General features: G+C 62.0%; 29 protein-coding genes, 2 rRNA genes and 1 pseudogene (2 of these 32 running past the window's edge). 16 read left to right on the top strand and 16 right to left on the bottom strand.

Translation table 11 applies throughout. The features are described 5' to 3' along the window. The 3 genes from E5E96_RS03035 to E5E96_RS03025 all read left to right on the top strand — a co-directional run. A 23S ribosomal RNA gene (locus tag E5E96_RS03035) occupies positions 1-1,694 on the top strand (it extends 1,195 nt beyond the left edge of the window). Between the two features lie 83 nt (positions 1,695-1,777). Beyond that, positions 1,778-1,892: ribosomal RNA gene (rrf, locus tag E5E96_RS03030) — 5S ribosomal RNA — on the top strand. 330 nt (positions 1,893-2,222) lie between these two features. Beyond that, positions 2,223-2,855: a LysE family translocator gene (locus E5E96_RS03025; RefSeq protein WP_171281527.1), complete on the top strand. Its 633-nt coding sequence runs from the start codon at positions 2,223-2,225 to the stop codon at positions 2,853-2,855. Between the two features lie 82 nt (positions 2,856-2,937). On the opposite strand, the gene fis is transcribed toward E5E96_RS03025, so the two are convergent. Together fis and dusB are read right to left on the bottom strand one after the other, a co-directional pair. Then, on the bottom strand, positions 2,938-3,234 hold the full coding sequence (gene fis / locus E5E96_RS03020) for a DNA-binding transcriptional regulator Fis (protein ID WP_005309538.1): 297 nt from the start codon (positions 3,232-3,234) through the stop codon (positions 2,938-2,940). Between the two features lie 25 nt (positions 3,235-3,259). After that, a complete protein-coding gene (dusB, locus tag E5E96_RS03015) occupies positions 3,260-4,225 on the bottom strand; it encodes a tRNA dihydrouridine synthase DusB (RefSeq protein ID WP_011707259.1) in 966 nt (321 codons plus the stop codon). Between the two features lie 290 nt (positions 4,226-4,515). Between dusB and E5E96_RS03010 the strand changes: the two genes are divergently transcribed. The 4 genes and pseudogenes from E5E96_RS03010 (at position 4,516) to E5E96_RS02995 (ending at position 9,435) form a co-directional block, all read left to right on the top strand. Then, positions 4,516-5,922, top strand: a complete 1,407-nt coding sequence (locus E5E96_RS03010; protein ID WP_171281526.1) for a TolC family protein — start codon at positions 4,516-4,518, stop codon at positions 5,920-5,922. A 73-nt stretch (positions 5,923-5,995) separates the two neighbouring features. Next, positions 5,996-7,000 carry an HlyD family secretion protein gene (locus tag E5E96_RS03005; RefSeq protein ID WP_017410991.1) on the top strand — a complete coding sequence of 335 codons (1,005 nt, stop codon included), beginning with the start codon at positions 5,996-5,998 and terminating at the stop codon, positions 6,998-7,000. After that, on the top strand, positions 7,000-8,136 hold the full coding sequence (locus E5E96_RS03000) for an ABC transporter permease (protein WP_171281525.1): 1,137 nt from the start codon (positions 7,000-7,002) through the stop codon (positions 8,134-8,136). The genes E5E96_RS03005 and E5E96_RS03000 overlap by 1 nt, the downstream gene beginning before the upstream one ends. A 103-nt stretch (positions 8,137-8,239) precedes the next feature. Continuing rightward, positions 8,240-9,435 (top strand): annotated as a pseudogene (locus E5E96_RS02995) (ABC transporter permease). Between the two features lie 109 nt (positions 9,436-9,544). Here the strand turns inward: E5E96_RS02995 and E5E96_RS02990 are convergent. From E5E96_RS02990 to E5E96_RS02975, 4 genes are all read right to left on the bottom strand, one after another. Next, the gene (locus E5E96_RS02990) at positions 9,545-10,180 is read right to left on the bottom strand and encodes an SDR family oxidoreductase (RefSeq protein WP_101151051.1); all 636 of its coding nucleotides are present in this window, start codon (positions 10,178-10,180) and stop codon (positions 9,545-9,547) included. A 128-nt stretch (positions 10,181-10,308) separates the two neighbouring features. Beyond that, entirely contained in the window at positions 10,309-11,163 is an 855-nt protein-coding gene (locus E5E96_RS02985; protein WP_171281524.1) for a DnaA/Hda family protein, read from the bottom strand. A 69-nt stretch (positions 11,164-11,232) separates the two neighbouring features. Then, positions 11,233-11,910 carry a DnaT-like ssDNA-binding domain-containing protein gene (locus tag E5E96_RS02980; RefSeq protein WP_171281523.1) on the bottom strand — a complete coding sequence of 226 codons (678 nt, stop codon included), beginning with the start codon at positions 11,908-11,910 and terminating at the stop codon, positions 11,233-11,235. Between the two features lie 49 nt (positions 11,911-11,959). Further along, a complete protein-coding gene (locus tag E5E96_RS02975; RefSeq protein ID WP_171281522.1) occupies positions 11,960-12,148 on the bottom strand; it encodes a hypothetical protein in 189 nt (62 codons plus the stop codon). A gap of 102 nt (positions 12,149-12,250) precedes the next feature. Between E5E96_RS02975 and E5E96_RS02970 the strand changes: the two genes are divergently transcribed. Then, positions 12,251-13,222: a response regulator gene (locus E5E96_RS02970; protein WP_017410997.1), complete on the top strand. Its 972-nt coding sequence runs from the start codon at positions 12,251-12,253 to the stop codon at positions 13,220-13,222. A 72-nt stretch (positions 13,223-13,294) separates the two neighbouring features. Here E5E96_RS02970 and E5E96_RS02965 read toward each other — a convergent pair whose 3' ends face one another. The 3 genes from E5E96_RS02965 to E5E96_RS02955 form a co-directional block, all read right to left on the bottom strand. Next, positions 13,295-14,692 carry a peptide MFS transporter gene (locus tag E5E96_RS02965; RefSeq protein WP_011707249.1) on the bottom strand — a complete coding sequence of 466 codons (1,398 nt, stop codon included), beginning with the start codon at positions 14,690-14,692 and terminating at the stop codon, positions 13,295-13,297. A 213-nt stretch (positions 14,693-14,905) separates the two neighbouring features. Further along, the gene (gene galU, locus E5E96_RS02960; RefSeq protein ID WP_017410998.1) at positions 14,906-15,817 is read right to left on the bottom strand and encodes a UTP--glucose-1-phosphate uridylyltransferase GalU; all 912 of its coding nucleotides are present in this window, start codon (positions 15,815-15,817) and stop codon (positions 14,906-14,908) included. Between the two features lie 94 nt (positions 15,818-15,911). Next, positions 15,912-16,232 (bottom strand): ComEA family DNA-binding protein, encoded by a 321-nt coding sequence (locus tag E5E96_RS02955; protein WP_171281521.1) that lies wholly within the window; start codon positions 16,230-16,232, stop codon positions 15,912-15,914. Positions 16,233-16,400: 168 nt separating this feature from the next. On the opposite strand from E5E96_RS02955, the gene cysQ reads away from it, so the two are divergent. Further along, on the top strand, positions 16,401-17,171 hold the full coding sequence (gene cysQ / locus E5E96_RS02950; protein WP_171281520.1) for a 3'(2'),5'-bisphosphate nucleotidase CysQ: 771 nt from the start codon (positions 16,401-16,403) through the stop codon (positions 17,169-17,171). Between the two features lie 80 nt (positions 17,172-17,251). On the opposite strand, the gene E5E96_RS02945 is transcribed toward cysQ, so the two are convergent. The 3 genes from E5E96_RS02945 to E5E96_RS02935 all read right to left on the bottom strand — a co-directional run bounded on the left by E5E96_RS02945 (position 17,252) and on the right by E5E96_RS02935 (position 19,735). After that, positions 17,252-17,548, bottom strand: coding sequence for a YciI family protein (locus E5E96_RS02945; protein ID WP_005309589.1), 297 nt, complete (start codon positions 17,546-17,548; stop codon positions 17,252-17,254). A 25-nt stretch (positions 17,549-17,573) separates the two neighbouring features. Then, complete coding sequence (locus tag E5E96_RS02940; RefSeq protein WP_042067696.1) at positions 17,574-18,125, bottom strand: septation protein A; 552 nt, start codon at positions 18,123-18,125, stop codon at positions 17,574-17,576. Between the two features lie 104 nt (positions 18,126-18,229). After that, the gene (locus E5E96_RS02935) at positions 18,230-19,735 is read right to left on the bottom strand and encodes an aminotransferase class V-fold PLP-dependent enzyme (protein ID WP_171281519.1); all 1,506 of its coding nucleotides are present in this window, start codon (positions 19,733-19,735) and stop codon (positions 18,230-18,232) included. Positions 19,736-19,959: 224 nt separating this feature from the next. Between E5E96_RS02935 and E5E96_RS02930 the strand changes: the two genes are divergently transcribed. From E5E96_RS02930 to E5E96_RS02915, 4 genes are all read left to right on the top strand, one after another. Further along, a complete protein-coding gene (locus E5E96_RS02930) occupies positions 19,960-20,595 on the top strand; it encodes a hemolysin III family protein (protein ID WP_016351856.1) in 636 nt (211 codons plus the stop codon). A gap of 118 nt (positions 20,596-20,713) precedes the next feature. Next, positions 20,714-22,375, top strand: a complete 1,662-nt coding sequence (locus tag E5E96_RS02925; RefSeq protein ID WP_017411002.1) for a putative transporter — start codon at positions 20,714-20,716, stop codon at positions 22,373-22,375. 228 nt (positions 22,376-22,603) lie between these two features. Then, positions 22,604-39,034, top strand: a complete 16,431-nt coding sequence (locus E5E96_RS02920; RefSeq protein ID WP_171281518.1) for a VCBS domain-containing protein — start codon at positions 22,604-22,606, stop codon at positions 39,032-39,034. A gap of 295 nt (positions 39,035-39,329) precedes the next feature. Beyond that, a complete protein-coding gene (locus E5E96_RS02915; protein WP_017410908.1) occupies positions 39,330-40,274 on the top strand; it encodes a chemotaxis protein CheV in 945 nt (314 codons plus the stop codon). Positions 40,275-40,357: 83 nt separating this feature from the next. Here E5E96_RS02915 and E5E96_RS02910 read toward each other — a convergent pair whose 3' ends face one another. Next, the gene (locus tag E5E96_RS02910) at positions 40,358-40,957 is read right to left on the bottom strand and encodes an arylesterase (protein ID WP_011707238.1); all 600 of its coding nucleotides are present in this window, start codon (positions 40,955-40,957) and stop codon (positions 40,358-40,360) included. On the opposite strand from E5E96_RS02910, the gene E5E96_RS02905 reads away from it, so the two are divergent. Together E5E96_RS02905 and E5E96_RS02900 are read left to right on the top strand one after the other, a co-directional pair. Beyond that, entirely contained in the window at positions 40,956-41,681 is a 726-nt protein-coding gene (locus E5E96_RS02905; RefSeq protein WP_041218586.1) for an ABC transporter ATP-binding protein, read from the top strand. The two genes, E5E96_RS02910 and E5E96_RS02905, sit on opposite strands and share 2 nt — an antisense overlap. Then, complete coding sequence (locus E5E96_RS02900; RefSeq protein WP_171281517.1) at positions 41,678-44,125, top strand: ABC transporter permease; 2,448 nt, start codon at positions 41,678-41,680, stop codon at positions 44,123-44,125. Before E5E96_RS02905 ends, E5E96_RS02900 begins: the two co-directional genes overlap by 4 nt. Before the next feature lie 86 nt (positions 44,126-44,211). On the opposite strand, the gene E5E96_RS02895 is transcribed toward E5E96_RS02900, so the two are convergent. Further along, entirely contained in the window at positions 44,212-45,117 is a 906-nt protein-coding gene (locus E5E96_RS02895) for a TIGR01777 family oxidoreductase (RefSeq protein ID WP_171281516.1), read from the bottom strand. A gap of 302 nt (positions 45,118-45,419) precedes the next feature. Between E5E96_RS02895 and E5E96_RS02890 the strand changes: the two genes are divergently transcribed. After that, positions 45,420-46,952, top strand: a complete 1,533-nt coding sequence (locus E5E96_RS02890) for a cyclic diguanylate phosphodiesterase (protein ID WP_171281515.1) — start codon at positions 45,420-45,422, stop codon at positions 46,950-46,952. Between the two features lie 64 nt (positions 46,953-47,016). On the opposite strand, the gene E5E96_RS02885 is transcribed toward E5E96_RS02890, so the two are convergent. Both E5E96_RS02885 and E5E96_RS02880 read right to left on the bottom strand, forming a co-directional pair. Beyond that, complete coding sequence (locus tag E5E96_RS02885) at positions 47,017-48,198, bottom strand: PLP-dependent aminotransferase family protein (protein ID WP_102988052.1); 1,182 nt, start codon at positions 48,196-48,198, stop codon at positions 47,017-47,019. Positions 48,199-48,379: 181 nt separating this feature from the next. Further along, positions 48,380-48,614 carry the final stretch of a M28 family metallopeptidase gene (locus E5E96_RS02880; RefSeq protein ID WP_171281514.1) on the bottom strand. The gene runs 833 nt beyond the window's last position, so the window shows 235 of its 1,068 coding nt (coding positions 834-1,068); its start codon lies beyond the right edge, outside the window — the gene reads right to left on this strand; the stop codon is at positions 48,380-48,382.

Here is a 48,614-nt window from a genome sequence, read left to right as displayed (position 1 = left end):
GCGAAGGTGTGTCGAGAGGCATGCTGGAGATATCAGAAGTGCGAATGCTGACGTAAGTAACGATAAAGGGGGTGAAAAGCCTCCTCGCCGGAAGACCAAGGGTTCCTGTCCAACGTTAATCGGGGCAGGGTGAGTCGACCCCTAAGGCGAGGCCGAAAGGCGTAGTCGATGGGAAGCAGGTTAATATTCCTGCACGACTTGTAATTGCGATGGGGGGACGGAGAAGGCTAGGTGGGCCAGGCGACGGTTGTCCTGGTGAAAGTGCGTAGGTGGTGTTTCTAGGCAAATCCGGAGACACAACACTGAGACACGAGACGAACGCACTACGGTGCGGAAGCCATTGATGCCCTGCTTCCAGGAAAAGCCTCTAAGCTTCAGATTACAAGTCATCGTACCCCAAACCGACACAGGTGGTCGGGTAGAGAATACCAAGGCGCTTGAGAGAACTCGGGTGAAGGAACTAGGCAAAATAGAACCGTAACTTCGGGAGAAGGTTCGCTCTTGACAGTGAAGTCCCTTGCGGATGGAGCAGTTGGGAGTCGCAGTGACCAGATGGCTGGGACTGTTTATCAAAAACACAGCACTCTGCAAACACGAAAGTGGACGTATAGGGTGTGACACCTGCCCGGTGCCGGAAGGTTAATTGATGGGGTTAGCGCAAGCGAAGCTCTTGATCGAAGCCCCGGTAAACGGCGGCCGTAACTATAACGGTCCTAAGGTAGCGAAATTCCTTGTCGGGTAAGTTCCGACCTGCACGAATGGTGTAACCATGGCCATGCTGTCTCCACCCGAGACTCAGTGAAATCGAATTCGCCGTGAAGATGCGGTGTACCCGCGGCTAGACGGAAAGACCCCGTGAACCTTTACTACAGCTTGGCACTGAACATTGAACCTACATGTGTAGGATAGGTGGGAGGCTTTGAAGGCGTGACGCCAGTTGCGCTGGAGCCGTCCTTGAAATACCACCCTTGTATGTTTGATGTTCTAACGCAGGCCCATGAATCTGGGTCGCGGACAGTGCCTGGTGGGTAGTTTGACTGGGGCGGTCTCCTCCCAAAGAGTAACGGAGGAGCACGAAGGTTGGCTAATCCTGGTCGGACATCAGGAGGTTAGTGCAATGGCATAAGCCAGCTTAACTGCGAGACGGACAGGTCGAGCAGGTACGAAAGTAGGTCATAGTGATCCGGTGGTTCTGAATGGAAGGGCCATCGCTCAACGGATAAAAGGTACTCCGGGGATAACAGGCTGATACCGCCCAAGAGTTCATATCGACGGCGGTGTTTGGCACCTCGATGTCGGCTCATCACATCCTGGGGCTGAAGTCGGTCCCAAGGGTATGGCTGTTCGCCATTTAAAGTGGTACGCGAGCTGGGTTCAGAACGTCGTGAGACAGTTCGGTCCCTATCTGCCGTGGGCGTTGGATGATTGAAGGGAGTTGCTCCTAGTACGAGAGGACCGGAGTGAACGAACCTCTGGTGTTCGGGTTGTCACGCCAGTGGCACTGCCCGGTAGCTAAGTTCGGAATCGATAACCGCTGAAAGCATCTAAGCGGGAAGCGAGCCCTGAGATGAGTCATCCCTGACCCCTTGAGGGTCCTAAAGGGCCGTTGGAGACCACAACGTTGATAGGTGGGGTGTGTAAGCGCGGCGACGTGTTGAGCTAACCCATACTAATTACCCGTGAGGCTTAACCATACAACACCCAAGAAGTGTTCTAAGGCTTGTAGCAGATACCGAGAACGAACAACAAAATCAGCTTTCTTAGATTGAAGAATTTGCCTGGCGGCCATAGCGCCGTGGAACCACCTGATCCCTTGCCGAACTCAGAAGTGAAACGCGGTAGCGCCGATGGTAGTGTGGCATTCGCCATGCGAGAGTAGGACACTGCCAGGCACCCAACACGAGAAACCCCGCTCATCTGAGCGGGGTTTTTTATTGCCTGAAATTCAGCGTGTTGTGGTCTTGGTGCCAGTTCTAATCATTGCTCCCCCTTTGTCGTGACTGCTTCAGTGCCGCTAGATTGGTGTTGTTGAGCATTCGATATCTCGATGTTCATCACCTCATTTTCAAGTCTCACCATTCCCTCCGGCCACCTGATCTGATCGCTTTTAGCGCTTGGGCTGCCCAGCTATTCCATTCGTCGATGATCACTATTGCTGCTGCGGGGGATGACAAGGAAGGCTGGATCCATAGACTGTCTCTTTCAAGCATAAGGAGCTGTGTATGTTGGGGATCCATGATCTGGCGTTGTTTGTCGTATCCGGTCTGCTGTTGAACATGATGCCGGGACCGGACTCCCTGCTCATCATGCTGCGCAGCGGTTCACAAGGTTGGCGGGCCGGTTCGGTGGCAGCGTTGGGAATAGGGACGGGCACCATGGTGCATGTGCTGGCGGCGGCGCTGGGACTGTCGGCTTTGCTGAGTGCCTCGGCCGAGCTGTTCACCGTCATCAAGTTGATGGGGGCGCTCTACCTGGTCTATCTGGGAGGCTCGCTCCTGTGGCAAGGGACTGGCTCACCGACTGTGCGCGAGCCTGCCGTGCGGCTGCCTGTGCTCTCCTACGGCCGGATCTTCCGGCAAGGGTTTCTGACCAATGTGCTCAACCCCAAGGTAGCCCTGTTCTTTCTCGCCTTTGTTCCCCAGTTCATCGCTCCCGATGCACCGCAGAAGGCGCTGGCCTTCATCGTGCTGGGCTGCATCTTCAATTTCAACGGCATGATCTGGTGCCATCTGCTGGCCTTCTCGACCGCCTATGCGAGCCGCAAGGTGGCCTTGCCTGGCTGGTTGGGCCGCTGCCTCAACCGTTTGATGGGAGGCTTGTTCGTGGGGCTTGGCATCAAGCTGGCGGTGGAGTGAGAGGGTAAACGCCGGGCATAGAAAAAGGCGTATCCCATTGCTGGGATACGCCTTCGTCTGCACTGCAGCAGGCTGACTGAAATCAGTTCATGCCGTAGCGCTTGAGTTTCTTGCGCAGAGTACCGCGGTTGATGCCCATCATCACGGCGGCGCGAGTCTGGTTACCACGGGTGTACTGCATGATCACGTCCAGCATGGGAGCTTCGACTTCGGAGAGAACCATATCGTACAGATCAATCACTTCCTGACCGTTCAACTGGGCCAGGTAGTTACGCAGGGCCTGTTGCACAGAGTCACGCAGGGGGCGCTGGGTCGGCTCGGCAGCGTGATTGTGAGTAGTTGTTACCAATGCATCAGAAGTCAGGGTTTGTTCGAACATATTCGGTCGGCTCTTTAGTTATGCGTTAACCTAATCCATCGAAATACGCTTCGAGTGCCTCGAGTTGTGCATCTGCACAATCCAGGGCATTGAAGTGCTTACGGAATTCTCGGCCCGTCTCTTCTTCATCCAGATACCAGCCCACGTGTTTACGGGCAATGCGCGCTCCCAGATATGCACCATAAAACTGGTGCAGGTTGGTTACATGCTCGTTCATCAGGGTGCGAACCTCTTCCCTTTCGGGAGGCGGCAGCTTGGTGCCCGTCTCAAGAAAATGACGGATTTCCCGGAAAATCCAGGGTCGTCCTTGCGCAGCACGGCCGATCATCACGGCATCAACGCCGGTATAGTCGAGGACATACCGGGCCTTCTCCGGGCTGTCTATGTCGCCATTGGCGACAACAGGAATCGATACGGCCTGCTTAATCGCCCTGATAGTGTCGTACTCCGCCTCGCCCCGATAGAGGTCGGTACGGGTACGACCATGCACGGCAAGGGCCGCGATACCGCAATCTTCGGCGATTCGGGCGATCTCCTCGCCATTGCGGTTATCCGGATCCCATCCTGTGCGGATCTTCAAGGTGACAGGTACCTCCACCGCGTCCACTACGGCCCGGCAGATGGTTCTGACCAGGTCGGGTTGGCGCAGCAGGGCGGAGCCTGCCAGCTTCTTATTCACTTTTTTTGCCGGACATCCCATGTTGATGTCGACGATCTGAGCGCCCTGCTCCACGTTGTAGCGGGCAGCAAACGCCATCATCTCGGGGTCGGCTCCGGCAATCTGGACCGATCGCAAGCCACCTTCTGCAGAGTGATCCATTCTCATCCTGGTTTTCTGGGTATCCCAGACATCCGGGTTGGCCAGCAGCATCTCGGAAACGGCCATGCCGGCGCCCAATCGCAAACAAAGTTCACGAAATGGTCGGTCTGTTACACCGGCCATGGGAGCCACAATCAGGGGAGTTTCAAGCGTGTGGGGACCTATCTGCATTCCACGGTTACCATCGGCTTAGGGCGGCGTATATTACGCATTTTTTAGTCAGGAGAAAAGGTTAGTATTTGAGCGTCAGCCATTTTTTTCTGAAAAAAACGTCGCGCCAAGGCTTGCAAATTCAGGAGTGCTTGAAAATCAGGCATATTGTCGAGCCGGGCTGGCGGGGCCAAATGGGTGAGGGGAGAGGCGATTTGCCTGTCCCCATCCCGGACCGGTTTGCGTTATGATAGCGAGCTTGTATCGAGCAAAGGCTCCAAACAATTTCATTACAAACAGATTGGGGATGTATGACGGCAAGGTTCATCAAATCTCTCTACCCGTGTCTGCTTGGTGCCGTGCTGGGCTCGGCCCAGGCCCAGACGGTCAGTTTCAGCGAAGCCTGGAGTCGGGTCATCCGCCAGGATGACGGGCTGGCGGCCGAGCAGGCAGGGGTGGAGCGGGCGCAGCAACTGCGCGAGGCGGCCAAGGCCATGTATCTGCCCAAGGTGGACGTGGGGGCCAGCTATACCCACCTCGATCAGCCGATGGAGCTCGACATGATGGATCTCAACCCCATCGCCAACCATCCGGAATTCGGCAAGGTGCTGGCGCCCATCATGCAGGCGCTCAAGCTGACGCCCAACGACTTCGTCACCCCCCTCACCAAACAGAACGTGGTGACCAGCTCGGTCAAGATGCTGTGGCCGCTGTTTACCGGTGGCCGCATCGATGCGGCGCAGGACATTCGCCAGGCCCAGGTGAGCGAGGCGCAGCAGTTGCTGGTTCTGAAGCAGCAGTCCACCTTCGAGAGCCTCTCCCAGACCTACTTCGGGGTGGTGCTGGCGGCCCAGGTAGTGCAGACCAAGCAGGAGATCGAGCAGGGGCTGTCCCACCATCTGGAGCATGCCAAGAAGCTGGAGGCTCAGGGCCAGATTGCCCGGGTCGAGCGCCTCTCCGCCCAGTCGGCCTATGACCGCGCACGCATCGATACCCAGAAGGCAAGGCGCAGCCTGGAGATCGCCCAGCTGGCCCTTGGCCACATGCTCAAGCTCAAGCAGGCCGAGCCCAACACCCAGCTCTTCATCAACCAGCAGATGCCCGAGCTCAACGCCCTGGTGCAGGAGACGCTGGCGGTGCATCCCGGTCTCAAACTGCTGACGGCCAAGAAGGAGCAGGCGCAGGGGATGATCAAGCTGGAGAAGGGCAAGTACGCCCCCGAGCTGTTCCTGTTCGGCAACTACAACCTCTATGAGGATGATTCGCTGGCCTCCAAGACCACGCCGGACTGGTTGGTCGGGGTGGGCGTCAGCATGCCGCTGGTGAGCCGTGACGGCCGCTCCGAGACGGTACAGGCGGCCAAGAGTGCCGAGCTGCAGGTCAATCTGCTGCAGGCCAAGACCCGCCAGGATCTGGAACTGCTGGTCGAGAAGACCTGGCGCGAGGCGGCGCAGGGGCTGGAGGAGTTCCAGTCGCTCTCTTCCACCCAGGCGCTGGCCGAGGAGAACGTGTTGCTGCGGGACAAAGCGTTCGGGCAGGGGCTCTCAACCTCCCTCGATGTGGTGGATGCCCGCAACCAGTTGGCCGGGGTCAAGACCCAGCGCGCCGCTGCCGCCTATCAATACGTGATCTCGCTGGCCCGCCTGTTGGCACTCTCCGGTCAGATGAACAGTTTCAATCAATATCAGCATGGGCAAGTGATCGAGGTGAACTCATGATCGCGCGCCACTCTGCTCCTTTTTTCATGTCTGTTTCGACCGCCAAGGGTCGCCCGTTTGCCGAGGTGAATGCATGAGTCATCCCCCCATCAAGAAGAAGATGAGCCAGGCCAAGCCGCTGCTGCTGCCACTGGCGCTGGTGCTGTTGGTCATCTGGCTGGGCTGGCGTTTCTGGCTGGCCTATCAGCCGGAGCCGGTGCGCCTGCAGGGGCAGATCGAGGCGCAGCAGTACTCCGTCTCCTCCAAGGTGGCGGGCCGCATCGACGAGGTGCTGGTCAAGAAGGGTGATCAGCTGGCCAAAGATCAGCTGGTGTTTACCCTGGCCAGCCCGGAAATCGAAGCCAAGCTGAGCCAGGCCAAGGCGGGTCAGGCGGCAGCTGGCGCCATGGCCGAGGAGGCCGAGAAAGGGGCGCGCGCGCAGCAGATTGCTGCCGCCAAGGATCAGTGGCAAAAAGCCAAGGCGGCCGCGTTGCTGCGCGGCAAGACCTACGAGCGCATCGCCAGCCTGCATCGGGATGGCGTGATGCCGCTGCAAAAGCGCGATGAGGCCTGGACTGCCTGGCAGGCGGCCAAGTACAGCGAAGGCATGGCCTGGCAGCAATACCAGATGACTCTGGAAGGGGCGCGGGAAGAGACCAAGATTGCGGCGCGTGAGCAGGCCAAGATGGCCGCCGGCGGCGTGGCCGAAGTGGAGGCCTACCTGGCCGATACCCGCATCGCCAGCCCGCACACCGGGGAAGTCTCCCAGGTGCTGCTGCGCAGCGGCGAGCTGGCCCCGCAGGGCTTCCCTGTGGTGACCCTGCTCGACATGAGCGATGCCTGGGCCCAGTTCCACGTGCGCGAAGATCTGTTGCCCCGCTTTGCGCTGGGGACCGAGTTCGATGCCCGTATTCCCGGCCTTGGCGAGCAGACGGTGCGCTTCAAGGTGACCCATGTGGCCGTGATGGGGGATTTCGCTACCTGGCGTGCCACCGATACCCGTCAGGGCTTTGACATGAAGAGCTTCCAGGTAGAGGCGCGCCCGCTGCAACCGGTTGAGGGGCTGCGGGTCGGCATGAGCGTGCTGGTCGAACTCTGATGGGACGTGAATGGCGGTTGCTGTGGCAGGATCCGTTCGGTCGAGCGCTGGCAAGCTGGCTACCCCTGTTGCTGATAGGGATCCTCTGCTGGGTCTTCTCGGCCGGGCTGGCGCGGGATCTCAAGATAGGTCTGGTGGATCTGGATCAGAGCCTGCTGTCACGTGAGCTGGCCTTCTCGCTGGATGCCTCCGCCGGACTCAAGGTCGCCCAGCAGTTTGATTCCATCGAGGCAGGGGCCAGCGCGCTGCGCGGGGGGGATATCTACGCCCTGGTCGTGCTGCCGAGCCACCTGGAGCGGGATGCCCGGCAAGGCACTCAGCCGCAGGTCACCGTGTTCAACAACGGCCAGTTCATCCTGATCGCCAAGCTGATCAACTCGGCGCTGGCCCAGGTGGTCGGGACGCTCAACGGTCAGGTGGGCGTGCTCTCGGCCATGGCGGGCGGCAAGGCGCTACCCGGTGCGCTGGGGCAGGCGGTGCCCATCGCCAGCCAGGTGACGGCGCTCTACAACATCAACTCCAGCTATGCCCAGTTTCTGCTGAGTGCCCTGTTGCCGGCGGTGTGGCAGATCCTGGTGGTACTCTACGGCATCAATGCGCTGGCCCGTACCGATCGGCTGGGGCTGGACTGGACCACTAAAGGGGTCTGGTTCGGTCTCTGGCGCACCCTGCTGCCCCACGTGTTGATTGGCTGGGGTTGGGGGCTGGGCTGGAGCCTGCTGCTGTTCAAGGGGTTTGGTTACCCGATGCAGGGCAGCTGGCTGGTGTTGACGGCAGGACTGGGGCTGGCGGCGGCCGCCTGCGTCAGCATGGGGGCCTTCTTCTACGGCATCATCCGGGATCCGGCTCGCGCCCTGTCGCTGGCCGGTGCCTACACGGCGCCGGGGTTTGCCTTCATGGGGGTTACCTTTCCGGTCAGCGCCATGGGGGATTTCGCCCAGTTCTGGCGCAGCCTGCTGCCCATCTCCCACTATGTCGAGTTGCAGGTAGGCCAGACCAACTACGGTCAACCGTTGGTGGCGGCCCTGCCGCAATTTGGCGCCCTGCTGCTGTTTCTGCTGCCCCTGCTGTTGGTGGTTCGCCGCTATCAGGCCCAGGCGAGCTCGGCCCCCGTTAATGAGGAGCCCAGGTCATGATGGGATGTTGGGATTTGCCACGCCTTGAGTGGCGGCCGATTGATTGGTGCCTCTCGCTGGCGCCACAAATTGCTGCCTCCTGGCGGTGGAAGGAGCCAATGACATGCTAGGTTTCTGGGATCTGCTGCGCCTCGAGCTGCGTACCCTGCTGGCGGACAGGGCCATCATGCTCACCCTGTTCGGCGGCGTCTTCTTCTACTCCTTCCTCTACCCACAGCCCTATCTGCACCAGCTGCCGCGGGAAGAGGCGGTGGTGGTGGTCAACGAGGACGGCAGTCAGCTCTCCCGCCAGCTGGAGTTCATGGCCGATGCCACGCCGCAGGTAAAACTGGTGGCGCGGGCGGGCAGCCTGGATGAGGCTCGTGCGTTGCTGCTGGCGGGGCAGGGCAGCGGCATTTTGCACATCCCCCGCCACTTCTATCGGGATCTGATGCAGGGCAAGAGCGTCACCTTGGGCTATGCCGGTGATGCCTCCTACTTCCTGGTTTACGGCACCATTGCCGAGGGGCTGGCCCAGGCGGGCGGCACCCTGGCCGCTCAGGTGAAGGTCGCCAGATTGCTGAGCCACGGTGAAGCCCTGCCGCAGGCCGCCATGGGCTGGAATGCGGTGGCGCTCAACGTGTTGCCGGTGTTCAACCCCACCATGGGTTATGTGAACTACGTGGTACCGGCGGTGTTCGTGCTGATCCTGCACCAGGTGCTGCTGATGGGCACCGGCATCCTGGGGGCGACCCAGAACCAGCGCAGCCAGCGCGGCGAGGCGGGCTACTGGCAGAATGCCCCCATCCTGCCACTGCTGCTGGCCCGCACCCTGGTGGTGGGGGGCTGTTCGTGCTGCCGGTGAGCTACTTCTTCGGCTTCTGTTTCGATCACTACAACATAGTGCGCACCGCCGAGCCGGCCGTACTCTGGTTGTTCACCCTGCCGTTCTTGCTGGCCACCACCTGGCTGGGAGTGGTGTTGGGGGCACTGTTTACCCGCCGGGATCTGCCGACCCAGGTGGTGCTTGTCTCCTCGCTGCCGCTGGTCTTTCTGGCCGGCTTCATCTGGCCGCTGGAGCTGATCCCGGCCCCGCTCAACTGGCTGGCCCAGTGGGTGCCGAGCACCCCGGCCATCGAAGGCTTTTTGCGGCTCAACCAGATGGGGGCCGAGTTTGCTCAGGTCTCCCACTACTGGTGGCAGCTGTGGGGGCTGGCACTGCTCTACGGTGCGCTGGCCTGCTTGCTGCTGCGTTGGCGGCAGCAGTCGTTGCCGGTTGCCAGCCAGCCTGCCTTGCAGAGTGAAACCACCGCCGGTTGAGCGGGATGGTACCAGCACGCGTGAGACGGCGTGCGTGGTAAAGCAAAAAACGGTCAGCCCTTGGGCTGACCGTTTTTGTATGCGCTGGATCAGTGAAGCTGGCGCTGGTTTAGCCGCGCTGGAGCTCGGGATCGCCGATGGCGTAGATCTGGCTGTGTGCTGCCTTGTCGCCGAGCAGACGCAGCCCGCAGGCGGCGACGTCGGCACGACGTACCAGGCCGTGCACCTCCTCGCCCTGGCTCAGCACGGCCTGACCGGTGGCCTCGCCATCCTGCAAACCTGCCGGACGCAGTATGGTCCACTCGAGCGCACTGGTCTGCAGCCAGCTCTCCGCCAGACTCTTCAATCTGACCTCGTGACCGAAGGCAGCCCGGGCTCGCTGCGGCAGATATTGCCAGCTGTCGCCGCAACCGAGTGAGGTCACCAGCAGCAGGCGCTTGAGCCCGGCCAGCTCCATCTGATCGATCACCTGACGATTGCCCAGATAGTCGACAGGCTCTGCCTGGCGAAAACTACCGAGGGTAGAGATGACCTGCGCCCCGTCACCGGCCAGCTGGCAGGCCGCTGCTACCGCCTGCGGGTCGAGGGCATCACCGCTGACGACCTCGACTCCCTGAGCGCGCAGCTCGGCGGTTACCTCGGGACTGCGGATCAGGGCGATGACCCGGTGGTCCTGCTGCAAGGCTTGTTCGGTGAAGGCGCGGCCCAGCCCGCGGCTGGCTCCGAAGATGAGTGTGGTTGGCATGCTGCTGCTCCCTTTGACGAAAGGGCTAGCCTAGAGGGTTGTGGGGAGACTGTAAATGAGAGTTGTTTTTATTTGTCTGGAAAAGAGGGAAGCGGCGAGCCAGGGGCGGGACCTGGCTCGCACGGGGATCAGCCGTTGTAGTGGCCGATATGGGGGCGACGGCTGGGGCCGCTCAGGTGGATATCCACCGGATTGAACGCCTTGATCGCTTCGAACGCGAAATCACCTATCGCCTGATGCAGGCTCTGGGGATTGTGGTTGGTGATGAGGATGACGCTTTTCGACAGGTTGCGACGGCGGCGCAGCAGGTGGCCGAGGAAGCTGGACTGGCTCTCCGCCATCTTGGCGCGGTTGGCCGAGACCTCGTCGATGATCAGCAGATCCACCTCTTCCAGGGCACACCGGTACTGGTTGCGCTCTTCCTGATCCTGGATGACGTTGAAGAACAACCTGTCCACGATGGAGGCCCACTGCTGGAAGATCACCGACTTCTGGTGGCGTGCTATCAACTCGTGCGCCACGGCGCCCGCCAAGGTCGATTTGCCGGTGCCGTAGTCACCGTAGATCAGCATGCAGCCACCACCGCTTTTCTCCCAGTGCTCGAAACCGCTGATGAAGTAGCGGGCGGTCTCGATGGGATATTGCAGCGCCGGATCGCCGGCATCCATCCGTTCAAACACCCAGTCGGGGTTGAGGTCGGCCTGGGCGATCAGCTTCTGGATCCGCTCCTGGCGCGCCGCCTTCTGCAGCTCGCGCACCTCGGCGTTGGCCTTGGCGTCGTATTCTTTGCGCAGGGTCTCGTAGTCGTACTGGCTGCCGCCGGTCTCTTGCTGAAGGCGACGAATGCGCTCCAGCAGGCCTCCAACGTGGCGGCTCAATTCCGGGTCGTGAACGCGATGATCCTGCTTGGCCTTGGCGATCTTCTGGCGCTTGGCTTCGATCTCTTCCAGCTCCTGGCGCAGGGGATCGTGCGGGTCAGTCATGGAATGCTCCTTCTGCTCGGTCTGGGGTGGGGACAGGTCTCTGATTTTGCCTGCTGGCGGTGCCTGCTATCAATCATTATCCGGCTCCTGCGGTTGGCCGGCCAGCCGCTTGGCCTCTTCGATCATCTCCTGGGCCCGCTTGCTTGGGCCCGCCTCGACCTGTGCCTGGGTCACCTGCTGATAGCCCTGCACCTCCATCGGCTTGCGGCGGGTATAGCGGCGGGTCTTGAGGGCGCGGATGAACTTGAGCATCCACTGGTGCTGGGAGTCGAACACCTCGGGTCGCCCCAGCCAGTAGGCGATGAACTCGCCGAGATCCTCTTCGCTGTAGCTGGCATCGATGACCCCGCACAGGCGGGCGAGGGCCGGCAGCTCTGTATCCGGGCGCCATTGCAGGTGCATCTGGAATGGGCGCTCCGGCAGCGGGCTGCGCACCCGCTGGGTCAGCAGCGGCAGCTGGAACGGACACTGATGGTAGTGCTCACTGTCGTTTTGCGCCTCGACTTGCAGCAAACCCGCCTCCATCAGCTCATCGAACAACTCGGTCAGCTGGCGGGCATTGACCTGAAAGGAAAAACCGCTGGGATCGCCCGGGTCGACCACCGCCAGCGCCCGGCCGAGTTCGGGGTAGTTGAGCCTGGCCAGCTGATTTTCCAGCACCAGTCGGCGCAGCTGCAGGGTATAGAGGCTGCGGGCGGGGTGGGACAATCTGGGATGGGCGAGGGCGCTGTATTCGGCAGGGGTCATGGCATGCTTCATTGACGGACGTGGCGGTATTATCCCCCATGGCGCAGCCTCATACAATTGATGGCATGCCCAGCACCGCCGGCGGGTGGCCGGTTTGCCCGCAATCGAGGGTGGGTGTTTTCGTATGACGCTGTTTCTTTGGCTGCCAAGCTGCAAAGAGGAGAAAAAGCTGAGTTTCGATGAGCATCATTAGCTGCTTTATTTCAAGCAGTTGGCCGCCAGAATAGCTGGCGGGCATGGATTTTTCGGCGATTATTCAATCATCTGATTGGTCAATGCAGTCGGTTATGGTCTAGGCTTGAGGCTAAATAACTGGTTGACTAATAAGAGCTTTATCAAGATGTCAAAAGCCGGACTACGGATCCTGGTGGTGGAGGATGAAGCGGTTTTTCGCCACTCGCTGGTCAATTATCTCGCTCACGATGGTGCCTGCGTGTTCCAGGCCGAAGACGGCATTGAAGGTCTCTCTGCCGCCGCGCTCTATCACCCCGATGTGGTGTTATGTGATTTGAACATGCCCAACATGGATGGGCATGAGGTGATCGCCTGCCTCACGGCCCGCTACCCTCATATTCCTGTCATTGTCATCTCGGCCCAGAGCAAGATGGAGGCGGTCGAGCGAGCGCTGCGCGCCGGTGCCCGCGATTTTCTGCTCAAGCCCATCTCGGACTTCGGTCAGGTGCGTCGCAGCATAGAGCAGTGCCTGAGCGCCAACCACGGTTATGGACAACAGCTGGAGTTGATGGAGCACATCGACTTCTTTCGTGAACACGACCAGGCGGCAACCCGGCTGCTGGCCTGGTTGAAGCCGCCGGGCTTGCAGGAGTGGGGGCCCTGGCAGGTCACCTTTGAAGGGATGGGCAATTTGTTCATTCCCGATACCTTCAAGGTGGATGACAAGCTGCTGGTGCTGGTGATGGAGCTGCCGATCCTCGGGGTGGATGCCGCCTTTTGCGGCGCGCTGGTGCGCTCCCTGATGAACGCCCCGTATCGCCAGTTTCAGCGTGGCGAGAGTCTGCTGCTGACTCAGCCCCATCGGTTGCTCGATTACCTCAATCTGCAACTGGTCGAATCCGGTCTGCGCCACTCCTTCGCCATGGCCGCCCTGTTGTTTGATCAGGAGGACGGGCTGGTCTTTGCCAATGCCGGGCTGACTTCGCCCCACTGGCTGGTGCGCTCCGGTGGCCTGCCACTCGGCCTGCTGCGTACCAGCCACTACGCCTTGCACAGGCGCAGCTGGCATGAACCCTTTGACCTGCAGTTTCGCAGTGACAGCGGCAGTGCCCTGCATGTGCAGGTTCGACATCATTGAGGCCGTGTCAGACGGCCACATACAAAGAGGGCGCCCATGGGCGCCCTCTTTGTTGCTGACAATCCGGACCGCTTAGACGGCGGCAGATTGCAGCTTCTTGTCGTGTTCCTGCGGCTCTTTGGCCGGACCTTCTGCACCGTGCATCCAGTAGACCAGGCGATTGGCCATGGTCAGCAGGATCAGCGCGCTGATCACGGCGGCCAGTGCGATGCCACCGAAGATGGCCATGGCACCGGATTCGCCGACGAAGGAGCCGATGAAACCGGCGGCATAGTTGGCCAGGGCCACGAAGCCGAACCAGGCACCCATCATCAGGGAGGCCAGGCGCAGCGGAGCCAGCTTGGTCACCATGGAGAGGCCGATCGGGGAGAGGCAGAGCTCGCCCAGGGTGTGGAACAGGTAGGCACCGACCAGCCAGAACATGGAGGTCTTGACGGCCTGATCACCACCTTGCTCCAGCACGGCACCGATCATGAACAGGAAGCCCACGGCCAGGAACAGCAGACCCATGGCGAACTTCACCGGGGAGTTCGGCTCTTTCTTGCCGAGCTTGATCCAGATGGCGGCCACGATGGGGGCCAGCGTGATGATGAAGAAGGGGTTCAGGGACTGGAACCAGGCGGTCGGCACTTCGAAGCTGCCGATCATGCGGTCGGTATACTCCTGCGCGTACAGGTTCATCAGACCACCGGCCTGCTCGAAGCCTGCCCAGAAGATGATGGTGAACAGACCCAGCACCAGGATGACCTTGATGCGATCCACTTCCTGCTTGGTCAGCGGTGCCTTCTGCTCCTTGGAGCGCTGCTCGGCGGCGCGCTGGGCGGCCGGCACGCGGCCGATGTCACCCAGAAAACGCTGGGCCATGGTGGCTTGCACCACCAGGGAGAGCAGCATGCCGATACCGGCGCTGACGAAGGCGGCTTGCCAGCCATAGGCGGTGGCGGCAGCACCACAGATCACGCCGGCCAGCAGGGAGCCCAGGTTGATACCCATGTAGAAGATGGTGAAGGCACCGTCACGACGGTGGTCACCTTCCTGATACAGGTCACCCACCATGGTGGAGATGTTCGGTTTGAACAGACCGTTACCCACGATCAGCAAGCCGAGACCCGAATAGAAGACGGTGTTGACCATGTCCGGGAACATGGCGTGCGGCAGCGCCAGGGTAAATTGGCCGGCGGCCATCAGCACAGCACCAAACAGAATGGCGCGGCGTTGGCCGAGGAAGGTATCTGCCAGCCAGCCGCCGATGATCGGGGTGATGTAGACCAGACCGGTATAGATGCCGTACAGCTTGAGGGCATCGGCCTGAGTCCAGCCCATCCCGCCGTTGGCAGTCATGTCAGTCAGATAGAGCACGAGTACGGCACGCATGCCGTAATAGGAGAATCTCTCCCACAGTTCGGTACTAAAGAGCAAAAAAAGCCCTTTAGGGTGACCTAAAAAGGTCCCTTTGGACGGATTATTCATTGGAACTTCCACCTGTGTCTTATATTTTTTTAGAAATTTTATGCAAGGGCTAGGAACAAGCCATAATCCTTATAGAACAAGCGTGATTAAATTACAATATTATGATTTAGCGATATTTTATCTATCAATGGTTGAATATATGTTTATAAAATGAAAAAGGGCATCGAATGATGCCCAGTGTTTTATTCCATTAATAGGTTAAATATTCAGCTATTACAGCTGCTTGGCAAACTGTTTCAACCAAGTGATAAATTCGCCGTTCAGTTCCGGATGGCGCACTGCATATTCCACGTTGGCTTTCATGTAACCGAACTTGCTGCCGCAGTCGTGGCTGCGCCCTTTCATGAAGTAGGCATTCACCTGCTCCTGCTCCATCAGCATGGCGATGGCATCGGTCAGCTGGATCTCGTCGCCGGCACCGGCGGGGGTCTTCTCCAGCAACGGCCAGATGTTGGAAGAGAGCACGTAACGGCCGACCACGGCCAGATTGGAGGGGGCCTCGTCACGGGGGGGTTTCTCGACGATGGCTTGCATCGGCAGAGACATGCCCTCGCTCAGCGCTTCTCCCTTGATGTCGGCGATGCCGTATTTGTCCACTTCACTCTCGGGGACGGCTTCCACCATGATCTGGCTGATGTGATCCTCTTCGAACATGTGCACCATCTCGGCCAGGTTGTCCTGCTTGAGGTCGCTGGCTACCTCGTCGATCAGCACGTCCGGCAGCAGCACCGCAAACGGGTTGTCGCCGATCAGCGGACGGGCACAGAGCACCGCGTGCCCCAGACCTTTGGCTTCCCCCTGGCGGACGTGCATGATGGTGACGTCTTTCGGGCAGATGTGTTGCACCTCTTCCAGCAGTTGCCGCTTGACCCGCTTCTCGAGGGTCGCTTCCAGCTCGAAGCTCTTGTCGAAGTGGTTTTCGATGGAGTTCTTGCTCGAGTGGGTGACCAGAATGATCTCCTTGATGCCGGCGGCGATGGCTTCGCGCACGACATACTGGATCAGCGGTTTGTCGACGACGGGCAGCATCTCCTTGGGGATGGCCTTGGTGGCTGGCAGCATGCGGGTGCCCAGACCGGCGACGGGAAGAACGGCTTTGCGTACAACGAGCGGTGTCTTTTTCATGGAGAGAGTCCAGAGATACAAAGTGGGCCCATGATACCCGAAGAAAAATAGGGCAGCCACAGGCTGCCCTTATGATGGAAGGGGTATGGATCGGTTACTTGACGATAATCATGTCCCGATTTGCTTCCAGCGTGGCTGGCCCGATGCCGCTCACATCGGTCAGCTGATCCACGGTAGTGAACTTGCCCTGCTTCTCGCGGTAATCGACGATGGCCTGGGCCTTCTTCTCGCCAATGCCCTTGAGTGCAGTCAACTCATTGATACTGGCGGTGTTCAGGTTCACCTTGCCGCTCTCCTTGGCGGCGGTGACCGTGGTTGCCGGCTTGGCAGCAGGCTTGTCGGCGGCCAGCAGAGGCTGGCTGAGCAGGGGCAGGCAGCTCAGCAGCAGGGTGGCGGTCAGGGTCTTGTAGTTCATGGCATCACGTCCTTGTGTGGTTTGGTATGCCTATTGAGAATTAGCCGAGTCGCGCCACTTTTTGTCTGTCAGAAGTGACAGGGTTATAACTCAGCTGAATCGGCTATAACCCCCGCCATTCCAAAATAGGTACACTGTGCTAACCATTTGACCAGGATGTCTTTTCTTATGTTTTTTCCCGCGATTTTCGAGCTGGAACCCATCGCCCGTGCCGCCGGTGACGCCATCATGGCCATCTACAGTCAGCCCTTTGCGGTGGAGTACAAGCAGGACGAAAGCCCCTTGACCGCCGCCGACAAGGGCGCGCACGAGGTGATCGTGCAGGCGCTGGCCCGGCTGACGCCCGAGATCCCCGTATTGTCCGAGGAGTCCGGGCCCGAGGTGATGGCGGCGCGTCACGGCTGGTCCCGTTACTGGCTGGTGGACCCGCTGGACGGCACCAAGGAGTTTGTCTCCCGCAACGGCGAGTTCACCGTCAATATCGCCCTCATTGAAGAGGGGGCACCGCGCTGGGGGCTGGTCTATGCCCCGGTATTGGACCAGCTCTGGTATGGCGGCAAGGGGCTGGGGGCCTGGCGGGTGGCTGATGGCAAGCGTGAGGCCATCCAGAGCCAACCTCATCAGGAAGGTATGCCCTGGCGGGTGGTCGGCAGCCGCAATCACCTCTCCCAGGCCACCCTTGATTACCTGGCGGGCTTTGGTGACATGGCGCGGGGCGAGATTGAGCTGGTCTCCATGGGCAGTTCGCTCAAGTTCTGCATCATCGCCGAAGGGGGGGCCGAGCTTTACCCGCGCCTCGCTCCCACCTGCGAGTGGGATACCGGTGCGGCGCAGGCGGTGCTGGAGGGGGCGGGCGGCAGCGTCACCCAGCTCGATGGCTCGCCGCTGCGCTACAACAAGCCGGACATCCTCAACCCCTGGTTCGTGGCCAAGGCATAAAACGGGATATCGGGATAGAAAAAGGCCGGACTGGCGTGAACTGCCAGTCCGGCCTTTTTTATTTCTCTATTCGCGTTGGGTCAGAAGACCTTCTTGAACGGCTTGATGGTCACCTTGGCATAGACACCGGCCGCCACATAGGGATCGGCATCAGCCCAGGCCTTGGCATCCGCCTGTGAGGCGAACTCGGCGATGACGGTGCTGCCGGTAAAGCCGGCATCGGCCGGATCCTCGGCATCGATGGCCGGGTTGGGGCCGGCGGTGAGCAGTCGCCCTTCATCCTGCAGCGCCTGTAGCCTGGCCAGATGGGCCGGGCGCGCCTGCTTGCGCAGCGGCAGGCTGCCCTGGACATCTTCGGAATAGATGAGATACCACATGAGACGATCCTTTTCTTGATGGCAGTTATTTTTTCATTTCATTTTTCTGCTCGGCGGGCAGATGGCGATAGAGATAGACACCGCTTAGCAGAGTGAATACCAGGGTCATGCCGAGCAGACCGAACACCTTGAAGTTGACCCACATCTCCTGCGGCAGGGTGAAGGCCACATAGAGGTTGAGCAGGCCGCAGACGGTAAAGAAGCCGACCCAGCCGAGATTGACCCGATCCCAGACGGGATCCGGTGCCTGCAGCTCCTTGCCCAGCATCTGCTTGATCAGGTTCTTGCCAAAGCCGTAACGGCTGATGAGCAGGCCCAGCGCAAACAGTACGTTGATGACGGTGACTTTCCACTTGATGAAGGTGTCGTCGTGGAAGAAGACGGTGAGGCCGCCAAAGAAGCCGACCAGCAGGAAGGTGAACAGCTGCATCTTCTCGACCTTGCGATAGCGGATCCAGCTGTAGGCGAGCTGCAGACCGGTCACCACCACCAGGGCGCCGGTCGCCATGTAGATGTCGTAGAACTTGTAGACTGCAAAGAAAACGATAAGAGGAATAAATTCAATAAATTGCTTCATGTCTGGCTCGTCGCCCTCAAAAGTGGACCGCAAAATTTGATTCAGTGTACCTGCCCGATGGGCAACGGCAAATGAATAAGACCGCTCATTCGCCAGCCAGTTCCTCAGCCAAATAGCTGCCTTGCGATCTCGGCGCCCAGCCGCAGCTGATCCGCCAGCAGATCGCGGATATGGCGCTCTTCGATGAGCGGATTGAGCAGCACGGCCCGCAGCAGGGTGAGCGGCTGGGGGCCGTAGCGACCCACGGCGCGCTGGGTGCGGGAGACAAAACTGTGCCCCTCGGCGCGCTGAGCCTTCTGCAGGGCGACATTGAAGGTATTGACCTGTTCGTTGGCGGCCTCGTCCAGCACCTTGCCCTGCAGATGAGGGGGGATGCAGCGATAGGAAAGCAGGTTCATTACCGGAGCCGACATCAGCTCGAAGGCGGGAGCCTGGTCGATAAGGCTGGCCATCAGGCGTGCTCGGTCGTAGTTGGCCTCGATGAGCTCGGCATAACCCTGCTGGCCGAACAGCTGGAAGGCGGCATCCAGATAGAGAGCGTTGGCCGGGCGGGTGCCCTCCAGGGTGAAGCGCCCCTGATCAAAGGAGCTGGCGCGGATGGCGTAGGGTGCCTCCCGCTTGACCGCCATCATCAGGTCCGGCTGGCGGCAGAGCAGCATGCCGGTACCGAGCGGCACCAGCAATTGCTTGTGGCCATCCAGGGTGACGGTATCGGCTCGCTCGATCCCTGCCAGCAGCGCCTGATAACGAGGCGAGAACAGGGTCGGGCCGCCCCAGGCTGCATCCACGTGGAAGTGGATCTGCTCGCGCTCGGCAATGTCCGCCAGCTCAGGCAACGGGTCGATGGAGCCGAAATCGGTGCTGCCGGCCACGCCGACCAGTGCCAGCACCTTGAGCCTCTGCTCCTTGCACTGGGCAAGGGCCTGCTCCAGCGCCGCCATGTCGAGCCGGTTCTGGTCGTCGGTGGGAAGGCGCCAGACGCTGCGCGCCCCCAGCCCCAACAGATCCATCCCCTTGTCGAAGGAGTAGTGCATCAGCCGCGAGCCCAGGATGACGGCGCCGCGATAGCCCTGCTCATAGAGCGCGAACAGGTTGTCGCCGCAGGCGCGGTTGCGAGCCAGCCAGAGGGCGGTAACGTTGGCGATGGTGCCGCCGCTGGTCATGACCCCGAGCGCGGCATCCTTGGCATGCATCTGGGCGTCATAGAAGAGATCGTCGGCGCGATAGATGAGGCGGTGCAGCTTGGCCAGCACCTCCCGCTCCAGAAAGCTGAGCAGACGGGAGGACTCCATCTTCATCGGGTTCTGGTTGAGCATCACCACCAGGCGGGACAACTCGGCGGTGAAGGCCGGTAACGGGGCCGTCATATGACCCATGTAGCGTGGCGAGGTGAGGTGGGATGCGCCAGGCACCAAGGTGGCCAGGCGCGCCAGGTACTCATCCATGGCGATGCCGGTGGCCGGCATACGGGATTGATCGAGCTGGTGGGTGAACTGGTCGCGCTGGTAGGGAGCCTGACTGTCATCCGAGTGGTGGAAGGTCTCCAGCAGATCCGTCATGGCTTGGCCGAAGGCCGGATCCGGTAGTGCAAACAGTTCAGTCAACTTCATCAGGTTCTCCAGACCGGGTTGCCAGGGAGTCACTGGGTGGTGAGCAAGCGCGGTGGCAACAGCTACGTGGGCATCGGCCGCAGAGCATACACCAAAGGTCAGCGGGTGACAGCCATGTGCATCTCCTCAACGCACGGCAAATGGCATGAAAATCACTTTAAGCTAACACTTGTACTCTGAAATGGCGGCAGCTAGAGTGTGCGCAGTTTGGGCAGGAGTATGCAATGAGCAGTGTGACGGATTATTCGCCCCGCGAGGAGCTGGCCAACCGCCTCAGCCACGGCCTGGGGCTGGTGCTGGGGATCCTGGGGTTGGTGTTGTTGTTGAACAAGGGCTGGGCGCAGGGCCCTCAGGCGCTGGTCAGTTACAGCCTCTATGGTGGCAGCCTGGTGCTGCTTTACTTGGCCTCGACCCTCTACCACAGCATGGCGGAAGGGCCGGCCAGACGCTGGTGCAAGGTATTCGACCACTGCGCCATCTATCTGCTGATCGCCGGTACCTATACCCCCTTCCTGCTGGTGGCGCTCGACACACCGCTGGCACAGGGGTTGATGGTGGTGATCTGGGGGCTGGCACTGGCGGGGGTGGTGTTCAAGTTGCTGTTCATCAACCGCTTCAAGAAGCTGTCGCTGTTTACCTACCTGATGCTGGGCTGGCTGTCGTTGCTGGTGGTCTATCAGCTTTATATCCATCTGGAGGGGGAAGGCTTGCTGCTGCTCGGGCTGGGTGGTCTCATCTACAGCCTGGGGGTGATCTTCTATGTGGCCAAACGTATCCCCTACAACCACGCCATCTGGCATCTGTTCGTGCTGGGGGGCAGCGTTTGTCACTTTATGGCCATTTATGGTTACGTCGCCTAACTAGCCCTTAATTGGTATTTTTTGCTGCTCAAAAGGATAAATTCGTGCGGTATCACACAGTTGGCCGCGACGTTTGCTGACAAGCTAGGGACAGTTCAATTCGCAAAGGATGCACGAAATGAGTGATATCGCGCTTTCCATCAGCATGTTGTCGCTGGTGGCAGTGCTGGGGCTCTGGCTGGGAAACTGGCGGGTCTATGGCGTCGGTCTCGGGATCGGAGGGGTGCTGTTCGGCGGCATCATAGTGGGCCACTTCGCCGGCCTCTCTGGGCTGGCGCTGGATGAGCAGACCCTGCACTTCATTCAGGAGTTCGGCCTGATCCTGTTTGTCTACACCATCGGCATTCAGGTCGGTCCCGGCTTCTTCTCCTCCCTGCGCAGCTCCGGCCTCAAGCTCAACGGCTTCGCTGCTCTGCTGGTACTGCTTGGCTGCGCCGTGGCGGCAGCCCTGCACCAGCTGTTCGACGTGCCGCTGCCGGTGATCCTGGGGGTCTTCTCCGGCGCGGTGACCAACACCCCTTCTCTCGGTGCCGGCCAGCAGATCCTGGCTGAGCTGGGCGCTGCACCCGGTTCCACCGGCCTGATGGGGATGGGCTATGCGGTCGCCTATCCGTTCGGCATCTGCGGCATCTTGTTGACCATGTGGCTGATCCGTATGTTTTTTCGCATCAAGATCGACGAAGAAGCAGCCCAGTTTGAACAACAGGCCGGCAAGACCAAGGAGAGTCTGCAGACCATCAACATCGCGGTGCGCAACCCCAACATCCACGGTCTGATGCTGAGCGAGATCCCGAGTCTCGACGAGGCAGACGTCATCTGCTCGCGCCTCAAGCGCGGCGAGGAGCTGATGGTGCCGCGGCCGGATTCGCGCATCGAACTGGGCGACCTGCTGCACCTGGTGGGTGAGCGGCACGCCCTGCGCAAGGTGCTGCTGGTGCTGGGGGAGGAGGTGGAGACCTCGCTCTCCACTCGCGGCACCGATCTGCGGGTAGAGCGGGTAGTGGTGACCAACGAGCAGGTGCTCGGCAAGAAGATCCGCGATCTCGACATCAAGCAGAAGTATGACGTGGTGATCTCGCGCCTCAACCGGGCCGGTATCGAGCTGGTGCCGACCAGCCAGACCAGCCTGCAGTTCGGTGACATCCTCAACCTGGTGGGGCGGCTCGACGCCATCGAGGCGGTCACCAATGTGGTGGGCAACGTGCAGCAGAAACTGCAGCAGGTGCAGATGCTGCCGGTGTTCATCGGCATCGGCCTTGGCGTGCTGCTCGGCTCCATCCCCTTCTACCTGCCCGGGTTCCCGGCGGCGCTCAAGCTGGGCCTGGCGGGCGGGCCGCTGGTGGTGGCGCTGATCCTGTCGCGCATCGGCAGCATCGGCAAGCTCTACTGGTTCATGCCGCCGAGCGCCAACCTGGCGCTGCGGGAGATCGGCATAGTGCTGTTTCTGGCGGTGGTGGGCTTCAAGTCCGGCGCCGGCTTCATCGATACCCTGATCAACGGCGATGGCCCGGCCTGGATGATGTATGGGGTGGCGATCACCCTGATCCCGCTGCTGGTGGTCGGCGTGCTGGCCCGTCTGTACGGCAAGATGAACTACCTCACCCTGTGCGGCTTGCTGGCCGGTTCCATGACGGATCCTCCCGCCCTGGCGTTTGCCAACGGCATGCACCCCACCAGCGGTGCCAGTGCCCTGTCGTACGCGACCGTCTATCCGCTGGTGATGTTCCTGCGCATCATCTCACCCCAGTTGCTGGCCATCCTGCTGTGGGCTGGCGCCTGATATGAAGCCCCGGACGGGGGCACTCGCAGTGCTCCCGTCATCAAAATGCAACACATTGATCATCTTGATTTTATTTTCCATCCCCGCCGTTGTTGACCCTTCTGTTTAACCGACCGTTCCAGCCTCAAATCAGTCTATCCATTCGAATTTTCTAACTGGTTTCCGGCGCCATTCGCGGGCACATTAGACGGTGGAATATTGCATGCCAATAGAGATTCAGGAGAGAACATGAGCAGCCACAATATCGCATTGGATCAGGACGTCGTCGTTACCCAGTTGAAAGGCAAGGTTTACCTGGTGGCCGCTGATGGCAGCCAGAAGCAGCTCGCCGAAGGCGATATCCTGCCCAAGGATGCGGTGCTGCTCACTCCTGAAGGCGCCAGCTTCAAAGGCGGCAACCAGACTTTCACCCTGAGCCCGACCAACGAGCAGCAGGTTGAGGATGAAACGTCTCAAGAGCCGCAGCTTGCCCAGAATGTGCCGTCCGGCAATCCCAATGACATCGCGGCCCTGCAGCAGGCCATCCTGGGCGGCGCCGACCCGACCAAGGCATTTGAAGCATCTGCCGCAGGTGGGGCGCCTGCCGCCGGTGGTGGTGGCATTGGTGGCGTGGCTGGCGCCAGTGGCAACGGTGGCTTCGTTACCATCGATCGTACTGGTGATGCCACCATAGCCGCGGCCGGTTTTGATACTGCCAACCAGACCGATGCCGGCGTGATCGCCGATGCACTGCCGGGTGAAGAGAATCGCCTGATTGATCTCGTCCCGCCGGTGATCACCGTCTCCGCACCTGACAATACCAACGACACGACCCCGACCATCACCGGAACCACGGATGCCGACGCAGGCAGTACCGTGACCCTGCTGGTGACCGATGCCAACGGCAACCAGCAAACCCTGATCACCACCGTCAATCCGGATGGCACCTTCAGCGTGGACGTGACCACTCCGCTGGTTGATGGCTCCTACACAGTGACGGCCAGCGTCACCGATCCGGCCGGCAACACCGGCACCGCGACCGATGACGGCAGCGTGGACAGTACCGCCCCCTCGGCGCCGCAAGTGGAAATCCAGGACGGCGCGGACAATGTCATCTCCGCGAATGAGCGTGAAAACGGGGTGGATGTCATCATCCGGTTGCCAGGCGATGCCAAGGCTGGCGATCGTCTCGATGTGGACTGGAACGGTGATGGCGTGCCTGACTCCAGCAGAATTCTGACGACTGACGACATCGGCCGTACCCAGGTCACTCTGACTATCCCTACCACGGATCTGCCGGTCAACGGCCCCATCACGGTGGATGCCACCCTGACCGACCCGGTGGGCAACACTTCGCCCAAGGGGACCGACAACAGCGTGGTGAATGCCGCGCCTCTGCCGGGTGACGACCAGTTCACCGTGGCGGAGGACGGCACCGTCACCATCAATGTGCTTGGCAACGACACGGATGTGGATGGCGATCGTCTCACCATTACCGCCATCAACGGCCAGACCATTGCCGAAGGCGGCACGGTAGCGATCAGCAATGGTTCCGTCACCCTGAGCAATGGCCAGCTGATCTTCACGCCGGCTCCGGATTTCAATGGCAACATCGCGTTTGAATACACCATCACCGATGGCCTGAACAGCGCCACAGGCGGCGTGACCGGGACTGTTACGCCGGTCAACGACGCGGCTGTCATTACCGGCACCGACACCGGTGGCGTGGTGGAAGACGAAACCAACCCGACTCTGACCGAGACCGGTACCCTGAGCGTGATCGACGTGGACGGCGCCGACGAGGCCAAGTTCCTGGCCGGCAACGGCACCCCGAGCGCGGGTGCGCTGGGCAGTCTGACCATCACCGAAGGCGGTGCCTGGACTTACAACGTCGACAACAGCAAGGTGCAGTACCTGGGCGAAGGCGAGACCAAGGTCGAGACCTTTGTGGTCAAGTCCGTGGACGGCACCGAGCACACCGTCACCATCACCATCACCGGCGTCAACGATGCCGCGGTGATCACCGGTAGCGATACTGGCGCGGTCACCGAAGACGAAACCACCCCGCTGCTGACCGAGACCGGCACCCTGAGCGTGACCGACGTGGACGGCGCCGATGAGGCCAAGTTTGTGGCCGGCAACGGCACCCCGAGCGCGGGTGCGCTGGGCAGCCTGACCATCACCGAAGGCGGGGCCTGGACTTACAACGTCGACAACAGCAAGGTGCAGTACCTGGGCGAGGGTGAGACCAAGGTCGAGACCTTCACCGTGGCCTCGGTCGATGGCACCACTCACACCGTCACCATCACCATCACCGGCGTGAACGACTCTGCCGTGATCGGTGGCACTGACAGCGGTGCAGTCACCGAAGACGAGACCAACCCGACCCTGACCGAGACCGGCACCCTGAGCGTGACCGACGTGGATGGCGCCGACGAGGCCAAGTTCCTGGCCGGCAACGGCACCCCGAGCGCGGGCGCACTGGGTAGCCTGACCATCACCGAAGGCGGGGCCTGGACTTACAACGTCGACAACAGCAAGGTGCAGTACCTGGGCGAAGGCGAGACCAAGGTCGAGACCTTTGTGGTCAAGTCCGTGGACGGCACCGAGTACACCGTGACCATCACCATCACCGGCGTCAACGATGCGGCTGTCATTACCGGCACCGACACCGGTAGCGTGGTGGAAGACGAAACCAACCCGACCCTGACCGAGACTGGCACCCTGAGCGTCACCGACGTGGATGGGGCGGATGAAGCCAAGTTTGTGGTCGGCAACGGCGTGGCCAGCACTGGCGCACTGGGTAGCCTGACCATCACCGAAGGCGGGGCCTGGACTTACAACGTCGACAACAGCAAGGTGCAGTACCTGGGCGAAGGCGAGACCAAGGTCGAGACCTTTGTGGTCAAGTCCGTGGACGGCACCGAGCACACCGTGACCATCACCATCACCGGCGTCAACGATGCGGCTGTCATTACCGGCACCGACACCGGTAGCGTGGTGGAAGACGAAACCAACCCGACCCTGACCGAGACCGGCACCCTGAGCGTGACCGACGTGGATGGCGCCGACGAGGCCAAGTTCCTGGCTGGCAACGGCACCCCGAGTGCGGGTGCACTGGGTAGCCTGACCATCACCGAAGGCGGGGCCTGGACCTACAACGTCGACAACAGCAAGGTGCAGTACCTGGGCGAAGGCGAGACCAAGGTCGAGACCTTTGTGGTCAAGTCCGTGGACGGCACCGAGCACACCGTGACCATCACCATCACCGGCGTCAACGATGCGGCTGTCATTACCGGCACCGACACCGGTAGCGTGGTGGAAGACGAAACCAACCCGACCCTGACCGAGACCGGCACCCTGAGCGTGACTGACGTGGACGGGGCCGACGAGGCCAAGTTCCTGGCTGGCAACGGCACCCCGAGTGCGGGCGCACTGGGCAGTCTGACCATCACCGAAGGCGGGGCCTGGACCTACAACGTCGACAACAGCAAGGTGCAGTACCTGGGCGAAGGCGAGACCAAGGTCGAGACCTTCACCGTGGCTTCAGTCGATGGCACCACTCACACCGTCACCATCACCATCACCGGCGTCAACGATGCGGCTGTCATTACCGGCACCGACACCGGTAGCGTGGTGGAAGACGAAACCAACCCGACCCTGACCGAGACCGGCACCCTGAGCGTGACCGACGTGGATGGCGCCGACGAGGCCAAGTTCCTGGCCGGCAACGGCACCCCGAGTGCGGGCGCACTGGGTAGCCTGACCATCACCGAAGGCGGCGCCTGGACTTACAACGTCGACAACAGCAAGGTGCAGTACCTGGGCGAAGGTGAGACCAAGGTCGAGACCTTCACCGTGGCTTCAGTCGATGGCACCACTCACACCGTCACCATCACCATCACTGGCGTCAACGATGCGGCGGTGATCACCGGTAGCGACACTGGTGCGGTCACCGAAGATGAAAGCACCCCGCTGCTGACCGAGACCGGTACCCTGAGCGTGACCGACGTGGATGGGGCGGATGAGGCCAAGTTTGTGGCCGGCAACGGCACCCCGAGTGCGGGTGCACTGGGTAGCCTGACCATCACCGAAGGCGGTGCCTGGACCTACAACGTCGACAACAGCAAGGTGCAGTACCTGGGCGAGGGCGAGACCAAGGTCGAGACCTTCACCGTGGCCTCGGTCGATGGCACCACTCACACCGTCACCATCACCATCACCGGCGTGAACGACTCTGCCGTGATCGGTGGCACTGACAGCGGTGCAGTCACCGAAGACGAGACCAACCCGACCCTGACCGAGACCGGCACCCTGAGCGTGACTGACGTAGACGGGGCCGACGAGGCCAAGTTCCTGGCTGGCAACGGCACCCCGAGTGCGGGTGCACTGGGTAGCCTGACCATCACCGAAGGCGGGGCCTGGACCTACAACGTCGACAACAGCAAGGTGCAGTACCTGGGCGAAGGCGAGACCAAGGTCGAGACCTTTGTGGTCAAGTCCGTGGACGGCACCGAGCACACCGTGACCATCACCATCACCGGCGTCAACGATGCGGCTGTCATTACCGGCACCGACACCGGTAGCGTGGTGGAAGACGAAACCAACCCGACCCTGACCGAGACCGGCACCCTGAGCGTGACTGACGTAGACGGGGCCGACGAGGCCAAGTTCCTGGCTGGCAACGGCACCCCGAGTGCGGGCGCACTGGGCAGTCTGACCATCACCGAAGGCGGGGCCTGGACCTACAACGTCGACAACAGCAAGGTGCAGTACCTGGGCGAAGGCGAGACCAAGGTCGAGACCTTCACCGTGGCTTCAGTCGATGGCACCACTCACACCGTCACCATCACCATCACCGGCGTCAACGATGCGGCTGTCATTACCGGCACCGACACCGGTAGCGTGGTGGAAGACGAAACCAACCCGACCCTGACCGAGACCGGCACCCTGAGCGTGACTGACGTAGACGGGGCCGACGAGGCCAAGTTCCTGGCTGGCAACGGCACCCCGAGTGCGGGCGCACTGGGCAGTCTGACCATCACCGAAGGCGGGGCCTGGACCTACAACGTCGACAACAGCAAGGTGCAGTACCTGGGCGAAGGCGAGACCAAGGTCGAGACCTTCACCGTGGCTTCAGTCGATGGCACCACTCACACCGTCACCATCACCATCACCGGCGTCAACGATGCGGCTGTCATTACCGGCACCGACACCGGTAGCGTGGTGGAAGACGAAACCAACCCGACCCTGACCGAGACCGGCACCCTGAGCGTGACTGACGTAGACGGGGCCGACGAGGCCAAGTTCCTGGCTGGCAACGGCACCCCGAGTGCGGGCGCACTGGGCAGTCTGACCATCACCGAAGGCGGGGCCTGGACCTACAACGTCGACAACAGCAAGGTGCAGTACCTGGGCGAAGGCGAGACCAAGGTCGAGACCTTCACCGTGGCTTCAGTCGATGGCACCACTCACACCGTCACCATCACCATCACCGGCGTCAACGATGCGGCTGTCATTACCGGCACCGACACCGGTAGCGTGGTGGAAGACGAAACCAACCCGACCCTGACCGAGACCGGCACCCTGAGCGTGACTGACGTAGACGGGGCCGACGAGGCCAAGTTCCTGGCTGGCAACGGCACCCCGAGTGCGGGTGCACTGGGTAGCCTGACCATCACCGAAGGCGGGGCCTGGACTTACAACGTCGACAACAGCAAGGTGCAGTACCTGGGCGAGGGTGAGACCAAGGTCGAGACCTTCACCGTGGCCTCGGTCGATGGCACCACTCACACCGTCACCATCACCATCACCGGCGTGAACGACTCTGCCGTGATCGGTGGCACTGACAGCGGTGCAGTCACCGAAGACGAAACCAACCCGACCCTGACCGAGACCGGCACCCTGAGCGTGACTGACGTAGACGGGGCCGACGAGGCCAAGTTCCTGGCTGGCAACGGCACCCCGAGTGCGGGTGCACTGGGTAGCCTGACCATCACCGAAGGCGGGGCCTGGACTTACAACGTCGACAACAGCAAGGTGCAGTACCTGGGCGAGGGTGAGACCAAGGTCGAGACCTTCACCGTGGCCTCGGTCGATGGCACCACTCACACCGTCACCATCACCATCACCGGCGTGAACGACTCTGCCGTGATCGGTGGCACTGACAGCGGTGCAGTCACCGAAGACGAAACCAACCCGACCCTGACCGAGACCGGCACCCTGAGCGTGACTGACGTAGACGGGGCCGACGAGGCCAAGTTCCTGGCTGGCAACGGCACCCCGAGTGCGGGTGCACTGGGTAGCCTGACCATCACCGAAGGCGGCGCCTGGACTTACAACGTCGACAACAGCAAGGTGCAGTACCTGGGCGAAGGTGAGACCAAGGTCGAGACCTTCACCGTGGCTTCAGTCGATGGCACCACTCACACCGTCACCATCACCATCACTGGCGTCAACGATGCGGCGGTGATCACCGGTAGCGACACTGGTGCGGTCACCGAAGATGAAAGCACCCCGCTGCTGACCGAGACCGGTACCCTGAGCGTGACCGACGTGGATGGGGCGGATGAGGCCAAGTTTGTGGCCGGCAACGGCACCCCGAGTGCGGGTGCTCTGGGTAGCCTGACCATCACCGAAGGCGGTGCCTGGACCTACAACGTCGACAACAGCAAGGTGCAGTACCTGGGCGAGGGCGAGACCAAGGTCGAGACCTTCACCGTGGCCTCGGTCGATGGCACCACTCACACCGTCACCATCACCATCACCGGCGTGAACGATGCGGCGGTCATTACCGGCACCGACACCGGTAGCGTGGTGGAAGACGAGACCAACCCGACCCTGACCGAGACCGGCACCCTGAGCGTGACCGACGTGGACGGCGCCGACGAGGCCAAGTTCGTGGCCGGCAACGGCACCCCGAGTGCGGGTGCACTGGGCAGCCTGACCATCACCGAAGGCGGCGCCTGGACCTACAACGTCGACAACAGCAAGGTGCAGTACCTGGGCGAAGGCGAGACCAAGGTCGAGACCTTTGTGGTCAAGTCCGTGGATGGCACCGAGCACACCGTCACCATCACCATCACCGGCGTCAACGATGCGGCGGTGATCACCGGTAGCGACACCGGTGGCGTGGTGGAAGACGAAACCAACCCGACTCTGACCGAGACCGGCACCCTGAGCGTGACCGACGTGGACGGCGCCGACGAGGCCAAGTTCCTGGCCGGCAACGGCACCCCGAGTGCGGGTGCACTGGGCAGCCTGACCATCACCGAAGGCGGTGCCTGGACTTACAACGTCGACAACAGCAAGGTGCAGTACCTGGGCGAAGGCGAGACCAAGGTCGAGACCTTTGTGGTCAAGTCCGTGGATGGCACCGAGCACACCGTGACCATCACCATCACCGGCGTCAATGATGCCGCGGTCATTACCGGTAGCGACACCGGCGGCGTGACCGAAGACGAGACCAACCCGACTCTGACCGAGACCGGTACCCTGAGCGTGACCGACGTGGACGGCGCCGACGAGGCCAAGTTCCTGGCTGGCAACGGCGCCCCGAGTGCGGGCGCACTGGGCAGTCTGACCATCACCGAAGGCGGTGCCTGGACCTACAACGTCGACAACAGCAAGGTGCAGTACCTGGGCGAAGGCGAGACCAAGGTCGAGACCTTCACCGTGGCCTCGGTCGATGGCACCACTCACACCGTCACCATCACCATCACCGGCGTCAACGATGCCGCGGTCATTACCGGTAGCGACACCGGCGGCGTGACCGAAGACGAGACCAACCCGACTCTGACCGAGACCGGTACCCTGAGCGTGACCGACGTGGACGGCGCCGACGAGGGCAAGTTTGTGGCCGGCAACGGCGCCCCGAGTGCGGGCGCACTGGGCAGTCTGACCATCACCGAAGGCGGGGCCTGGACCTACAACGTCGACAACAGCAAGGTGCAGTACCTGGGCGAAGGCGAGACCAAGGTCGAGACCTTCACCGTGGCTTCAGTCGATGGCACCACTCACACCGTCACCATCACCATCACTGGTGTGAACGACTCTGCCGTGATCGGCGGCACTGACAGCGGTGCAGTTACCGAAGACGAGACCAACCCGCTGCTGACCGAAACCGGCACCCTGAGCGTGACCGACGTGGACGGGGCGGATGAAGCCAAGTTCCTGGCCGGCAACGGCACCCCGAGTGCGGGTGCGCTGGGTAGCCTGACCATCACCGAAGGCGGTGCCTGGACCTACAACGTCGACAACAGCAAGGTGCAGTACCTGGGCGAGGGCGAGACCAAGGTCGAGACCTTCACCGTGGCCTCGGTCGATGGCACCACTCACACCGTCACCATCACCATCACTGGTGTGAACGACTCTGCCGTGATCGGCGGCACTGACAGCGGTGCAGTTACCGAAGACGAGACCAACCCGACTCTGACCGAGACCGGTACCCTGAGCGTGACCGACGTGGACGGCGCCGACGAGGCCAAGTTCCTGGCCGGCAACGGCACCCCGAGTGCGGGTGCGCTGGGTAGCCTGACCATCACCGAAGGCGGCGCCTGGACCTACAACGTCGACAACAGCAAGGTGCAGTACCTGGGCGAGGGCGAGACCAAGGTCGAGACCTTCACCGTGGCCTCGGTCGATGGCACCACTCACACCGTCACCATCACCATCACCGGCGTCAACGATGCCGCGGTGATCACCGGTAGCGATACTGGCGCGGTCACCGAAGACGAAACCAACCCGCTGCTGACCGAAACCGGCACCCTGAGCGTGATCGACGTGGATGGGGCGGATGAAGCCAAGTTCCTGGCCGGCAACGGCACCCCGAGTGCGGGTGCGCTGGGTAGCCTGACCATCACCGAAGGCGGCGCCTGGACCTACAACGTCGACAACAGCAAGGTGCAGTACCTGGGCGAGGGCGAGACCAAGGTCGAGACCTTCACCGTGGCCTCAGTCGATGGCACCACCCACACCGTCACCATCACCATCACCGGCGTCAACGATGCGGCTGTCATTACCGGCACCGACACTGGCGGCGTGGTGGAAGACGAGACCAACCCGACTCTGACCGAGACCGGCACCCTGAGCGTCACCGACGTGGACGGCGCCGACGAGGCCAAGTTCCTGGCCGGCAACGGCACCCCGAGTGCGGGTGCGCTGGGCAGCCTCGCCATCACCGAAGGCGGCGCCTGGACCTACAACGTCGACAACAGCAAGGTGCAGTACCTGGGCGAGGGCGAGACCAAGGTCGAGACCTTCACCGTGGCCTCGGTCGATGGCACCACTCACACCGTCACCATCACCATCACTGGTGTGAACGACTCTGCCGTGATCGGCGGCACTGACAGCGGTGCAGTCACCGAAGACGAAACCAACCCGCTGCTGACCGAAACCGGCACCCTGAGCGTGATCGACGTGGACGGGGCGGATGAAGCCAAGTTCCTGGCCGGCAACGGCACCCCGAGTGCGGGTGCGCTGGGTAGCCTGACCATCACCGAAGGCGGCGCCTGGACCTACAACGTCGACAACAGCAAGGTACAGTACCTGGGCGAAGGTGAAACCAAGGTCGAAACCTTCACCGTGGCCTCTGTCGATGGCACCACTCACACCGTCACCATCACCATCACCGGCGTGAACGATGGCGCTGTGGTGGCGGGGGATGACCTGGGTGCAGTGACCGAAGATCTGAACGTGGTCGGCGGCAAGCTGAGCGACAGCGGTGTGCTGACCATCAGTGATGCGGATCAGGGTCAGGCCAAGTTCGTGGCTGGCAACGGCACCCCGAGTGCGGGCGCACTGGGCAGCCTCTCCATCACCGAGACCGGTACCTGGGGCTACAACGTCGACAACAGCAAGGTGCAGTACCTGGGCGAAGGCGAGACCCGTATTGAAACCTTCACCGTCAAGAGTGTCGATGGCACCACCCACACCGTCACCATCACCATCACTGGCGTGAACGATGGCGCTGTGGTGGCGGGGGATGACCTGGGTGCAGTGACCGAAGATCTGAACGTGGTCGGCGGCAAGCTGAGCGACAGCGGTGTGCTGACCATCAGTGATGCGGATCAGGGTCAGGCCAAGTTCGTGGCTGGCAACGGCACCCCGAGTGCGGGCGCACTGGGCAGCCTCTCCATCACCGAGACCGGTACCTGGGGCTACAACGTCGACAACAGCAAGGTACAGTACCTGGGCCTGGGCGAGACCCGGGTCGAGAGCTTCACCGTCAAGAGTGTCGATGGCACCACCCACACCGTCACCATCACCATCACCGGCGTCAACGATGGCGCCGTGGTGGCGGGGGATGACCTGGGGGCGGTGACCGAAGACCTGAACGTGGTCGGCGGCAAGCTGAGCGACAGCGGCGTGCTGACCATCAGCGATGCGGACCAAGGGCAGGCCAAGTTTGTGGCGGGCAACGGCACCCCGAGCACTGGCGCACTGGGCAGCCTGGCCATCACCGAGACCGGTACCTGGAGCTACAACGTCGACAACAGCAAGGTGCAGTACCTGGGCCTGGGCGAAACCCGGATCGAGAGCTTCACCGTGCAGTCGGTGGATGGCACCACCCACACCGTCACCATCACCATCACTGGCGTGAATGATGGCGCCGTGGTGGCGGGGGATGACCTGGGGGCAGTGACCGAAGATCTGAACGTGGTGGGTGGCAAGCTGAGCGACAGCGGCGTGCTGACCATCAGCGATGCGGATCAGGGTCAGGCCAAGTTTGTGGCCGGCAACGGCACCCCGAGCGTGGGGGCACTGGGCAGCCTCTCCATCACCGAGACCGGTGCCTGGAGCTACAACGTCGACAACAGCAAGGTGCAGTACCTGGGCCTGGGCGAGACCCGGACAGAGAGCTTCACCGTGCAGTCGGTGGATGGCACCACTCACACCGTCACCATCACCATCACCGGCGTGAACGATGGCGCCGTGGTGGCGGGGGATGACCTGGGTGCAGTGACCGAAGATCTGAACGTGGTCGGCGGCAAGCTGAGCGACAGCGGCGTGCTAACCATCAGCGATGAAGATCAGGGTCAGGCCAAGTTCGTGGCCGGCAATGGCACCCCGAGTGCGGGCGCACTGGGTAGCCTCGCCATCACCGAAGGCGGTGCCTGGACCTACAACGTCGACAACAGCAAGGTGCAGTACCTGGGCGAAGGTGAAACCAAGGTCGAGACCTTTGTGGTCAAGTCCGTGGATGGCACCACCCACACCGTCACCATCACCATCACTGGCGTGAACGATGGCGCCGTGGTGGCGGGGGATGACCTGGGGGCAGTGACCGAAGATCTGAACGTGGTGGGTGGCAAGCTGAGCGACAGCGGCGTGCTGACCATCAGCGATGCGGACCAGGGTCAGGCCAAGTTTGTGGCCGGCAACGGCACCCCGAGCACGGGCGCACTGGGCAGCCTCGCCATCACCGAGACCGGTACCTGGAGCTACAACGTCGACAACAGCAAGGTGCAGTACCTGGGCGAAGGCGAGACCAAGGTCGAGACCTTTGTGGTCAAGTCCGTGGATGGCACCGAGCACACCGTGACCATCACCATCACTGGTGTGAATGATGGCGCTGTGGTGGCGGGGGATGACCTGGGTGCAGTAACCGAAGATCTGAACGTGGTCGGCGGCAAGCTGAGCGACAGCGGCGTGCTGACCATCAGCGATGCGGATCAGGGTCAGGCCAAGTTCGTGGCTGGCAACGGCACCCCGAGCACTGGCGCACTGGGCAGCCTCTCCATCACCGAGACCGGTACCTGGAGCTACAACGTCGACAACAGCAAGGTGCAGTACCTGGGCCAAGGTGAGACCCGCGTCGAGAGCTTCACCGTCAAGAGTGTCGATGGCACCAGCCATACCGTCTCGGTCACCATCACCGGCACCAACGACGCACCGACCCTGAGTATCGACAAGGGGGCTGTGGTCTCCGAAGAGGGGCTGGCTGGCGGCATTGCCGATACGGCAGGCAGCAGCGATACCACCGACAGCGTGGCCGCCAGCGGCAAGATCACGGTCGGCGATGTCGACAGCCAGGATACGCTCACCATCAGCCTGAACGGGCCGGCTGGCCTGACGGCTGGCGGTGCCGCGGTGCAGTGGAGCTGGAATGCCGCCACCAAGGTGTTGACCGGTTATACCGGTACACCGGGCGGCGCCGACTACAAGGCGGTCATGGATGTGAAGCTGACCGCGCCCGCCGGCAACGGCAAGGGCGACTGGAGTTATGACGTGACGCTCAAGGCCCCGCTTGATCACCCGGTCAAGGGCAGTGAAGACGTACTCAACTTCCAGATCGGTGTGACCGTCTCGGATGGCAAGACCACCACGACTGGCAGCCTGCCCATCTCGGTCGAGGATGACTCGCCGGTGGCCGGTGACATGGCGGCCGTCTCCGTCATCAAGACCAACATCCCGGATACCCTGACCGGCCTGTTTGATCTGACCAAGTACAGTGGCAGCAACCAGACGACCCTGAACGTGAGCGGCTTCAGCATCACGGCGCTGGGCTTTACCTCGTCGACCAACTCGGCCCTGATCACCGCCAATGTCAACGGTTCCAGCTCCGGTCTGGGGGTTTCCAGCGTCGGTTCACCGAACCACAACCTCGCCAACGAGGTGGACTTCCGCCACTTTGCAAACGGTACTTCTGCTTCCGAGCAGCTGATCGTCAAACTGGATGCGGGCAAGGTGGCCTATGGCGCCAACATCAAGTTCAGCCAGATGTTCGGTGGCGAGCTGGAGAGCGGCGTGGTCGAGTTCTACCGCGGCGGCGTGCTGATCGGTACCCAGACCTTCAGCTCCAACGCGGCGGGTGGCGACTATGCCGGCAACTTCCAGGTGCAGCAGGGTGGCTTCGATACCATGGTCATCAAGGCCACCAACAATGGTAACGGCCTCTACGCCGACAACAGCGACTTCACCGTGAAGAGCATCGAGTTCCTCGGTGCCACCACGGCGCCGGCCATCGCCTACGGTTCCGGCACGGTCACCCCGCAGTGGGGCGCCGATGGCAAGGGCTACATGCAGCTGGTCGGTTCTACCGAGACCGGGCTGACCACGGCGACCGGCAAGCTGATCACCACCACGATGGAATCGGCCAATACCCTGGTCGGCAAGGCCAGCGATGGCACCTTGGTGTTCCGTCTGGAATTTACCCCGGCCACCGGCAAGTGGGAGTTCTTCCAGTATCAGAACATGTCCAAGCCGCTGGGAGATGGCGACATCGACTTCCAGATCAAGGTGGTGGATGGCGACGGCGACTACAGCCTGGGCTCTTTCGCAACCAAGCCGCTGTTTACGCCCATCGTACAGTTGGTCTCCAGCGAGAGTGCAGCCGAGGGCGGCAACCTGCTGCACACGGTGACGCTCTCTGATGCGACCCAGGAAGCGACCCAGTATGACTTCGGCATCAAGGGCAGCGGCACCAACCCGGCCTCCAGCCTTGACTGGGGTACTGCCCAGTTCAGCAACGGGGTGACCTACAACAGCGCCACCGGCAAGATCACCGTGCCGGCCGGGGTGTCGGGCTTTACCGTGACCATCCCGACGGTGGACGATCGTCTGGTCGAAGCGAATGAGACCCTGACCGTGACCGTGGGCGGTCAGAACGGCATCGGTACCATCATCGACAACGATCGTGCGCCGGTGACCACGGGTGGCTACAGTGCCGGCAAGGAAGACACGCCGCTGGTGCTGAAGTGGGCCCAGTTTGGTGCCAGCGATGATCAGGCCGCTTCTGACCTGAGCGTGCAGATCAACACCCTGCCGCTGAACGGCAAGCTGGAGTACCTGAACGCAGCCGGCCAGTGGATTGCGGTGAAGGTGGGGGATCTTGTCTCCTACACCGATATCGACAGCGGCCACCTGCGCTTCGTGCCGGGCCTCAACGAGTCGAGCACCAACGCCAGCAACGGCAATGGCGTCGTTACCGGCAACCTGCAGGGTGATTACGCCAGCTTTGGTTACCAGATCAGTGACGGCGCCAACCTGAGCAACAGCGGCAAGCTGGTGATCGATATCACTGCAGTCGCGGACAAGCCGGTGGTCGACATCAGCCTGACGGGCAACGGCGTCCCGCTTTATACCCAGTACCCGTCGTCCGGCATCTCCACCGGGGCGTTCCAGAGCGGCAGCTTCAACAAGGGCAACTTTGGCATCACCAGCAGCTTTACCGACAGCACCACCACTCAGGACAGCGTGGTGGGGACCAGCGGCAACGACTACATCGTCAGCGTGAAAGGGGGCGGCGATTACTTCGTCGGCGGTGCGGGCAATGATGTATTGGTCGGCGGCAACTCGGTCTCCGGCGATACCCTCGACGGCGGCACTGGCAATGACATCCTGGTGGCCGGACTGGGTGGCGATACCCTGTATGGCGGCGCCGGTACCGACCTGGCCGTACTGATGGGCTCGCGTGCCAACTATGTCATCGAGCGCAGAAGTGATGGCGGTTTCAACTTCCTGGTGAAGGAGAACGGCGTCACTATCAGCAAGTCGCTCTACGACATCGAGCTGGTGCAGTTTGATGACGGCATCTACCAGTTCAACCAGACCGACGGCACCCTGACGGCGGTACAGCCGAGCGTGGTGGATTACCCGTTCGAGATCAGCGCTTCCCTGACCGACCGGGATGGCAGCGAGCAGTTCGACAGCCTGGTGCTGACCGGCATGCCGACGGGGTCGACCCTCTATCAGGGCTCGACCATGCTCGGCACCGTGGGGGCCTATGGCAAGCTGACGCTGACCGGTCTGTGGAACCAGAGCGCGCTGGACGTCAAGCTGACCGGCCTGACCCTGCGGGTTCCGGGCAGCAGTGCCGGCCAGTTCGACCTGAAGGTAGAAGCCATCGCCAAGGAAGTGGCGACCGATCAGACCAGCAGTGCATCGGATCAGGATTCGATCCGCATGAGCTATTTCCTTTCCACCGAAGGGGAGCCGGGCGATCAGAACCGCACCTATGGCAACGAGCACAATATCGTGGTCGGGGATCTGGATGGCAGCGTGGTACTGCCAGGCCAGAATTACAACATCGCCTTCATGGTCGACAGCTCGGGCAGTATCGGCAGCAGCGCCATGAACACCATCAAGAGCCAGCTGGCACAGGTGTTCTCCAGCCTCAAGGCGAGCGCCGGCACCGATGGCGCCGGGAAGGTCAACATCTTCCTGGTGGACTTCGACACCATGGCCAACAAGTCGGTCAGCGTGAACCTGAAGGACAGCAACGCCCTGAGCCAGCTGCAAGCCATTCTTGACAGCATGGATGGCAGCACCAACAGCGGCGGTGGCACCAACTACGAGGATGTGTTCAAGACCACGGCCAACTGGTTCAACAGCTCGACCGTACAGGGTAATACCAATGCCAAGAACCTGACCTACTTCATTACCGATGGTAAGCCGACTTACTATCTGAGCAACGAAGGTAGCAATCCGTTGATCGATGACTATCCGAATGATTCTCGTGATGTCTATCTCAATCAGCTGTTGCAGAACGGCTATGTTCCCGGCCAAGTCTACAAGAGCAGCGGATATACCATTATCGATGCTCAAGGGGCGGTTTATAAAGTTGATACCAAGGGGGATTCAACCAAGATCGGCTACATGCGCCCTGATGGTCTGGGTGGTTATACCTACTCGACCCTGGCAGGCAATGGACAGGATTCCACATCCACCACCATCAGCAATGCCGTTGCCGGCTTTGCCTTGCTGACGGGCATGGGGGTCACGGTGGAGGCGATCGGACTGGGGGCCAACATCTCCTACAACGATCTCAAGTCCTACGACTCTGACGGCGTCATCATGACCGGTGTCAACGCCAGTGACCTGGCCAACGCCATTCTGGGAACCTCGGTGAACAACCTGCCGGGCAGCGACCGGATCGACGGCGGTGCCGGTGACGACATCCTGTTCGGGGATGCCATCCACTTCGCCGGCATCAACGGTGAAGGCTACGCGGCCATCAAGCAGTACGTGGCCGGCAAGCTGAGCGCAGGCTCGGTGACCGATGCCCAGGTCCATGACTACATCACGGATCATGCCAGCGAGTTCGATCAGTCCTCCAGCAATGACAAGGCGGACGTGCTGATCGGCGGCGATGGCAACGACATCCTGTTCGGCCAGGGTGGCGATGACTTCCTGTTCGGTGGCGCCGGCAACGACATCCTGTTCGGTGGTGCCGGCAACGACACCCTGTACGGCGAGAGCGGCAACGATACCCTGTACGGCGGCAGCGGCAACGACACCCTGTACGGCGGTAGCGGTGACGATACCCTGAGCGGTGGTCTGGGCAATGACATCCTGGTCGGCGGGCTGGGCAATGACATCCTCAAGGGGGATGGCGGCGCCGATACCTTCACCTGGCTGCAGGGCGATACCGCTGCGGGCAGCGTGGCCAAGGATTACGTGGTCGACTTCTCCAAGGCGGAAGGTGACAAGCTGGATCTGAGCGACCTGCTGGATCACGATGGTTCTCGCAACCAGAACGATCTGAAGAGCCTGCTCTCTGTCTTCCAGGACAGCGAAGGGGTTCACCTGCAGGTCAAGGAGAGCAGCGCCGCCCCCGTGACCCAGGAGATAGTGCTGATGAACCATACGTTCGACAGCCTCACCGGCAGCGCGTCGGCCACCTCGTCCCAGGTGATCGACTACATGCTGAACAACAACATGCTGGATATCGACAAGTAATCCGGTCGACTCCAGGCAAAAAGCGGCAGATTCATCTGCCGCTTTTTTTATGTCATGGGATTGAAGGGGGGGCTGATTTTCATCGGATAATCAGGGCCGTATCACCGTCGACAGAGGATTATGAGCGAATGGTTACTGACAAGCTTGAAGAGAGCCCGGCCGCGAGCCGGGTCTCGCTTTTTTTTATCAAGTTCCGGCATCATCTGGCCGACATAGGATAAGAATACGGGTCGTGTTGGGATTCTGACCCTTCTATACTATGGCGAGACTCGGGCAACGGACGTAAGGGCTTTATATGGCGAGCATATTGGATTCAGTGGACCAACGTACCCAGCTGGTAGGGGAGAACCGCCTGGAGCTGTTGATGTTCCGTTTGGGATCCCAACAGTTGTTTGCTATCAACGTGTTCAAGGTGCGGGAAGTGGTCAAGCTGCCCCATCTCAACAAGATGCCGGGAGCGCACCACAACATCAGCGGGGTGGCCAACATTCGTGGCACCTCCATTCCGGTGATCAACCTGCGCAGCGCCATCGGCATGCGCCCCATGCCCATCGATGCTGAGTCCAACCTCATCATTACCGAATACAACCGCACCATTCAGGGCTTTCTGGTGGGGCAGGTGGCCAACATCGTCAACATGACCTGGAAGGACATACTGCCGCCGCCGCGTTCCGCCGGGCGGGCGAACTACCTGACCGCCATCACCCGCATTCCCGAGGACGGTGTCGATCAGATCGTCGAGATCATCGACGTGGAGAAGGTGCTGGCCGAGATCATCACCTATGACATCCGCATCTCGGAAGAGGTGCTGGATCGGGAGATCTTGCCGGAAATGCATGGCCGCAAGGTGCTCATCGTTGATGACTCCAGCACGGCCCGCAATCTGGTGCGCGAAACCCTGGGCCAGCTGGGGCTGGAAGTGATCGAATGCCAGGATGGCCTGCAGGCGCTCAATCTGCTCAAGGGTTGGTGCGATGCGGGCAAGAAGGTGACCGACGAGATCCTGCTGATGATCACCGATGCCGAGATGCCGGAGATGGACGGCTACCGGTTGACCCATGAAATTCGCAGCGATGCCCGCATGTCCGATCTCTTCATCACCCTCAACACCTCGCTGAGCGGCAACTTCAACGAGGCCATGGTCAAGAAGGTGGGCTGTGATCGCTTCATCTCCAAGTTCCAGCCAGACCTGCTGGTCGGGGTGGCCCAGGAGCGGCTGCGCCAGATCCTGGAACGCTGAGACAGGAGCAATAAAAATCCCGCCTTGGCGGGATTTTTATTGGGGTGGGAACCCGGAAGATAGGCAAGGCCATGACACCGGGATCACTGGGTCAGCAGCGGCTCGATGAAGCTGGCCACCCGGTCGCGGATCTGCGGCTGGGCGGCGGCGGTGGGGTGGATGCCATCGTTCATCATGAGTTCAGGGCGCAGCGCAATATCATCCATGAAGAAGGGCATCAGCGGCAGCTGATTGGCGCTGGCCAGTTCCGGGAAGATCTGCTCGAACTGGCGCAGGTAGCGTGCGCCGTAGTTGCGGGGCAGCTGGATCTGGGTCAGCACGGTTTTTACCTGTTGAGCCTTGGTCAGCGCCACCATCCTGGTGAGGTTGTCCCGGGTGATGGCCGGCGCGAACCCGCGCAGCCCGTCGTTGCCACCCAGCTCGATCAGCACCCAGTCCGGTTGATGTTCCTTGAGCAGGGCCGGTAATCTGGCCAGCGCCCCTTGCGTAGTTTCACCACTGATGCTGGCATTGATAAGCTGATGTTTACCCCCCTGCTGCTGCCATTTCTGATTGAGCAGCGCAGGCCAGCTCTGCTCCGCCGGCATCTGATAACCCGCACTCAGGCTGTCGCCCAGTACCAGCAGGGTCTGGGCCTGCACCGATGACACCAGGCAGCACAAGGCAAACAGGAAACGCGTCATGAATTCAACTCCCATTATCAACGTCAAGGGCCTGGGCAAGACAGTGCGCCTGGGCCAGGAAAGCCTCACCATCCTTGAAGGGATCGACCTGCAAGTCAATAGCGGCGAAACGGTGGCGCTGGTCGGCGCTTCCGGCTCCGGCAAGTCCACCCTGCTGGGGCTGCTGGCCGGGCTGGATCTGCCGAGCCAGGGGGATATCGAGATCCAGGGCCAGTCGCTGCTGCAGCTGGACGAGGAGGGGCGTGCCCGGTTGCGGGCCGAGCAGGTCGGCTTTGTGTTCCAGTCCTTCCTGCTGCTGCCCACCCTGAGTGCGCTGGAGAACGTCATGCTGCCTGCCGAGCTGCGTGGCGAGACCCGCTGCGAGCCGCGGGCTCGCGAGCTGCTGGCGGCGGTCGGCCTTGGCGAACGGCTGCACCATCTGCCGCCGCGCCTCTCCGGCGGTGAACAGCAGCGGGTCGCCATTGCCCGGGCCTTCATGACCCGGCCCAGCCTGCTGCTGGCCGATGAGCCCACCGGCAACCTCGACAGCAAGACCGGGGAGCGGGTGATCGAGCTGCTGTTCGAGCTCAACCGCGAGCATGGCACCACGCTCGTGGTGGTGACCCATGATCACGAGCTGGCTCAGCGTTGCCAGCGGCAACTGGTGATGGCGGCAGGACGACTGGCGGCGGCTGCGTCAGCATCCGAAGCCGCTTCTGCAGCAAGAGTCAGGGAGCTGTCATGAGTCAATGGCGACTGGGATTCAAGCTATTGCGCCGGGAAGGATTCAACGGCGAGCTGCGCTGGTTCGTGCTGGCGCTGGCGCTGAGCGTGGCCTGTGTGCTGAGCGTGGCCCTGGTGGCGGATCGGCTGGATGCCGGGCTCAAAGCCTCCGGCCGCGACTTTATCGGTGCCGACCGGGCGCTGCGCTCGGCCACGCCGGCGCCGGCCGCCTGGCTCGAGCAGGCGGCAAAAACGGGCCTGGCGGTGCAGACCACGGTCAGCTTCAACAGCATGCTGTTTCATGGCGATGTCCTGCAACTGGCGTCCATCCGCGCCGTGCCTGAGGATTTCCCCTTCTACGGCAAGCTGGAGCTGAGCCCCCAGCGGGCGCCGGCACCCGGCGAGATCTGGCTCTCGGCCCGGGTGATGCAACTGCTGGCGGCCAAGCCGGGGGATGCGCTGGAAGTGGGCAATACGGTGCTCAAGGTGGCGGGGGTACTGGGTCAGGAGCCGGATCAGGGCTTCAGCCCCTTCCTGCTGGCGCCGCGGGCGCTGATCCACAGCGCCGATGTGGAGGCGACCGGTGCCCTGCTGCCGGGCAGCCGCCAGCAGTGGCGCTACCTGTTCAAGGGTACCCGCGAGCAGGTGGCCGACTATGAACGCTGGCTCAAACCCAGACTCAAGGCGGGACAGAAGCTGATCAAGCCGGACGACCAGGGCTCCCAAGTGGGCCGCTCGCTGGCCAATGCCGAGCGCTTCTTCCGGCTCGCCTCCCTGGCGGGAGTGCTGCTGGGGGCGCTGGCCATGGGCATTGCGGTGCGTCACTTCGCCGAGCGCCAGACCAACATGGTGGCGCTGCTCAAGACGCTCGGCGCGTCGCGGCGCTCACTCTGGCAGTTGATGGGCACCCTGTTGCTGTCGCTGACGCTGGTCGGCGCCCTGCTCGGTCTGGTGGCGGGCAGCGCCATGCAGTGGCTGACCCTGCATCTGCTGGGCAACCTGCTGCCCGCTGATCTACCGCCGCCGTCGTGGCGACCCTTTGCACTGGGGTTGGCGGTGGCCTTCTTCATCACCCTGCTGCTGGCCTTCGTGCCCTTCCTGCGTCTGCTCAAGGTGCCGCCGCTGCGGGTGCTGAGGCGCGAGCTGGAGGCGGGGATCCCGCCCTGGCTGGCGTTGCCGGTGGCGCTGCTCGGGCTGTTTGGGCTGGTGTGGGGCTTCACCGCCGATGCGACCCTGGCGCTGGGGCTGATCGGCGGCATGGGCTTGCTGATGGGGCTGCTGGCGCTGATCGCCTCCTTGCTGCTGCGACTGGGTCGCCGGGTGCAGGGGCCCCACGCGCTGCGGCTGGCCATCAGCCATCTCTCCCGCGAGCGGGGCAGCGGCCTGTTCCAGCTGGCGGGCTTTGCGCTGGCACTGATGCTGTTCGGCCTGCTGTGGGCGGCGCGGGTCGATCTGCTCGGCGAGTTCTCGGCTAGGCTGCCGGCGGATGCCCCCAACCGCTTCCTGGTCAACGTGGCAGACGGAGAGCGGGAGGGGATCCTGGCCGATCTGCGCCAGGCGGGGGCCGTGACCTCGGACTTCTACCCCATGGTGCGCGGCCGGCTGGTCAGCATCGCCAGCGAGGCGGTGCGCGACACGGATGAAGATGGCCGCGAAGGGGTCAATCGCGAGCTCAACTTCACCACCACCGCTACCCTGCCGCCGGACAATACTCTGACCGCAGGACGCTGGCTGGATGGCCCCGGCCAGGTATCGGTAGACAAGGATCTGGCCAAACGGCTCGACATCGCCCTCGGCGACACCCTGGGCTTCACCATCGAAGGGCGCAGCTTCAAGGCGCAGGTGACCAGCCTGCGGGCCATCAAGTGGGACAACATGCGACCCAACTTCTACATGATCTTCTCGCCGGACGTGCTGGCGCCTTTCTCCCAGACCTGGCTTGGCAGCTATCGTCTGCCTGAGCAGGGACGGGTGGCCGAAGTGGAGTTGATCCGCCGGCACCCCACGGTGAGCCTGATCGATGTGGACGATTTGATCGTGCGGCTGACGGCGGTGTCGGATCAGGTGAGCCGGGCGCTGGGGCTGATGCTGGGGCTGGTGACGGTGGCGGCGCTGCTGGTGCTGCTTACCCAGACCCAGGCCAGCATGGCCCATCGACGCCGGGAGCTGCTGCTGATGCGCACCCTGGGGGCCGGCAGTGAGCTGCTCCGGAAGATGCTGCGCTGGGAGCTGGTTGCCAGCGGCCTGCTGGCGGGGCTGTGCGCCGCCATGGTGGTCGAACTCTGTTCACTTGGTCTGCAGTGGTGGTGGTTCGAGGGGCAGTGGCAGTTCCACTGGGCCATCTGGGCCGGTCTGCCGTTGCTGGGGGCCGTGCTGGTGACGCTGGCGGGGCAGGGCATGCAGCGCCAGCTGCTGGCGGGCACCCTGAGCGATCGGCTGCGTGGGTTGGGGCAGGGCCTGCTCTGATCACCGCATCCTGTGCGGATGCCGCAATAACAAGCAGCCCGGCCAATGGCCGGGCTGCTTGTTATCCGGCTGGCTGATAAGCCCGGTCAGCGGGGAGTGCTCAGCAGATTGGCAAGGGCCTGGGGCAGCGCCGGGTAGGTGAAGTGGAAGCCGGCCTGCTGCAGACGGGTCGGCAGCACCCTCTGGCCGGTGAGCAGCAGATCGGCCGCTTCGCCCATCAGCAACTGCAGCAGGGGGGCCGGCACGAAGAAGAGGTGCGGCCGGTGCAGGGTGCCTGCCAGGGTCTGGCTGAACTCGCGGTTGCTGACCGGCTGCGGTGCCGTGCCGTTGAACAGGCCGTCGCACTCGTCATGCTCCAGCAAGAACAGGATGGCGCGCACCAGATCCTGGATGTGGATCCAGCTCATGATCTGGTTACCCGTGCCCATGGGGCCACCGAGGCCAAAACGATAGGGAGGCAACATTTTGGGCAGGGCGCCGCCGTCGGTGCCGAGCACCAGCCCGATGCGCACGATGCAGACCCGGGTATGCTTGCTGCGGGCCTCGCGGGCCAGGGTTTCCCACTGCTGACAGAGCTGATGGGTGAATTCGTCGTGAGGGGTCTGGCACTGCTCGTCCAGCGGTTCATCGCCCTGACGGCCATACCAGCCGATGGCGGAGGCGTTGATCAGCACCCTGGGCGGCGTATCGGAGAGCTTGACCAGATCGACCAGCTGTTCGGTCAGCAGCCAGCGGCTGTCACACAGCAGCTGCTTGCGCCGCTCGCTCCAGCGGCCGTTGGCGATGGGCTCCCCCGCCAGGTTGATGACCGCGTCTACGTCGTTGAGGTTGTCGAGCCGATCCAGGCTGTCGAGCAGTTTGACGTCGTGGCCGAGCAGATCATAGGCGCGGCTGCCCTGACGGGTCAGCACCAGCACCTCGTGGGCCACCTTGAGATGGGCCACCAGACGGCGACCGATGAAGCCTGTCCCTCCCGTGATCAATATTTTCATATGCAGACTCCCTGACGCTGTTGGCTCTACTCTAGTGGGCTGGCACCAGATGAACAAGCAGCTGTTTTTGCAAAGATTATAATCGTCACAGCAGGCATCTGGCGCATCGCGCCAGGGGGCGTGCAGCGAACACTGCGCACATGCGAAGGTATGGCGGCAACTGCCGCTGTCGCCCCGTTGCAGACGCGATATAGTGTTGGTCAGAGCGCCCCGCTCTGCCGTCAGAGTTGTCAGAAAGGCTTGTCAGAGAAGGGGATAGGAGTAGACTCGTCCGCTTTTTCACCGTTGCCGCGAGGGTGGGTATGCCGTTTGGTCGTTTGAGGTTGCGCCAGTTTTATACCAGGCTGGGGGCGGCGTTGCTGGCCGGCCTGCTCCCCTTGCTGCTCGGGGTATTGATCGTCTCCTGGCAGACCTTTGCCGGCATGAAGCAGGATGCCGAAGAGCGCCTGCTCCATGCCAGGGAGATGCTGGAGCGGACCCTGGATCACGCTCATCAGGCGGCGGCCATGGTACAGGGCAGCGTGGGGCGTCCCTGCGAGGAGGTGGTGCAGGGGCTGCGGGATCAGGTGGCGACCGTACCGGACGTGCGCACCGTCAATCTGGCCAAAGGGGAAGTGGTCTACTGCTCCTCGCTCTACGGCCCCTATCAGGGCCCCTTCAAGCTGGCCGATTATGCCAATGGCCAGCTGGATCTGATGCGGGGCAATCCGGTGACGCCGGGGCGGCCTCTGGTGGTCTATCGCCAACCGGTGGGGGAGTACAGCGTGCTGGTCGGCATCGACGGCTACTACCTGCACAATATTCTCGACATGCTCAGCCGCAACTCGCCGCTGACCCTGGTGATCGGGGCGCAGAGCATGCTGGCCGACGGCCAGATCCACGACGAGGTGCCGCCCGTGGCGCTGGGGTCGCTGGAGCAGACCTCCGGCAAGTATCCGTTTCGGGTGGTCACGGATCTCTCCCATGACGAGTACGGCAGCCATATCTGGAACTACTCTCGGGCCAGTCTCATCATCTACCCATTGCTGGGTCTGCTGGTGGGCTGTCTGGTCTACTGGCTGGCCGGCCGCTCGACTTCGCCCTCCCAGGAGCTGCGACGGGCGCTGGATCAACGGGAGTTCATCCCCTACCTGCAACCCGTGGTGACCGGTGACGACGCGCACTGGAGCGGCTGCGAGGTGCTGATGCGCTGGCAGCATCCGCGTCAGGGCCTCATCTCGCCGGATCGCTTCATTCCGCTGGCCGAAGACAGCGGTCTCATCGTGCCCATGACCCGGCTGCTGATGGAGCAGGTGCGCGAGCAGTTCGCAGGCCGAGTGCACAGCCTGCCCAGAGGGTTCCACTTCGGCTTCAACATCAGCGCCAGCCACTGCAAGGACATGAGCCTGCTGGAGGATTGCCGCGACTTCATCAACGCGTTTCGGGAGAACCCCATCAAGCTGGTGCTGGAGCTGACCGAGCGGGAACTGATCGTGGCGGACGAGACGACCGACCGCTTGTTTGCCGAGCTGCATCAGCTGGGGGTCTTCATCGCCATCGACGATTTTGGTACCGGCCACTCCAGCCTCACCTATCTGCAGCAGTTCCAGGTGGACTTTCTCAAGATCGATCAGAGCTTCGTCGGCATGATCGGCTCCGATGCCCTCTCCAGCCACATCGTCGAGAACGTCATCGATCTGGCGACCCGGCTCGGTCTGCTGCTGGTTGCCGAAGGGGTGGAGAACGAGGTCCAGGCCGCCTATCTGCGGGCGCGTCAGGTGAACTTCCTGCAGGGCTATCTGTATGGCAGGCCGATGCCGATGAAGGAGTTTGCCGGCCTGCTGGCGCAGGGCTGAGCCAAATTTCGCGCATAAAAAACCAGCGACCGAGGTCGCTGGTTTTTTTTCACCCCGAGGCTGGTCAGAGCATGCGGGCGAGGGCGCGGCACAGACGCTTGACCCCCTCCTCGATGGTGGCTTCATCCACGCAGGAGAAGCTCAGGCGCAGGGTGTTCTGGATCTCGGGGCGCACGTAGAAGGGGGCGCCCGGTACGAAGGCCACCTTTTCCTTGATCGCCTCGTCAAACAGCGCCATGGCGCTGACACTGGCGGGCAGGGTGAGCCAGAGGAACATGCCTCCTTCCGGTCGGGTATAGCTGACGCCGGGCGGGCAGTGACGGGCCAGGGCGGCCTCCATGGCGGCACGTTGACGGCCATAGACCTCCTTGATCTTCTCCAGATGGGCGTCCAGCGAGTTGTCGATCAGGAAGCGGTGCAGCACTTGCTGGCTGAAGGCGTTGCTGTGCAGGTCGGTGGCCTGTTTGGCGATGGTGACCTTCTTGCGCAGCCAGTCCGGCACCAGCATCCAGCCGAGGCGGAAGGCCGGGACGACGGTCTTGGAGAAGGAGCCGAGCAGCACGGTATTGTTCGGCGCCAGCTTGGCGATGGGGGGCAGGTGTTCGCCCTCGAAGCGCAGCTCGCCATAGGGGTCGTCTTCCACCATCAACAGCTCGTGGCTGACCAGTCGCTCGGCCAGCGCCTCGCGGTTGGCACGGTTGTAGGAGACGCCGCTCGGGTTCTGGAAGTTGGGCACGCCGTACAGCAGCTTGGCGTTGGAGCCGCTCGCCAGCAGCGCATCCAGCGCCGCCAGATCCAGCCCCTCCTCACCCAGGGTGATGGGCTTGAAGGCCGGTTGATAGACGGAGAAGGCCTGGATGGCGCCGAGATAGCCCGGCTCCTCGATGATGAGATCCTGCCCCTCGTCGATCAGCACCTTGCCCAGCAGATCCAGCGCCTGCTGGGAGCCGCTGGTGATGAGGATGTTGTCCGGATTGACCTGCATGCCGTGGCGGGCCAGATAGCGGTCGGCGATGTACTGGCGCAGCGGGGCGAAGCCCTCGGTGGCGGCATACTGCAGGGCTGCGGCACCCTGCTCGCGCAGCACATCCTGGCAGGCCTGGTCGATGGCCTTGACCGGGAACAGGTGCGGATTGGGCAGACCGCCGGCGAAGGAGATGATCTCCGGATTGGCGGCGACCTTGAGGATCTCGCGGATGAAGGAAGGCTCTACCTTCTCGAAGCGCTGGGCAAAAAACGGCTGCATAGGATTCTCTCTGGCATGGTGAGCGGTCGCTCCATTCGACCGCCAAGTTATCCGTTTGTATCAGATTTAAAAAATGAGGCAATGGCTGTAACAAAAATCGATAAAAAAGGCAGGTTTGGCACCTGCCCGAATTTTATCGGTCGGGGACGGCCATGGGGCGCAAAAGCCCCGGCGTGACCCGTTACAGTCCCGGCTCCTTGAGGAAGCGGATCATCAGCTCGGTGTTGGCACCGAGCTGCTGCTGCACCCGGCCCGGGAACAGTTCGGCCATCTTGTCGAGGCGGTCATACTGGGTATGCCAGATCTTGCCCCACTGGGTTTCACTGTCCCGATCGCAGGCGCTCTTGGTGGCATCGTCGTAGCAGTCCCACAGCGCCGGATTGGTGGTCTGGGAGTAGCCGTCGTAGCCATCCGCC

This window comes from Aeromonas sp. 1805 (assembly GCF_013085525.1).
In the GTDB taxonomy this organism is placed as follows: Bacteria; Pseudomonadota; Gammaproteobacteria; order Enterobacterales; family Aeromonadaceae; genus Aeromonas; species Aeromonas hydrophila.
This window is presented reverse-complemented; position numbering and strand designations above follow the sequence as displayed.

Bases quoted from the DNA above. Each gene is read 5' to 3' on its own strand.
- E5E96_RS03025 (WP_171281527.1), top strand. From the start codon at position 2,223: ATGTTGGGGATCCATGATCTGGCGTTGTTTGTCGTATCCGGTCTGCTG.
- fis (WP_005309538.1), bottom strand. From the start codon at position 3,234: ATGTTCGAACAAACCCTGACTTCTGATGCATTGGTAACAACTACTCAC.
- dusB (WP_011707259.1), bottom strand. From the start codon at position 4,225: ATGCAGATAGGTCCCCACACGCTTGAAACTCCCCTGATTGTGGCTCCC.
- E5E96_RS03010 (WP_171281526.1), top strand. From the start codon at position 4,516: ATGACGGCAAGGTTCATCAAATCTCTCTACCCGTGTCTGCTTGGTGCC.
- E5E96_RS03005 (WP_017410991.1), top strand. From the start codon at position 5,996: ATGAGTCATCCCCCCATCAAGAAGAAGATGAGCCAGGCCAAGCCGCTG.
- E5E96_RS03000 (WP_171281525.1), top strand. From the start codon at position 7,000: ATGGGACGTGAATGGCGGTTGCTGTGGCAGGATCCGTTCGGTCGAGCG.
- E5E96_RS02990 (WP_101151051.1), bottom strand. From the start codon at position 10,180: ATGCCAACCACACTCATCTTCGGAGCCAGCCGCGGGCTGGGCCGCGCC.
- E5E96_RS02985 (WP_171281524.1), bottom strand. From the start codon at position 11,163: ATGACTGACCCGCACGATCCCCTGCGCCAGGAGCTGGAAGAGATCGAA.
- E5E96_RS02980 (WP_171281523.1), bottom strand. From the start codon at position 11,910: ATGACCCCTGCCGAATACAGCGCCCTCGCCCATCCCAGATTGTCCCAC.
- E5E96_RS02975 (WP_171281522.1), bottom strand. From the start codon at position 12,148: ATGCCCGCCAGCTATTCTGGCGGCCAACTGCTTGAAATAAAGCAGCTA.
- E5E96_RS02970 (WP_017410997.1), top strand. From the start codon at position 12,251: ATGTCAAAAGCCGGACTACGGATCCTGGTGGTGGAGGATGAAGCGGTT.
- E5E96_RS02965 (WP_011707249.1), bottom strand. From the start codon at position 14,692: ATGAATAATCCGTCCAAAGGGACCTTTTTAGGTCACCCTAAAGGGCTT.
- galU (WP_017410998.1), bottom strand. From the start codon at position 15,817: ATGAAAAAGACACCGCTCGTTGTACGCAAAGCCGTTCTTCCCGTCGCC.
- E5E96_RS02955 (WP_171281521.1), bottom strand. From the start codon at position 16,232: ATGAACTACAAGACCCTGACCGCCACCCTGCTGCTGAGCTGCCTGCCC.
- cysQ (WP_171281520.1), top strand. From the start codon at position 16,401: ATGTTTTTTCCCGCGATTTTCGAGCTGGAACCCATCGCCCGTGCCGCC.
- E5E96_RS02945 (WP_005309589.1), bottom strand. From the start codon at position 17,548: ATGTGGTATCTCATCTATTCCGAAGATGTCCAGGGCAGCCTGCCGCTG.
- E5E96_RS02940 (WP_042067696.1), bottom strand. From the start codon at position 18,125: ATGAAGCAATTTATTGAATTTATTCCTCTTATCGTTTTCTTTGCAGTC.
- E5E96_RS02935 (WP_171281519.1), bottom strand. From the start codon at position 19,735: ATGAAGTTGACTGAACTGTTTGCACTACCGGATCCGGCCTTCGGCCAA.
- E5E96_RS02930 (WP_016351856.1), top strand. From the start codon at position 19,960: ATGAGCAGTGTGACGGATTATTCGCCCCGCGAGGAGCTGGCCAACCGC.
- E5E96_RS02925 (WP_017411002.1), top strand. From the start codon at position 20,714: ATGAGTGATATCGCGCTTTCCATCAGCATGTTGTCGCTGGTGGCAGTG.
- E5E96_RS02920 (WP_171281518.1), top strand. From the start codon at position 22,604: ATGAGCAGCCACAATATCGCATTGGATCAGGACGTCGTCGTTACCCAG.
- E5E96_RS02915 (WP_017410908.1), top strand. From the start codon at position 39,330: ATGGCGAGCATATTGGATTCAGTGGACCAACGTACCCAGCTGGTAGGG.
- E5E96_RS02905 (WP_041218586.1), top strand. From the start codon at position 40,956: ATGAATTCAACTCCCATTATCAACGTCAAGGGCCTGGGCAAGACAGTG.
- E5E96_RS02910 (WP_011707238.1), bottom strand. From the start codon at position 40,957: ATGACGCGTTTCCTGTTTGCCTTGTGCTGCCTGGTGTCATCGGTGCAG.
- E5E96_RS02900 (WP_171281517.1), top strand. From the start codon at position 41,678: ATGAGTCAATGGCGACTGGGATTCAAGCTATTGCGCCGGGAAGGATTC.
- E5E96_RS02895 (WP_171281516.1), bottom strand. From the start codon at position 45,117: ATGAAAATATTGATCACGGGAGGGACAGGCTTCATCGGTCGCCGTCTG.
- E5E96_RS02890 (WP_171281515.1), top strand. From the start codon at position 45,420: ATGCCGTTTGGTCGTTTGAGGTTGCGCCAGTTTTATACCAGGCTGGGG.
- E5E96_RS02885 (WP_102988052.1), bottom strand. From the start codon at position 48,198: ATGCAGCCGTTTTTTGCCCAGCGCTTCGAGAAGGTAGAGCCTTCCTTC.